The sequence below is a fragment of the Streptomyces sp. NPDC059668 genome, from assembly GCF_042734135.1.
GTDB lineage: Bacteria > Actinomycetota > Actinomycetes > Streptomycetales > Streptomycetaceae > Streptomyces.
Window position 1 is genome coordinate 198492 of sequence record NZ_JBHWEL010000004.1, and the last position, 41354, is coordinate 239845.

38 protein-coding genes and 2 pseudogenes are annotated in these 41354 nt (G+C 70.0%); 23 read left to right on the forward strand and 17 right to left on the reverse strand.

Features of this window, described 5'->3' with window-relative positions:
- Positions 1 to 625 precede the first annotated feature (625 nt).
- The 3 genes from ACFV2J_RS05625 (at position 626) to ACFV2J_RS05635 (ending at position 2514) form a co-directional block, all read left to right on the forward strand.
- Entirely contained in the window at positions 626 to 823 is a 198-nt protein-coding gene (locus ACFV2J_RS05625; protein ID WP_385437442.1) for a hypothetical protein, read from the forward strand.
- A 137-nt stretch (positions 824 to 960) separates the two neighbouring features.
- Positions 961 to 2232 carry an FAD-dependent monooxygenase gene (locus tag ACFV2J_RS05630; protein WP_385090646.1) on the forward strand — a complete coding sequence of 424 codons (1272 nt, stop codon included), beginning with the start codon at positions 961 to 963 and terminating at the stop codon, positions 2230 to 2232.
- A gap of 63 nt (positions 2233 to 2295) precedes the next feature.
- Positions 2296 to 2514, forward strand: coding sequence for a hypothetical protein (locus ACFV2J_RS05635; RefSeq protein ID WP_385090649.1), 219 nt, complete (start codon positions 2296 to 2298; stop codon positions 2512 to 2514).
- Positions 2515 to 2682: 168 nt separating this feature from the next.
- Here ACFV2J_RS05635 and ACFV2J_RS05640 read toward each other — a convergent pair whose 3' ends face one another.
- The gene (locus ACFV2J_RS05640; protein WP_385090652.1) at positions 2683 to 3135 is read right to left on the reverse strand and encodes an SRPBCC family protein; all 453 of its coding nucleotides are present in this window, start codon (positions 3133 to 3135) and stop codon (positions 2683 to 2685) included.
- Between the two features lie 309 nt (positions 3136 to 3444).
- The gene (locus ACFV2J_RS05645) at positions 3445 to 3600 is read right to left on the reverse strand and encodes a DUF6131 family protein (RefSeq protein WP_266708321.1); all 156 of its coding nucleotides are present in this window, start codon (positions 3598 to 3600) and stop codon (positions 3445 to 3447) included.
- 878 nt (positions 3601 to 4478) lie between these two features.
- Here ACFV2J_RS05645 and ACFV2J_RS05650 point away from each other — a divergent pair.
- The 5 genes from ACFV2J_RS05650 to ACFV2J_RS05670 are packed head-to-tail and all read left to right on the forward strand — an operon-like array spanning position 4479 to position 8755.
- Complete coding sequence (locus ACFV2J_RS05650; protein ID WP_385090656.1) at positions 4479 to 5333, forward strand: STAS domain-containing protein; 855 nt, start codon at positions 4479 to 4481, stop codon at positions 5331 to 5333.
- A complete protein-coding gene (locus ACFV2J_RS05655) occupies positions 5330 to 5770 on the forward strand; it encodes an STAS domain-containing protein (protein ID WP_385090659.1) in 441 nt (146 codons plus the stop codon). Before ACFV2J_RS05650 ends, ACFV2J_RS05655 begins: the two co-directional genes overlap by 4 nt.
- On the forward strand, positions 5767 to 6180 hold the full coding sequence (locus tag ACFV2J_RS05660) for an anti-sigma regulatory factor (RefSeq protein WP_385090662.1): 414 nt from the start codon (positions 5767 to 5769) through the stop codon (positions 6178 to 6180). The genes ACFV2J_RS05655 and ACFV2J_RS05660 overlap by 4 nt, the downstream gene beginning before the upstream one ends.
- Positions 6177 to 7403 (forward strand): ATP-binding protein, encoded by a 1227-nt coding sequence (locus ACFV2J_RS05665; RefSeq protein WP_385090677.1) that lies wholly within the window; start codon positions 6177 to 6179, stop codon positions 7401 to 7403. Before ACFV2J_RS05660 ends, ACFV2J_RS05665 begins: the two co-directional genes overlap by 4 nt.
- The gene (locus ACFV2J_RS05670) at positions 7400 to 8755 is read left to right on the forward strand and encodes a PP2C family protein-serine/threonine phosphatase (protein WP_385437446.1); all 1356 of its coding nucleotides are present in this window, start codon (positions 7400 to 7402) and stop codon (positions 8753 to 8755) included. Before ACFV2J_RS05665 ends, ACFV2J_RS05670 begins: the two co-directional genes overlap by 4 nt.
- Before the next feature lie 44 nt (positions 8756 to 8799).
- On the opposite strand, the gene ACFV2J_RS05675 is transcribed toward ACFV2J_RS05670, so the two are convergent.
- The 6 genes from ACFV2J_RS05675 to ACFV2J_RS05700 form a co-directional block, all read right to left on the reverse strand.
- Positions 8800 to 10047: an AI-2E family transporter gene (locus tag ACFV2J_RS05675; RefSeq protein WP_385090668.1), complete on the reverse strand. Its 1248-nt coding sequence runs from the start codon at positions 10045 to 10047 to the stop codon at positions 8800 to 8802.
- A 170-nt stretch (positions 10048 to 10217) separates the two neighbouring features.
- Positions 10218 to 11246 (reverse strand): iron-containing redox enzyme family protein, encoded by a 1029-nt coding sequence (locus tag ACFV2J_RS05680; RefSeq protein ID WP_385090671.1) that lies wholly within the window; start codon positions 11244 to 11246, stop codon positions 10218 to 10220.
- The gene (locus tag ACFV2J_RS05685; RefSeq protein WP_385090674.1) at positions 11243 to 11554 is read right to left on the reverse strand and encodes a CDGSH iron-sulfur domain-containing protein; all 312 of its coding nucleotides are present in this window, start codon (positions 11552 to 11554) and stop codon (positions 11243 to 11245) included. Before ACFV2J_RS05685 ends, ACFV2J_RS05680 begins: the two co-directional genes overlap by 4 nt.
- Positions 11538 to 12227: a HemK2/MTQ2 family protein methyltransferase gene (locus ACFV2J_RS05690; RefSeq protein ID WP_385437449.1), complete on the reverse strand. Its 690-nt coding sequence runs from the start codon at positions 12225 to 12227 to the stop codon at positions 11538 to 11540. Before ACFV2J_RS05690 ends, ACFV2J_RS05685 begins: the two co-directional genes overlap by 17 nt.
- 136 nt (positions 12228 to 12363) lie before the next feature.
- Positions 12364 to 12594 carry a DUF6479 family protein gene (locus ACFV2J_RS05695; RefSeq protein ID WP_385098402.1) on the reverse strand — a complete coding sequence of 77 codons (231 nt, stop codon included), beginning with the start codon at positions 12592 to 12594 and terminating at the stop codon, positions 12364 to 12366.
- 474 nt (positions 12595 to 13068) lie between these two features.
- Positions 13069 to 15672 (reverse strand): PA14 domain-containing protein, encoded by a 2604-nt coding sequence (locus ACFV2J_RS05700; RefSeq protein WP_385086076.1) that lies wholly within the window; start codon positions 15670 to 15672, stop codon positions 13069 to 13071.
- Between the two features lie 159 nt (positions 15673 to 15831).
- On the opposite strand from ACFV2J_RS05700, the gene ACFV2J_RS05705 reads away from it, so the two are divergent.
- From ACFV2J_RS05705 to ACFV2J_RS05725, 5 genes are all read left to right on the forward strand, one after another.
- Positions 15832 to 16845, forward strand: coding sequence for a LacI family DNA-binding transcriptional regulator (locus ACFV2J_RS05705; protein ID WP_385086074.1), 1014 nt, complete (start codon positions 15832 to 15834; stop codon positions 16843 to 16845).
- 144 nt (positions 16846 to 16989) lie between these two features.
- The gene (locus ACFV2J_RS05710; RefSeq protein ID WP_385086072.1) at positions 16990 to 18090 is read left to right on the forward strand and encodes an ABC transporter substrate-binding protein; all 1101 of its coding nucleotides are present in this window, start codon (positions 16990 to 16992) and stop codon (positions 18088 to 18090) included.
- Between the two features lies 1 nt (position 18091).
- Positions 18092 to 19633, forward strand: coding sequence for a sugar ABC transporter ATP-binding protein (locus ACFV2J_RS05715; RefSeq protein ID WP_385086070.1), 1542 nt, complete (start codon positions 18092 to 18094; stop codon positions 19631 to 19633).
- Positions 19626 to 20588 (forward strand): ABC transporter permease, encoded by a 963-nt coding sequence (locus ACFV2J_RS05720; RefSeq protein WP_385086068.1) that lies wholly within the window; start codon positions 19626 to 19628, stop codon positions 20586 to 20588. Before ACFV2J_RS05715 ends, ACFV2J_RS05720 begins: the two co-directional genes overlap by 8 nt.
- Positions 20585 to 21607, forward strand: a complete 1023-nt coding sequence (locus ACFV2J_RS05725; RefSeq protein WP_385086066.1) for an ABC transporter permease — start codon at positions 20585 to 20587, stop codon at positions 21605 to 21607. The genes ACFV2J_RS05720 and ACFV2J_RS05725 overlap by 4 nt, the downstream gene beginning before the upstream one ends.
- Before the next feature lie 36 nt (positions 21608 to 21643).
- Here the strand turns inward: ACFV2J_RS05725 and ACFV2J_RS05730 are convergent, their stop codons facing one another.
- Positions 21644 to 22402, reverse strand: a complete 759-nt coding sequence (locus ACFV2J_RS05730) for a DeoR/GlpR family DNA-binding transcription regulator (protein ID WP_385086064.1) — start codon at positions 22400 to 22402, stop codon at positions 21644 to 21646.
- 74 nt (positions 22403 to 22476) lie between these two features.
- Between ACFV2J_RS05730 and ACFV2J_RS05735 the strand changes: the two genes are divergently transcribed.
- From ACFV2J_RS05735 to ACFV2J_RS05745, 3 genes are all read left to right on the forward strand, one after another.
- The gene (locus tag ACFV2J_RS05735) at positions 22477 to 23700 is read left to right on the forward strand and encodes an MFS transporter (RefSeq protein WP_385086062.1); all 1224 of its coding nucleotides are present in this window, start codon (positions 22477 to 22479) and stop codon (positions 23698 to 23700) included.
- A 264-nt stretch (positions 23701 to 23964) separates the two neighbouring features.
- Positions 23965 to 24837, forward strand: a complete 873-nt coding sequence (locus ACFV2J_RS05740; RefSeq protein ID WP_385086060.1) for a DUF3626 domain-containing protein — start codon at positions 23965 to 23967, stop codon at positions 24835 to 24837.
- A 493-nt stretch (positions 24838 to 25330) separates the two neighbouring features.
- Positions 25331 to 26983, forward strand: coding sequence for an alpha-keto acid decarboxylase family protein (locus ACFV2J_RS05745; protein WP_385086058.1), 1653 nt, complete (start codon positions 25331 to 25333; stop codon positions 26981 to 26983).
- A gap of 139 nt (positions 26984 to 27122) precedes the next feature.
- Here the strand turns inward: ACFV2J_RS05745 and ACFV2J_RS05750 are convergent, their stop codons facing one another.
- On the reverse strand, positions 27123 to 27659 hold the full coding sequence (locus tag ACFV2J_RS05750; RefSeq protein WP_385086056.1) for an RICIN domain-containing protein: 537 nt from the start codon (positions 27657 to 27659) through the stop codon (positions 27123 to 27125).
- Positions 27660 to 27947: 288 nt separating this feature from the next.
- On the opposite strand from ACFV2J_RS05750, the gene ACFV2J_RS05755 reads away from it, so the two are divergent.
- A complete protein-coding gene (locus ACFV2J_RS05755; RefSeq protein ID WP_385086054.1) occupies positions 27948 to 28664 on the forward strand; it encodes a hypothetical protein in 717 nt (238 codons plus the stop codon).
- A gap of 299 nt (positions 28665 to 28963) precedes the next feature.
- Here ACFV2J_RS05755 and ACFV2J_RS05760 read toward each other — a convergent pair whose 3' ends face one another.
- The 4 genes from ACFV2J_RS05760 to ACFV2J_RS05775 all read right to left on the reverse strand — a co-directional run bounded on the left by ACFV2J_RS05760 (position 28964) and on the right by ACFV2J_RS05775 (position 31507).
- On the reverse strand, positions 28964 to 29230 hold the full coding sequence (locus ACFV2J_RS05760; protein WP_385086052.1) for a DUF4235 domain-containing protein: 267 nt from the start codon (positions 29228 to 29230) through the stop codon (positions 28964 to 28966).
- A 5-nt stretch (positions 29231 to 29235) separates the two neighbouring features.
- A complete protein-coding gene (locus ACFV2J_RS05765) occupies positions 29236 to 29706 on the reverse strand; it encodes a DUF3618 domain-containing protein (RefSeq protein ID WP_385086050.1) in 471 nt (156 codons plus the stop codon).
- A complete protein-coding gene (locus tag ACFV2J_RS05770) occupies positions 29703 to 30131 on the reverse strand; it encodes a phage holin family protein (protein WP_385086077.1) in 429 nt (142 codons plus the stop codon). The genes ACFV2J_RS05765 and ACFV2J_RS05770 overlap by 4 nt, the downstream gene beginning before the upstream one ends.
- 326 nt (positions 30132 to 30457) lie before the next feature.
- Entirely contained in the window at positions 30458 to 31507 is a 1050-nt protein-coding gene (locus tag ACFV2J_RS05775) for a YihY/virulence factor BrkB family protein (protein ID WP_385086048.1), read from the reverse strand.
- Positions 31508 to 31676: 169 nt separating this feature from the next.
- On the opposite strand from ACFV2J_RS05775, the gene ACFV2J_RS05780 reads away from it, so the two are divergent.
- Positions 31677 to 32501: a DUF427 domain-containing protein gene (locus tag ACFV2J_RS05780; RefSeq protein ID WP_385086046.1), complete on the forward strand. Its 825-nt coding sequence runs from the start codon at positions 31677 to 31679 to the stop codon at positions 32499 to 32501.
- A gap of 99 nt (positions 32502 to 32600) precedes the next feature.
- Here the strand turns inward: ACFV2J_RS05780 and ACFV2J_RS05785 are convergent, their stop codons facing one another.
- The gene (locus ACFV2J_RS05785) at positions 32601 to 34232 is read right to left on the reverse strand and encodes an ATP-binding protein (RefSeq protein WP_385437457.1); all 1632 of its coding nucleotides are present in this window, start codon (positions 34230 to 34232) and stop codon (positions 32601 to 32603) included.
- Between the two features lie 112 nt (positions 34233 to 34344).
- Here ACFV2J_RS05785 and ACFV2J_RS05790 point away from each other — a divergent pair, with 112 nt between their 5' ends.
- The gene (locus ACFV2J_RS05790) at positions 34345 to 35121 is read left to right on the forward strand and encodes a response regulator (protein ID WP_385093503.1); all 777 of its coding nucleotides are present in this window, start codon (positions 34345 to 34347) and stop codon (positions 35119 to 35121) included.
- Positions 35122 to 35230: 109 nt separating this feature from the next.
- Here ACFV2J_RS05790 and ACFV2J_RS05795 read toward each other — a convergent pair whose 3' ends face one another.
- Positions 35231 to 36499, reverse strand: coding sequence for a phosphatidylserine/phosphatidylglycerophosphate/cardiolipin synthase family protein (locus tag ACFV2J_RS05795; protein ID WP_385093499.1), 1269 nt, complete (start codon positions 36497 to 36499; stop codon positions 35231 to 35233).
- Between the two features lie 592 nt (positions 36500 to 37091).
- Between ACFV2J_RS05795 and ACFV2J_RS05800 the strand changes: the two genes are divergently transcribed.
- The 4 genes and pseudogenes from ACFV2J_RS05800 to ACFV2J_RS05815 all read left to right on the forward strand — a co-directional run bounded on the left by ACFV2J_RS05800 (position 37092) and on the right by ACFV2J_RS05815 (position 40294).
- Positions 37092 to 38417 carry an epoxide hydrolase family protein gene (locus ACFV2J_RS05800; RefSeq protein ID WP_385093496.1) on the forward strand — a complete coding sequence of 442 codons (1326 nt, stop codon included), beginning with the start codon at positions 37092 to 37094 and terminating at the stop codon, positions 38415 to 38417.
- Between the two features lie 271 nt (positions 38418 to 38688).
- Positions 38689 to 39432 (forward strand): phosphotransferase family protein, encoded by a 744-nt coding sequence (locus ACFV2J_RS05805; protein ID WP_385437460.1) that lies wholly within the window; start codon positions 38689 to 38691, stop codon positions 39430 to 39432.
- A 7-nt stretch (positions 39433 to 39439) separates the two neighbouring features.
- Positions 39440 to 39711, forward strand: a pseudogene (locus tag ACFV2J_RS05810) (IS630 family transposase); the annotation flags it as partial.
- 22 nt (positions 39712 to 39733) lie between these two features.
- On the forward strand, positions 39734 to 40294 hold the full coding sequence (locus ACFV2J_RS05815) for a histidine phosphatase family protein (RefSeq protein ID WP_385093491.1): 561 nt from the start codon (positions 39734 to 39736) through the stop codon (positions 40292 to 40294).
- A gap of 669 nt (positions 40295 to 40963) precedes the next feature.
- On the opposite strand, the pseudogene ACFV2J_RS05820 reads toward ACFV2J_RS05815, so the two are convergent.
- Positions 40964 to 41354 (reverse strand): annotated as a pseudogene (locus tag ACFV2J_RS05820) (hypothetical protein); the annotation flags it as partial.

The window sequence follows — 41354 nt, forward strand, 5'->3', positions numbered from 1 at the left end:
GCCGGAGACCGACCACCGGTCTCCGGCCCGCGGGCGTTTCGGCGGTGCCCCGGCATCCCGGCCCGGGGCAGTGCCTCTTCGTACGCATGATGCGCACGCAGGGTGAGATCCGAAGATGAGGAAGCCTGGTCCGCGCGATCGAGTCGACCTCGTCATCGGCGACGGCCCGGCATCGAAGTCCCGCCACCAGCGCGGCCGGCCGAGGCCCCTGGCCCGACGGCGTCGACACGCCCCCCCTCGACGATCAGATGGCGGCTGCTGTCACTTTTTACCATCATTCCTTTGACTTCACCGGACAGTACTCCTAGGTTGGTACATGCAGGTTTTTGTCCTATTTGTGGGCAAAAGATACGGTCTGACAGTCCGCGCCCCGGAAGGCAAGACGTCCGGCGGCGGACCCGCACACGGGCCGCGTGTCGGCCTCGATGTGCATGGGCGCTCGCTCTCCTGCGCCCGGCAGCGACATCAACCCTCTGGAGAGGGGATCATCATGCGAGCGAACACCTCACGCATTAGGCGAGTGGCCATTGCCGTCTGCACTGCGCCCATCATCGCCATCGCAGCCGGAGTCGGGGCGGCCAGCGCGGCCAGCGCTCCTGCGTCCGCACCGTCGGCGACCTCGTCCGTGCACGAAGACGGCTGGGGTTGGGGCGGCGGTCACGGCGGCGGCTGGGGCTGGGGCTACGACAGCGGCTGGGGCTGGGGCCACGGCGGCGGTTGGGGCGGCGGCTGGGGCGGCGGCTGGGGTGGGGGCGGCTGGGGCGGCGGCGGCTGGGGCGGCGGCGGTTGGGGTGGCGGCGGTTGGGGCGGAGGTGGCTGGTGACCAGTCATTCGCCACGGCTGTCCGTATGACCGGCATGAACTGATGGATCCGGGCGTCCGAGCCCGTGGGACGCCCGGATCTCTGCCGTCACGGGGACGGCATACGTGTGAACGAGGGCGTCGAGGTTGTGAGGCGGGATGAAGATCGTCTGCGTGGGTGGCGGTCCGGCCGGACTGTACTTCGCGATCTCGGCGAAGCTCCGCGATGCCGGACATGAAATCACCGTCCTGGAACGCGATCCGCCCGCGGCCACCTATGGCTGGGGTGTCGTCTACTGGAACGATCTGCTCGACATCCTGCATCACAACGACCCCGAGAGCGCCCGGCAGATCGGGGCCAGGTCCGTCCTCTGGCAGGGCCAGGAAGTGTGCCTGCACGGGGCCGACCACGACGGGACCGCGTACTTCGGCGGCTACGGGTACAGCATGGGCCGCGCGGCCCTGTTGGACGTACTGACCCGGCGGGCCGAGAGCCTCGGTGTGGACGTCCGGCACGGGCGGCAGGCCACGGACTCCACGCAGCTGCCGGAAGCCGACCTCGTCGTCGCGGCCGACGGATCCAACAGCCGGATACGGCAGGCGCACGCCGCGCACTTCGCTCCCCGTGTGGAGGTCGGCCGCAATCCCTACATCTGGCTCGGCACGGACAAGGAGTTCAGCACCTTCGTCTTCTGTTTCGAGCAGACCTCCGCGGGCTGGATCTGGTTCCACGCCTACCCGTCGGTCAAGGGGGTCAGCACCTGCATCGTGGAGTGCTCGCCGGAGACCTGGAAGGGGCTGGGGCTCGACTCCCTCGGTGCCGAGGAGAGCGTCCCGCTGCTGGAGGGGATCTTCCGGCGGACCCTCGACGGCCACTCGCTGATCAGCAAGTCCCGCGGGGAGCCGGCGAGTTGGCAGCGCTTCCCGCACGTCAGCAACCGGACGTGGGTCCTGGACGACACGGTCCTGATGGGCGACGCGGCGCACACCACCCATTTCACGCTGGGGTCGGGAACCCGGCTGGCGATGATCGACGCGATCGTCCTCGCCCACAGCCTCTCGCAGTACCCGGACAAGGCGGTCGCCCTGCGGGCGTACGACCAGCACCGTCGTACCGAACTGCACTCCGTGCAGGCGGGAGCCCGCTCGAGCATGGCTTGGTTCGAACAGCTGGACGACTACCTCGACAGGGACCCGGTGTCCTTCGCGTACGCCATGGCGGTCCGTCAGGGCAACCAGACACCCTGGCGCTACCAGGTGCACCTCGCGACCCAGATCGCCGCGATCCGCAGGGCACGACGGGCCTACGACTCCGGCAGACGCTGGTATCTCACCCGCAGGCGCGGCGAGGCCCCGCTGCCCGCGCTGGGAAGGAACCGGTCCGCCGGGCGTGCGCCGGCCGAGGCGAAGGCGCCGCTGCACACCATCTGACGGTGGTCGAACCCTTGGGCACGTCCGGATGCGAGGGGTGCGGCGTCGCGCGATGCTTGCCGCATGACCGAGCGTGTCGTAGTCGTCAGTGCACTCGTCAAGGGGGAGGGACGCCAGGTGTGCGTTGACGGGGAGAGCATGGGGCCGGCCTTCAGCCTGCGCGGCCTGGCCGAGATCATGCGCCGGGCAGGGTGGACGGATGTCGACGAGATCGACGTGGCGGACTCACCGGTCATCGAGTGGCACGGCGGTGGGCCCGAGGTGTGGTCACGGCAGGCCTGATCGGTCGGACGCGTTGGATGCTGCCAGGACAAGGCGCGGGCGCGGGCGCGTCGGACGCTTCCAGGACCAGGCGCGTCGGACGCTTCCAGGACCCGCACGCCCCGGCCCGCATCCACCGGCAGGTTCGCGGTCACCGACCCGCCGGGGCCGGCGCCGATCACGACCGCGTCAGGTATGGCGGGTCAGTTCGTGCCGCTGCTCCACGATCCTCGCCAAGCGGGCCAGCATGCCCCGGTGACGGAGTTGCAGCAGCGCTTCGGTCGCAGGGTTGTGCAGGGTGCCGCCCAGGCCTCGCAGGGGGTGTTCGTCGCAAATGACGAGGGTCTCGTCCCCCCACGGCCGCAGTTCGAGGAAGATCCTCGCGCTGCCCAGTGACTTGAACGAAGCCTCGAGTTCGAGCTCCCTGCCCGTCTCGCTGTGCCGGATGGTCGTGACCCCGTCCGTCGACCAGGGCCCCACCCGCAGTGTGTACCGAATGCGGGACCCGATCTCGGGCCAGGACTGATCCAGGGGCGTGGACCGGGAGGGCCCGACCACCCAGTCGCCGTAGCGGGTCGGGTCGGCGAGCACCGCCCACACGGCGGGCGGGGGACTGTGGACGAGCTGATGACGGACAGCCATACGACGGGACCTCCTGCCGGGAGGGACGGCCGAGGGTGACAGCCAGGGAGTTCCGAGCGGCGGCTCGGTCGACCTGGGATGTTGTGAGCCGTGGCTCGCCCACGGCCTGGCGGCGGCCCACTAGTGCCACCTTCTTCGCGCGGTCCTCGTCAGCGGGTCCTGTGTCCCGTGGGCCCGCCGGGCGGCCCCTGCGGGTCGATGCCGGTGGTCACCGGCCTGTCCGCCTCTTCTGCGCCGGCTGGGGACCGTGTCCGCTCCGGGGATCGCGGAACTCCCGGCGCCGATGTTTTGGTCACTACCAGTGCTCGGCTACCAGTAGTGCTTGCGTCCGCCGACGCCGTGGCCCAGGGAACCCACGATCCACAGGACGGCCCCGATGACGACCAGGATGACGCCGATGGTCCACAGGATGCTGATTCCGGTGACGAAGCCGATGACGAGAAGAATGACGCCGAGGACGATCATGGAGTCCTCCGGTTTCGCTGTGATGGCTCTTTCCGACCCAGGGTAGGCACGTTCGCGGACTTCCCGCGCAGTGGTGCACACGCAACGGATTTCGTCGCAGACGGTCGTTTCCGAGTCCGAGGCACGCCCGATCCGGAAATCGCGAGAGGAAGAACCCTCAATCCGTGAGGTGACGCCGCCGACAGCACACGACTTCCCCTACGGACCCGGTGTCCTCTGACCACGTCGGTTTCGGGAACACGATGTGCGCGTCGGGCCGACCTGGCGGATGATGTTCCCATTGCCGGTTCTGTCCTCGTATTCGGAGGACCACGCCGCATCGGCGTTTCCCCGTGTCGAGGACGGGCACTCGGTTCAGGTATCCGAGAGATGTCGGGTATGCGGAAGACGACGGAAGAGCCGGGCTTCGAAAGGGCTGGCGCAGGAAGAAGATGAAGTGTTGTGAGCACTGAGGTCAGCAGGAAGATCGCCACGCGTCGGCTGCCGGAGACGGGCTGGGCGGAAGCGCGCCGTCGGCACGGGAGCGGAGTACGTACCTGCGTTCCTGCGACAGCCGCCCTTGCCGCGCGGCGGGACCAGGCGGACAGTCCCGAGGGGAACATCGTCAGAGGCGAGGACTGAACCCCCGTTCAGGGAACGGTGCGTAGGCCGGTGAGGAGCGTGACTTCCTCACCGGCCCTTTTCTTTTGCGGTGCGACGGTGCTTCCGGACGCGAGGAATATCTCGGTTTCAGGCACGGCATTCCGGGCAGCCACATCCCTCGCTCCGGCTGTCCAAACGCTGTTCGTCCCCGCCATGCATCGGGGGCCACTCGACTCACCCTGATGGCCTAAGGTTCCGAGGGGACCGCTTGGTCTCCTCTAAGAGGGGTGTGCTCCGTGGCTGGTGAGGGCGTTTCGGACCGTTTGATCGGGCTGCTGTCCGTCCGAGGTGAGGATCTGGGCGCCGACTGGGCGGACAAGGTCACCGGTTCGCTGGGCGGGCGGGTGAGCCGCGCGGAGGTCCACCGCGAGCTTCAGGAGATCTACGCCGCTCTGGTCGCCGCGCTGGGCAGCGGCAGTGTGGACGGACGGGGTGAGGAGTTCGGCGAGGTACGAGCCCTGCTGACCGAGCTGTCGCGCAACCGGGCCCTACAGGGTTTCACGCCCATCGAGACCGCCGTGAGCGTGTACGCGCTCAAGGAGGTCCTGGAGCCGTCGCTGGGCGGTGAGGGCGCCGACCTGCAGGCGTATCTGCGGTTCGCCGCACTGCTGGACACCCTGGGCCTGTTCACCATCGAGGTCTACACCCGTACCCGCGAGGAGCTGATCTCGGCGCAGGCCGAGCAACTGCTGGAACTGTCCACGCCCGTCGTGAAGCTGTGGGACGGCGTGATCGGTGTGCCCCTGGTCGGCACCCTGGACTCCGCGCGCACCATGGTGGTGATGGAGAAGATGCTGCAGGCGCTGATCGACACCGGCTCCGAGCAGGCCATCATCGACATCACCGGCGTTCCCGCGGTGGACACCGAAGTCGCCCAGCACCTGCTGAAGACGGTGGTGGCGGCCCGGCTGATGGGCGCCGAGTGCACCATATCCGGCATCCGACCGCAGATCGCCCAGACGATCGTGGCCCTGGGCATCGACTTCGGTGACATCGTCACCAAGGCCACCCTCGCCGACGCACTGCGACACGCCCTGCGCCGCTCCGGCATCGCGTTCTCGCGTACGGCCCCGCAGGCCGGTACCCGGTGAGCGAACGAGTCCCGGTACTCCAGATCGGGCAGGTGCTGCTCGTGTCCATCCAGACCGACCTGGACGACCAGGCGGTGATGCTGCTGCAGGACGACCTCGCGGCCATGGTGGTGGAGTCCGGCGCGCACGGGGTGGTCATCGACATCACCGCCGTGGAGATCGTCGACTCCTTCGTCGGCCGGATGCTGGCCACCATCGCCTCCATCTCCCGCCTGCTCGACGCGCAGACCGTCGTGGTGGGCATGCGCCCGGCCGTCGCCATCACCCTGGTCGAGCTCGGCCTGTCACTGGGCGGAGTCAGGACCGCGCTGACCCTCGACAAGGGACTGCGGGTACTGGAGCAGGCCCACGCCGGCGCGAAGGGCGCAACCGACACCAACTCCCCGGCCGGAACCGGTTTCGAGGGCATCGCGCCGGATGCCGCGGCCGGCCGGTGAGTGGCGCCCCCCGGGGTCCGGAGCTACTGGAGATCACCGCCAACGCAGGGGTGGTACAGGCCCGGCAACTGGTGCGCACGCTGGCCCAGGAGTGCCGGTTCTCCCTCGTGGAGCAGACCAAACTCATCACCGCCGCCAGTGAGCTGGCCCGTAACACCCTCGTCCACGGCGGCGGCGGCACCATGACCGCCCTGCTCGTCGAGGAACGCGGCCGACGCGGCGTACGCCTGGTTTTCACCGACCAGGGACCAGGCATCGCGGACGTCGACCTCGCCCTGACCGACGGCTGGACCTCCGGCAGCGGCATGGGACTGGGCCTGTCCGGTTCCAAGCGACTGGTCGACGACTTCGTCCTGGACACCGCGCCAGGACAGGGCACCACCGTCACCATCACCAAGTGGGTCCGATGATGACGGTCGGCCCGCCGCGGCTGGTGGACTGCGAGGACGTCGCCTGGTTCCGCGACCAGCCCGAAGCCGCCCGCGGCGCCGCGGCCGCCCTGGGCCGGCGCATCGGTCTGGGCGATCAGCGCACCGCCGAGCTGGTGCTGGCGGTGGCCGAACTGACGACCAACATCACCAAGCACGCCGTCGACGGCTCCCTGCTGCTGCGGGTGCTGCGCAACCAGGCCGTGGCCGGCGTGGAGGTGGTGGCCGTGGACGGCGGTCCCGGGATGGCGGACGTCCCGGCCGCCCTGCGGGACGGCATGTCGACCGTCGGCACCCTCGGCATCGGCCTCGGCGCGGTCCAGCGACTGGCGGACACCTTCGACATCCATTCCCAGCCGGGCGTCGGCACCGTCCAACTGGCCCGGTTCTGGCCGCGCCCCTCGCACCCCTCGGTCGCCGGCGAGCCGGGCGTGGGAGGAATCACCCGGCCGATCGGAGGCGAGCAGGTCTGCGGCGACGCCTGGGCCGCACGCACCGACACCGGCGAGCGGGCGACACCGCCGGAGGACGACGGAGCCACGCGTCCGGCCTCATCCGGCACCGCGCCCCACGACTGGTCGGCCCTGACCGACACCCGCCCGCCGTCCGAGCGCGCACGAAGGGACCCGAAACGTACGGACGCCTTCGTGCGCCCGGGGGCGAGAGGCCGTTCCGCGCCGGTGCGCGCCGCCGTCGCCGGGCCGGGCGACGGCCTTCTGGTCATGTCCTGCGACGGTCTGGGCCACGGCCCGATGGCCGCCCTGGCCGCACAGGCGGCCGTCCAGGCCTTCCGCACCGGGGCCGCGCGGACCCCCGAGCAGGCGATGCAGCAGGTGCACCGGGCGATGCGCGGCACCCGCGGCGCCGCCGTGGCCATCGCGCGCCTGGAGCCGGACGGCCGGCTGCTGTTCTGCGGCGTCGGGAACATCACCGCCGCCCTGGTCACCGCCACGACCCGCACCACCCTGCTCTCCCATCCCGGTATCGCCGGACACCAGATACACCAACTGCGCACCTACGAACACCACTTGCCCGCCCACGGAATCCTGGTGATGCACTCCGACGGGCTCAGCGAACGCTGGACCGCCGCCGACCTGGCCGGCCTGCTGCACCATCCGCCCGCCGTGATCGCCACTGGTCTGCTGCGCCACGCCGGGACCCGCCGCGACGACGCCAGCGCGGTGATCGCCAAGGCGGCCTGGTGAGCGCGGCCGCCCCGCGCCACCGCGACCACACCCCTCTGCTGGTCACGCCGATCGGCACCGAACGCGATGTGTTCGCACTGCGCCGCCAGGCCAAGACCATCGCCCAAGCCGTCGGTCTGGACAGCCGGGACCAGGTACGCCTGGCCACCGCGCTGAGCGAACTGGGACGGGATCTACTGCGCCCCACCGCCATGACCGCCGCCTTCACCATGCAGCGGCAACCGGCCGCACTCCAGGCCATTTTGCAGTGGCGCGACGACCGCGCACCCAGCGGCGAGTCGCTGGCCGCCGTCACCCGGCTCCTGCCCCAGACCCGCCACGAACCCGCCCCCGGCGCCCCGGGCCGGCCGGTCCGGGCCGGCGGCGGCCGGATCGAGATCACCTGCCTCGTTCCCGAACCCGCCGCCCGGGACCTGAAGGTGGAGCAGGTCCTCGCCCTGCTGCGGTCCGACCGTCCGACGAGCGCGATCGACGACCTGCGGGCGCAGACCGGGGATCTGATCGCCGCGCTCCAGGAAGCCCACGCCCAACGCGACGAACTGGAGCGGCTCAACGAGGAGTTGACCGAGACCAACGCCGGGGTGATGGCCCTGTACGCGGAACTGACGGTCGAGCACAAGGACGTGGTGGAACGCTTCGGCCAGGAACACGAGCTCGCCCTGGCCCTGCAACGCACCTTTCTGCCCGCCACTTTGCCCCGGATCCCCGGGACGGAGATCGCCGTCCGCTATCTGCCCGCCGCGTCCATGACCGAGATCGGCGGCGACTTCTACGAAGCCATCGACACCGAGCGGGGACTCCTGCTCGCGGTCGGCGACGTGGTCGGTCACTCCCTTCAGGCCGCCATGGTCATGGGCGAACTGCGCCACGCCCTGCGTGCCTACGCAGCGCAGGACCACCCTCCGCACGTCCTGCTGGAGCACCTGGACCATCTTCTGGGTCTGCACCAGCCCGGGTGGACCGCCACCGTGTGCATCGTGCTGATCGAGCCCGGCAACAGGCGGCTGCACGTCGCCAACGCCGGCCACCTGCCGCCCCTGCTCCTCGCTCCCGGCGCCAAGCCCCGCTACCTGCGCGAACACGGCCCCCTGCTGGGCCTGAGACTGCCGCAACCCGTCGCCGTCAGCCACTCCGTCGAGCCGGGCAGCCAACTCCTCATGATCACCGACGGGTTGGTCGAAACCCGCGACAGCAACCTGTTCGAACGCCTGGAACTCCTGAGCAGCGCCGCCGCGGCCGGTCCCGAGGAACCCGACGCGTTGTGCACCGAACTGCTGGAGACCTTCGGCGCGGACTCGGAGGACGACATCATCGTCTTCGCGGCCCGCCTGCACCCACCTGAACTGCCCTGATCCCACGCCGATGACGTACCACCAGCGGCGTGGTTCAAGAACACCTACTCACCGTCGACGGCCGCCGCGGCCGTCGCGTCCTGCCCGTCGTCGCCCGCGTTGGCATGAAGATGACCCACCACCGTGTTCACGACGGCGACCAGCGGTACGGCGACCACGGCACCGCCGATCCCGGCGACCAGACCACCGGTGGCGACGGCCAGGACCACCGCGAGGGGATGGACCCGGACGGCCTGCCCCAGGATGAAGGGCTGGAGCACATGCCCTTCGATCTGCTGCACCAGGAGCACCACCAGCAGGACCATGAGCGCGGTGAACACGCCCTGCGTGACCAGGGCGACCACGACCGCGATCGCCCCGGAGGCGACGGCACCGACCAGCGGCACGAACGAGCTCAGGAAGATCACCACACCGATGGGGACCGCGAGGGGCACGCCTAGGAAGTAGATGCCCACCCCGATGAAGAGGGCGTCGATGAACGCGACGATCATCGTCCCGCGTGCGTACGCGGTGAGTGTCCGCCAGGCCCGCGGACCCGCGGAGGACACTCCCGGCCGGGCCTCGGCCGGGACCAGCTTGAGCGTCCACTGCCAGATGCGCCTGCCGTCGTACAGCAGGAACAGGGTGGAGAACATCGTCAGCAGCATGCCGGTGAGGACCTCGGCCACCACGGTGACCCCTTGGAGGCCCGTAGAGGTGAGCTGACTCGTGCTGCCGATCGCGTCGCTCAGATTCTTCGCGCCGTCGTTGATCTGCTTCTCGGTCACATGGAACGGGCTCTGGAGCAGCCACTGCTTCAACTGCTCGACACCGTCCTGGAGACGGCCGGACAACGAGTCGACGTTGTCGAGCACCTGCCATACGACGAACCAGCCGACCAGCCCCAGGACGAGGAATCCGCAGATCGCCGTGACCGCGGTGGCCAGCCCCCGGGGGAGCCCGCTGCGCTGAAGCCGGGAGACCGTCGGCTCGAGCAGGGCGGTGATCAGCAACGCGACGACGAAGGAGAGGACGACCAGCCGTACGGAGCCGATCACCCGCATCAGCACCCAGACCGAGGCGGCCAGGACCAGGAACCGCCAGCCGGCCTCGGCCGCCACCCGCATGCCCCAGGGAACCGCGCCGGCCGGGTCCGGGGTGCGGGGGCGGACCCGCTGGACCTCCGCCGGCCGCTCCCGGCGGGCCATCGCCTCGTGGTCCGCGTCCTGGGCCGCCCGGGCCTGCGCACGGCGTTCACCGAGCGTGGCCGCGCCGTCCTTCACGCGATCGAGCCATCCGTGGATCCGGGGCATCCGGCACCTTCCTTTGCTTCGCTGGCCTTCTGCCCCCGTTCCGATCGATCAGCCACGCTGCGCGACGTCGGCCTCGCGGGCCGGCGCCGCGGCAGGGGCGCGAGGGCCGGGGGACGGCGGCGGGCCGGCTCGCCGGCACGGTCGTATGCGACGGGGCGGACCGGGGCGGGTCAGTTCCCCGGCAGGGGCGTACGCAGAGCGGACAGCCCCCGCTCCCACGCGGCGTCGATGTGGGCGGTGAGCCGGTCCTCCAGCAGGAGGGTCGCCGCGCAGCCGAAGGCGATGTCGGCCTCCAAGCCCGGTTCGTCGGCGAGGAGGCCCCCGATGACCTCGTGGCGCACGACCTGTTCGTGGACGGCGTCGGCCTCGACGTGCTCGGCGTAGAAGTGCTCGGCCGCGGGCCCCGCCCCGCACCTGTGCATCGCCCTGGCGAGACGCCGGGAACCGGGGGAGGAGGTGACCTCGACGCAGGCGAAGTGACCGACGAGCGCACCGCGCAGCGCCCGGTGCAGGCCGAACAGCGACATCAGATTCACAGTGGCGAGGAGCGGGGCGGGTGCCTGGTCCAGGTAATGGCCGTACGTGGGATCGAGGCCCAGGTCGACCATCAGGTCGGCGTAGAGACGGGCGTGGATCCGGTCGGCGCGGCCGGCGCCGAACTCGTCGTACTCGATGGCGACCATCGCGGCCTTGGCCCGGCCGGTCAGACGCGGGATCACCCAGGCGTGCGGATCGGCCTCCTTGAGGTGGTAGAGCGAACGCAGCGCGGCGTACTCGCGCAGTTGCCAGAGCTCGCCGGTCGTCTCGAGCCGGTGACTGAGGCTGCCCGTGAGGTCCACCGGTTCGACGAGCAGCGGCGCGAAGGCCTCCTCGACGGTCCGGGGGGAGTGGGCGAGGCGGGACCGCAGCGCGCTCAGGAACCGCGTCTCCAGGCTTCCGCGCAGGCGCAGCAGTTCCGGATCCCATTCCCGGTCGTCGCCGACGCCTTCGAAGCCCCGGTAGTGCGGTTCGTACAGCAGGTGCAGGGCGAGCTGAAGGTCCTCGCCCCAGGGATCGGCCCCCGGTACCGCGTCCGTTTCGTACGCGGGAGGCAGACCCGTACGCAGGGACGCGACGACCGCCCGTGACAGTTCGCCCCGCCCCTCGACCAGGCGGGCGCCGGCCGCGGACGGGGAGGCGGTGGGGCCGGGCGCGGTCATGAGGAGTTCCTGTCATCCGGAGAATGCCTGGTCGCGGGGGTGTCATGGCCCTCACGGGCCTGCCGTGCGCGTTCGGCGGGGGCGGCCTTCTCACGGTGCCGGTGGCTGGTGTCGCACCAGGGGTACGAGCGGCTGCGGCGGCAGGTGCAGATCGCGACCATGAAACGGTCCGAGCGGGCGACGGTGCCGTCGTCCAGGACGATCTCCACCGGCCCCTCGACCAGGACGGGCCCCTGTGGTTCGACGCTCACCCGTCGGGCGCGGCTGACCGGTTCGGCACCGGTGGCGTGGTCAGGCTGCCTGGGCACGGATGATCACCAGTTCCTCGCGCTCTTCGCCGGCGTCCGCGAGTCCCCGCTCCTGGAGCCAGGGCCGGCGTGAGCGCAGCACCGGCCCCCAGGGAACGGACGCCCGCACGGTCGTCCGCCCGGTCAGCCCCGCCTGTCTTAGTCGCCTCAGCGTGTTCTCGGTCCCGCACATGGCGGAGTGCACCATGAGCAGGACGCCTCCGGTGCGCATCAGGGCGGGTGCGCTCGCGCAGATCCGGTCGATGACGAGCCGGCCGTCGGGGCCGGCGTCCCAGGCGCGCGCAGGACCGCCGGTCGGCAGCGCGATCTCCGGCGAGGGGACGTAGGGGGGATTGGCGAGGACGATGTCGTAGCGTCTGCCGTTCGTACCGGCCGCGAAGTCCCCGTGCAGGACGCGCAGGGGCAGGCCCTGCCGCAGGGCGTTGAGCCGGGCGGTGGTCACCGCCCGCCAGGACACGTCCACGGCGGTGACCCGTGCGCCTCTCGCTGCCGCGCTCAGCGCCAGGACCCCCGTGCCGGTGCCGATCTCCAGGACCTCCGTCACCGGGTGCAGATCTTCCATCGCCAGGGCGTCCGCGAGGAGACGGGTGTCGGCCTGGGGCCGGTACACACCCGGCAGGGCCAGCAGACCCGTGGGGAGTGTCGATTCTCGAGTCGCAGTCGTGGCGGGCACCGCGTACCTCCCGATTCTGTGCGTCCGCGGCGCGGAGCTCGGTGGGTGAGGTGTCCGTCCGAGCGGGGCCGCGCGAGGTTCCACGGGTCCTGAGGCACTCGTGGCGATCCTCGGGTGAGTGACGAGCCTGGAGCTGTCAGTGCCGTGGCTGTCGGTCGGTGTCGTCGTCGGGGGTCTGCCAGGAGTCCTGTCGGGCAGCCGCCTGTGGGTTCTGATCGGCTGGGGCGGCGCCGGGATCCTGGCGGCGTGCGGTGCGCCGGCTGCCGTACCAGAACGCGCCGATCAGGAGGGCGGCCAGCACGAGGCCGGCGACGACCAGGGGCAGCGACGACGAGCCGTCGGCCGCGAGCACGTGTGAAGAGATCATGGCGGCCGTCTACCCGTTCTCGGGTGGCCCTCACGGATGACGAACGCGTATTCCGCCGGGGGAGATCGTTCGTCACGCACGGTGAGGGGGCGCGGTGGCCGGGAAATCCCGCGGCGCGGGCCCCGCCGTGCGGGCTCGCGAGCGTCGCCGCACGCGGTCCGCGACGGCCACGGCGCCCGCCGTGCCGCACGCGACCGCCAGGGCACCCGCCCTGCCGCAGGCACCCGCCGTGCCGCACGCGACACACGACACACGACACACGACACCCATGGCACCGCCGCGGCTCTGGCCCGACCGCCATGCGCCCGCCCCGGATCCCCGGGTCAAGGTCATGGACCTCGGCGGGACGGAATCGGCACGGTCCGTTCCCCCGTACCGCGGGGAGCGGACCGTGCCGATGACCCGTCATCGGGTCGGATCAGAACGGGGCGCGCACGGAGAGGCGGACAGGCGTCGGCCCAGCGCGCCCCGCCGTCAGGAGCAACCCGCCGGCGTCGGTTGCGACGCGTCGTGGATCAGCGCGTCCTGGGCCGCCTTCAGCCGCTTCACATCGGGCTTGACCACCTTGCGGTCGTACGTCATCAGCCCGTTCAACTCGCCCTCCACATCCGAGATCTGGGTGTAGACGGCGCCGTTGCCGCCCTTGCAGGCGAGCTTGTGCACCTCGTCCAGGCGGGCCAGATAGTCATCGGTGTACGTCGCCGGGTCCACGTCCACGTAGGACTGCTGCACCGACCAGGCGTGACCGGGCACCGCGAGACCGAGGCCACCGTACTCACCGCTGACCAGAGCACGTTTCCCGTCGGGATGCGGTGGCAGCGCGGGGCTCGGATAGCCGTGCTCGTCGATGATGTCGCCGGTTCCGCCGTCCACGCCGAGGTTGATGCCCGACATGGAGTTGACGAGGCGTGTCGGGTCCCAGGACTTGGCCTGGTCGGCGATGCGGGCCTCGTCGTACTGGCCCCAGCCCTCGTTGAAGGTCACCCACATGACGACCGACGGGCTGCTGATGTGCTCGTCGATCATCTGCTTCATCTCGCGCTCGTACTCGGCGCGGGACGCGGCGTCCGGATCGACCCCGGCCGTCATGGCGGGCATGTCCTGCCAGACCATCAGGCCGAGCCGGTCCGCCCAGTAGAACCAGCGGTCGGGTTCCACCTTGATGTGTTTGCGGACCGCGTTGAAGCCCATCCGCTTGTGCATCTTCAGGTCGTACGCCAGCGCCTCGTCGGTCGGCGCGGTGTGCAGGCCGTCGGGCCAGAAGCCCTGGTCGAGGGTGGCCATCATGAAGACGGGTTTGCCGTTGAGGACGGTGCGCGGGGTTCCGTCCACCTGTTCCACGGCGATCGACCGCATCCCGAAGTAGCTGCCGACGCGGTCGGCGCCGACGGTCACCTTCAGGTCGTAGAGGAAGGGGTCGTCGGGCGACCAGAGGTGCGGGTCGGTGATCTTCAGGGTGAGTGGCTGTCCGGTGCGGCCGGTCGCGGTGGCGACCCTGCGGTGTCCGGCGTACGCGGTGGCGGTGACCGGCACTCCGTTCCGGACGCCCTGCGGCTCGACGGTGAGCCGGCTGTTCTTGACGTCGGGCGTCAGCTTGAGCGAGTCGACGTGGTCGGTGGCGACCGGTTCCATCCACACCGTCTGCCAGATGCCGGAGGACGGGGTGTACCAGATGCCGCTGGGGTCGAGACGCTGCTTGCCCACCGGCGGGTTCTCGCCGCCCTGCGCGTCGGTCGGGTCGTAGACGCCGACGATCAGTTCCTGGGTGCGGCCCGGCTTCAGCGCGGCGGTAACGTCGGCGCCGAACTTGTCGTATCCGCCCTGGTGTTCGGTGACCTTGGTGCCGTTGACGTAGACCTCGGCCCGCCAGTCGACGGCGCCGAAGTTGAGCCGCAGGCGCTTGCCCGAGCCGATCCGCCAGTCCTTCGGGACCGTGAAGGTGCGGCGGTACCACATGCGGTCCTCGTGCCGTTCGATGCCGGAGAGCTGGGACTCCACGGGGTAGGGCACGAGGATCTTCTCGGCGAGGTTCCTGCCGACCGGCGGTTGGTCGCCCGCCTTGGCCGCGGCGAACTGCCAGGACCCGTTCAGGTTCTGCCAGTCGTCCCGGGTGAGCTGGGGCCGGGGGTACTCGGGGTGGGCGTTGCGCGGGCCGACGTCGTCCGCCCACTTCGTGCGCAGCTGGTAGGTGGAGTGGTTGGAACCGCTGCTCCAGAAGGCGCTGACAACGTTGCCGTTCGTCCCGGAGAGGCCGCCCTTGCCGTCGTAGCGCAGATCGGCGGTGCCCCGGGCCGTGCCGGTCCTGTTGCCGACGACGGGTTCCTTCAGGCCGACGAGCAGGGACTTCGGGTCGGCGGGGTCCAGTTTCGCGGTGGACAGAGGCCACTTGGCGCCGCCGATGACCGCCTCGACGTGGTCGGTGAGACCGGCCGGGGGCGCGGTGAGCGCCTGCGCGAAGTCGAGGCGCAGGGTGCGGCCGTCCCGCTGGACCGTGGTGGCGATGGCGCCGTCGTAGGCGTATCCGTCGGGCAGCCGGAGCGCCGACTGCGGGACGGCCGTCTTGGTGCCGCCCGGCGGGGTCCAGCGCAGGTGGAGGTTGGAGCCGCCGAAGTGCTCGAAGTACTCGACCTTGATGTCGTAGGCCTGTCCGGCGGTCAGGTCGAGGGGCTGGGAGGTCTGTTCCCGGTCCCAGTCGTCGACCCAGTGGTCGATGGCCAGGTGCCCGTCGACCCACAGCCGGAAGCCGTTGTCGCCGATGATCGAGAAGGTGTGGGCGCCGGTCTTCTCCGGGACGATCCGGCCGGTCCAGCGGACGTTGACGTCGTCGGACTGTCCGGTGGCGAAGGCGAGTCGCGGCTCCAGGTTGTCGAAGTCGAGGTTGGTGTCGAATCCGGTGGCCTTGAGCTCGTGGAAGTCGAAGGCGCCGGGGGCGGACTGGGTGTAGTACTCGCCTTTCAGGCCGTGGACCTCCACGGGCTCGCCGGCGGCCGTCGCGGCCGGGGCGGCGGTGAGCCCCGCGATGCCGAGCACGGCGGCGAGCAGGAGTGCCAGTTGAGTTCGGAGTCTTCTGATGCGCACGGATCCTCCTTGGCTGAGGAAGGGTGGCGGCTCGTTGCTTCAGTCTGTACAACGTTGGAAGGAACGGGAGTTGGCATCACAGCACGGGTCCCGGCCTCTGTCCAGGGTCATGACAAACGACCTGGTGGCAGAGGCGCACATCGATGGAGAGGAGATCCCTTGCGGGTCAGCCTGAAGGACGTCGCGGAGCGCGCCGGCGTCTCGATCAAGACGGTTTCGAACGTCGTGAACAACTATCCGCACGTCACCCCGGCCATGCGGGCCCGGGTCCAGGAGGCCATCGACGAGCTGGGTTACCGGCCGAACCTCACGGCGCGCAGCCTGCGCAAGGGCCGCACGGGCATCATCGCCCTCGCCATCCCCGAGCTCGGCAACCCGTACTTCGCCGAGCTGGCGGGAGCCGTCATCGACGCCGCCGCCGAGCACGAGTTCACCGTGCTCCTCGACCACACGCGGGGCGACCGGGAGCAGGAGGTGCTGGTCAGCCAGGGTTTCCGGGCCAACGTGATCGACGGTCTGATCCTCAGCCCGCTGGAACTCGAGGCCGAGGACCTGCGCTCCCGCACCGACGACGTGCCGCTCGTGCTGCTCGGCGAGCGGGAGTACGAGCTGCCCTACGACCACATCGCGATCGACAACGTGGCGGCCGCGCGCAGTGCGGTACGCCATCTGCTGGGCCGCGGACGCTCACGGATCGCCTATCTGGGGGCCCGTACGGATTCGGCCAACCGGCCCGCACATCTGCGGCTGGCGGGCTGGCGCGAGGAGCTGACGGAGGCCGGTGTGCCCGCACCCGACGACCTGGTGGTGCCGGTGGGCGGCTGGGACCGGGACGAGGGCGCGCGGGGGATGGCCCGGCTGCTGGATTCCGGGGTGCGTCCCGACGCGGTCTTCGCGTACAACGACCTGGTCGCGATCGGTGCGATGCGGGTGCTGCACGAACGTGGTCTGCGGGTGCCGTGGGACGTGGCGGTGGTCGGTTTCGACGACATCGAGGAGGGCCGGTTCGGTGCCGTCACGCTGACGACGATCTCGCCGGACAAGCAGGCCATCGCACGGATGGCGGTGGCCTCCCTGCTGCGCAGCCTGTCGGGCCGTACCGAGCCCGGGGGACGTGAACTGACCGCGGAATTCAGGCTCGTGGAGCGCGAGAGCACCCTGGGGCGGCGCTGACGGGATTTCGGACCGAAGGCTTTACAGCCTCCTTCCAACGATGTAAAAACCTCCCCGGAACGACGTGTACACCGAGTTGACCGCAAGAGCCGATCATCCCCCGGGAGCGCTCTCAGCGCCGGGGCCGCGCCGTTTGGGGACTCCATGAAGCCGATCGCACCTCGTCACCGCACCGCCGCCAGGACCCTCCTCGCCACCGGCCTCATCACGAGCCTCGCGCTCGTCTCCGGGTGCGCGAAGTCGGAGAAGGACTCCGCCGGCAAGGACAAGAGCTCCACCAGCCAGGGCGACTCGGGGCAGGTCGTCGCCTCGCCGTCCACCGGCTCCGGCCCGACCTGCGCCATAGACGCCTACGGCGCGCAGAAGACCGATCTGAAGACGGCCACCGTCGGCTTCTCCCAGTCCGAGAAGGAGGCCAACCCCTTCCGGATCGCCGAGACCGCGTCGATCAAGGCCGAGGCGAAGCAGCGGGGCGTGAAGCTGCTGACGGCCAACGCCCAGTCGCAGTTCTCCAAGCAGATCAGCGACGTCCAGGACCTCATCGCCAAGGGCGCCGACCTCCTGGTGATCGCACCGCTCAACTCGGACGGCTGGGAGCCGGTCCTGCGCTCGGCCTCCGCCAAGCACATCCCGATCATCACCATCGACCGCAAGATCAACGCCGCGGCCTGCAAGGACTACGTGAGCTTCATCGGCTCCGACTTCGTCGAGCAGGGCAAGCGCGCCGCGGACCGGATGATCGAGGCGACCGGAGGCAAAGGCGAGATCGCCATCCTGCTGGGCGCCGCGGGCAACAACGTGACGACCGAACGCACCAAGGGCTTCGAGGAGCGGGTCAAGGAGAAGGCACCCGGCCTCAAGATCGTCTTCAAGCAGACCGGCGAATTCGCCCGGGAGAAGGGCCAGTCGGTCACCGAGAACCTCATCCAGTCCAAGCCCGGCATCACCGGGATCTACGCCGAGAACGACGAGATGGGACTCGGGGCGGTCAACGCCCTCAAGGGAGCCGGCAAGCAGCCGGGCGCCGTGAAGATCGTGACGATCGACGGCACCCGCAACGCCGTCCAGGGCATCGTCGACGGCTGGATCGACGGCGTCGTCGAGTCCAACCCCCGCTTCGGGCCGCTCGCCTTCCAGACCCTGGACACCTTCACCAAGGGTGAGAAGGTCTCCCAGGACATCGTCATCCAGGACAGCGAGTACACCACGGCCAATGCCAAGTCGGACCTGGGCAGGGCCTACTGACATGCTGTCGGTCACCGGTCTGTCGAAGACCTTCCCCGGCGTGAAGGCCCTGTCCCAGGTGGACTTCACGGCCCGCGCCGGGGAGGTGCACGCACTCATCGGCGAGAACGGCGCGGGCAAGTCGACCCTCATCAAGGTCCTCACCGGGGTCTACCAGCCCGACGAGGGTGAAGTGACGTACAACGGGGCCCCGGTCCGCTTCGCCACACCGCTGCACGCGCAGCACGCGGGAATCTCCACCATCTACCAGGAGGTCAACCTCGTCCCCCTGATGACCGTGGCCCGCAATCTCTTCCTCGGCCGCGAGCCCCGCAACCGGCTGGGCCTGATCGACTTCCGGCGCATGCACCGGGACGCGGACGCGGCACTGCGCGAGCTCGGACTGCGCGTCGACGTACGCCGCCCGCTGCGTGAACTGGGCGTCGGCGCCCAGCAGATGGTGGCGCTCGCCCGCGCGGTCTCCGTCGACGCCCGCGTGGTCGTCATGGACGAACCCACCTCCTCGCTCGAACCGCGCGAGGTCCGGACCCTGTTCGGGGTGATCCGGATGCTGCGCGAGCGGGGCATCGCGGTGATCTACGTCAGTCACCGGCTCGACGAACTGTACGAGATCTGCGACGCGGTCACCGTGCTGCGCGACGGCAAGGTCGTGCACACCGGCCGCATCGCCGAACTCGACCGGCTCAGGCTCGTGGCGCTGATGCTGGGACGGGAGATCACGGACGTACGCGAGGACGGCCTCACCAAGTTCGCCGGCGGTCATCAGACCGAGACCGAACCCGTGCTCCAGGCAACGCAGCTGACCGTACGTCACCAACTGGACGCGGTGTCGGTCTCCGTCCGCCCCGGCGAGGTCGTGGGACTCGGCGGCCTGCTCGGATCGGGCCGTACCGAGACCGCCAAGGCCATCGCCGGCGCACTGCCCACCGACTCCGGGCGGGTCGTCGTGGCGGGCGTGCGCGTACGCACCGGCTCGACCCCCGCCGCGATCCGCGCGGGCATCAGCCTGCTCCCCGAGGACCGCAAGGCCGAGGGCATCGTGCCGGGCCTCTCGGTCCGCGAGAACATCGCGCTCGCCGCGCTGCCCGGCCTCTCGCGCTTCGGCCTGGTCGACGAGGCACGCATCGACCGGATCGTCGAGACCTTCATGAAGCGGCTGCGCATCAAGGCGGCCGGGCCCCACCAGAAAGTGGGCGAACTGTCCGGCGGCAACCAGCAGAAGGTCCTGCTGGCCCGCTGGCTGGCCATGCAGCCCAAGGTCCTGCTGCTCGACGAGCCGACCCGGGGCATCGACGTCGGCGCCAAGGCGGAGGTGCAGAAACTGATCGACGAACTCGCCGACGACGGACTCGGCGTCCTCCTCATCTCCTCCGATCCGGAGGAACTGATCGAGGGCAGCGACCGGGTGATCGTCCTCAAGGACGGCGCGGTCGTCGAGGAACTGACCGGCGACGCCGTCACCGAGGACCGGCTGATGCGCGCCATAGCCGCCGCGCCCGCGGACACGGGGACCGGCACCGGCCCGGGAGGCCACGATGACTGACCTGACGCTGGGCCGGGTGACCGCGGACCGCGACCGACTGCTGCGCCTGCTCCAGGAGTACGGCGTCTACCTGGGTGTCGTGGTCCTGTTCCTGGTCAACACCGTCTTCACCCCGCACTTCCTGTCCACCGAGAACTTCCGCACCCAGGCCGTCCAGGTCGCCCCGGTCCTGATCGTGGCGCTCGGCATGGCGCTGGCGATCGGCAGCGAGGGCGTCGACCTGGCGGTGGGCTCGGTCATGGCCCTGTCCACCTCGCTCCTGTCCCTCTACCTCGGCTACGGGCCCTGGATCGCCATCCTGATCGCCCTCGTGGGCGGTGCCGTGATCGGTGTCGCGAACGGCTCGCTCATCGCCTTCGTCGGCGTCCAGCCGATCGTCGCGACCCTCGCCCTGATGGTCGCCGGGCGCGGGCTGGCCCTGGTGCTCCTTCCTCAGCTCAAGGACGTCCACGATCCGGCCATGGCGTCACTCGGCTCGGGCGACGTCCTGGGCATCCCGTACCTGGTGTTGATCGCCGCGGCCCTCGCGCTGCTCGTCGCCTTCGTCGTGCGTCGCACCACCTTCGGCCGGCAGCTCCTGGCCATCGGGGACAGCCGCCCGGCGGCCCGGCTCGCCGGACTGCCGGTGCGCCGCGTGCTGATCCTGGTGTACGTCTGCTCCGGCGTCCTCGCCGCGATCGCGGGCGTGCTGGCCACCGCCCGGCTGACCGCGAGCGACCCGACCTCGCTCGGCAACCTCATGGAACTCTCCGCGATCACCGCGGTCGTGGTCGGTGGCACCCCGCTGAGCGGAGGCCGCGTCCGCATCGGTGGCACGGTCGCCGGCGCCGTCCTGATCCAGTTGCTCACCACCACGCTCATCAAGCACGATCTGCCGCCGTCGTGGACCCAGATCGCGCAGGCCGCGGTGATCGTCCTCGCCGTCTACGCGGCACGGGAACGAGGAAAGCGATGACGACCGACGTGGACACTCCGGTGAGCGCCAAGAGCACGGCCGAGGAAGAACCCGCCGGCGCCACCCGCTCCGAGCGGCTCAGCGCGCTCGCCCAGCAGCACGGCGCCCTGGTCACCCTCGTCGTCGCGATGATCGCGGCCTCGCTGAGCTTCGACACCTTCCTGACCGGCGACAACCTGGAGAACATGGCGCTCTCCTCGGCGTTCCTCGCCGTGGTCGCCCTCGGGATGACCTTCGTCATCGTCACCGGTGGCATCGATCTGTCGGTGGGTTCCCTCTTCGCCCTCGGCGGGGTGCTGGCCGCCTGGGGATCGCAGTACGGAACGGCGGTGGCGCTGCTGTTGCCCCTGGCGGTGTGCGGGCTGATCGGGCTCGTCAACGGACTGCTGATAGCCCGCTCCCGACTGGCTCCGTTCATCGTCACGCTGGCGGCGATGCTGGGCGCGAGGGGCCTCCTGCTCTCCGTCACCGACGAGGGCTCGAAGACGTATCTCGTGGACAAGGACTCGTTCTTCGCGAAACTCGGCCAGGACACCGTGTTCGGTGTCGGCGTGCCCGTGTGGATCACCCTCGCGCTGTTCGTGCTCGGCGCGGTCGTGCTGCGGCGCACCCGTTTCGGGCAGTACGTCTACGCGGTCGGGGGGAACGAGGACGCGGCGGCGCTGATGGGCGCCCCCGTGGCCCGTACGAAGATCTCCGTCTACACGCTCTCCGGGCTCTGCGCCGGGCTCGCCGGGGCGCTCAACGCGGCCTGGTTGGTGTCGGGTGTGACGATCCTCGGTTCCGGCATGGAACTGGAGGCGATCTCCGCGGTGGTGATCGGCGGCACGCTGCTCACCGGAGGGTTCGGCTTCATCAGCGGTTCGCTGGTGGGTGTCCTGCTGCTGAAGGTCATCCAGAACGTCATCAACCAGATCGGTTCACTGGACTCCGCCTACCAACAGGTCGTCAGCGGAGCCTTCCTGGCCGTGGTGGTCATCGCGCAGACGTGGCTGGGACGCAGGCGGCGGGTGCTGTGAGGGCGGGCCGACGGCTCGCCCACGGTGATCGGCGCGTCACACCTTCCGTACGGTGACGCCCGCCGCGGTGAACGCCTCGGTCTCGTCGTCGGGAGCGGACCGGTCCGTCACGACGGCGTGCAGGGCGGAGGCAGGCGCGACGAAGGCGAGAGCGGTGCGGGAGAGCTTGGCGGCTTCGGTGACGGCGATGACACGACGGGCGGAGGCGATCGCGGCGCGCTTGACCGCGGCGTCGGCGAGGTCGTAGGCGGTGAGGCCGTCCGCGACGGTCAGGCCGCAGCACCCGACGACCGCGGTGTCGAACCGCAGGGCGGCCAGCGACGCCTCGGTCAGCGGGCCCGTCAGTGCCAGTTCGCCGGTACGCGGTTCCCCGCCGGGCAGCAGGAGCTTCAACTGAGGGGCGCCGGTCAGCGCGTTGGCCGCGTGCAGGGACAGCGGCATGACGGTCAGCCGGCGCTGATGGAGGGCGCGGGCGACCTCCAGACAGGTGGTGCCGCTGTCGACGACGACCGACTCGCCGTCCGCGATCAGTGCGGCGACCTCGGCGGCGATGCGCCGTTTGACCTCCAGCCCGTCCTGGGCCCGCAGGGCGAACGGCGGTTCCTCTCCGCGAAGGAGCAGGCTCCGGGCCCCGCCGCGATATCGCTCCAGGACACCCTGGTCGGCCAGGACCTCCAGATCGCGGCGGATGGTCATCTCCGAGGCGCCCGTGAGCTCGGCCAGTTCCGCGACGCTCAGCCGGCCGCTCCCGCTCACGGCATCGGCGATCTTCTTCAGCCGCTCTGCGCTCATCATGCCCCCATGAGATCACCTGAGACGATCGCAATGCAAGCTTTCGAACATCGATGTTGTTCGTTATGTTCGTTCCCATGAACAAAACCCTGCGGGCCGGCCGACTGGCCACGTTCGCCTTCTTCGCCGTCGTCGGCTTCGACATGGGGATGTGGATCGTCCACATCCCCGCCATCGAGCAGCGCGTCGGCATCAGCCACGCGGTACTCGGCTGGCTTCTGCTGCTGCTCGGTGCCGGCGCCTTCACGGGGATGCAGCTCATCGGCCCGCTCACCGACCGCTTCGGTGCCCGCACCGTGGTGCCCGTGAGCGCGGTGCTGTGCAGCTCCGCCCTGGTCCTGCCGGGCTTGGCGACCGACGTCTGGACACTGGGCGCCGCACTGGCGCTGTTCGGCTTCGCCAGCGGCTGCCTGGACGTGAGCGTCAACACCCACGCCGTACAGGTCGAGCGCGGATACCAGCGCCCCGTCATGTCCGCCTTCCACGCGCTCTTCTCCATCGGCGGTGTCGCCGCTTCGCTCGTCGGCGCCTTCACCCTGACCCGCGGCTGGAGCCCGGCCACCACCCTGGGCGCCATGTCGCTGCTCAGCCTGGCCGTCACCGCCCTCGCCGCGCCCGCCCTGCTGCGCCCAGACCCTGCCCATGACCTCACCGCCACCGCGCCCCAGGGCGTCAAGGCCCGGCGCGGAACACCCCCGCGCATCTGGATACTCGCCGCGCTCGCCTTCACCCTCATGCTCTGTGAGGGCGTCGCCAACGACTGGAGCGCGCTGCATCTCAAGGACGTGCTCGACGCGCCCGCCGCCACCGCCGCCCTCGCCTATGGCGTGTACGCCACCGCCATGACCACCGGCCGGCTCCTCGCCGACCGGGTGGCCGCACGCCTGGGCACGGTCGCCGTGCTGCGCTACGGCTCGGCCCTCGCCGCACTCGGCATGACCCTGGCGGCACTCGCGCCCGACGTCCCCGTCGCGCTGGCCGGTTGGACCGTCTTCGGCGCCGGTCTGTCCGGCTGCATCCCCCAGCTCTTCAGCGCCGCCGGTCACGCCGATCCTGCCGCCGCCGGAGCCAACGTCTCCCGGGTGTCCGGCCTCGGATACCTCGGCATGCTCGCCGGACCCGCGGTGATCGGGCCGCTGACCGAGGTCGTCCCGCTCAACCTCACGTTCTTCCTGCCGGTGACCTTCTGTGTCGTCGCCAGCGTCACCGCCCGCATCCTCAGGGCCGAGCCGGGGACACCGGCCAAGGTCGAGGACGGGACCGAGGAGGCCGACCGCGAGACGGCAGCGTGCCAACTGTAGGAACGCGCGGGGGTGTTGGCGCGGGTGAGGGGTGCCTGCCGGCGAGCGCGGTGCGGCAGCGTCTGTAGGCGCAGGCGCAGGCGCAGGCGCAGGCGCCTAGGCAACCGTCCAGGGCAGCGGTGGGTTGCGTGTTGCCGAAGTACGGCCGCAGGCAGTCCCGTTCCGCGAACAGGGCGCGGTCGAAACGGATGGGCACGCGGGAGACACCTCCCCGGCGTGCAAATTGAAGTGCGCTGCCGGCCGCGGCCCGTGCAGACTCCACGCATGGGTGCTGATATCGCCGTGTCGCCTCAGGAGAGAGCTCTGCGACATGTCGCGGCTTCGTCCAGCGGGGAGCCGCTCCCTCGTGACCTGCGGGTGACGATGCACTTTCATCCCGACCGAGCCGCGGGGAACCTCCCCATCCTGGTGCGGATGGCGGAGGACGGTGTCTACCGGTCGCAGTTCGTGACAGGGACGAGCAACGGGGGACTGACCGCTCATCCGGGCGGCGACCGGTGGCGCTGGGAGAGCCGCATCTTCGCCGGAGCGTACGACGAGGCCCCGGCCGACCAGCGGCCCGTGTACGGGGCGTTGAACCACCGTCGTGATCCGCACGGGGGCGCGCCGCGGTTCGGTTCCTCGTACTTCAGACTGACGGCGGCGACGCTCGCGCGCTCCACGTTCTGCTACCCCGACAGCTCCGCCGAACCTTCCGCTTTCGGTGTCGCCAGGTGCTGCTCACTCATCGAGCTCGCCGACGCGGCGGACACGGACCCCCTGGACCGCCACATCGAGGCACAGATCCACGGCCCGGTCGGATTCGCGGGTGACGTGGAGGCACTGGTGCTGGACCCCAGCTATCGCGGAACGGAGGTCGAAGCCGCATCGCGCCGGCTGCCGTGCCCGGTCGAATGGCATCCCGGATTCCGGCTCGAGGTGGCCGAACTGCGACGCCATCCCGGCTACCGCGGGCAGGCGTACGTGGACCTGGGGACCGAGATCGCCGTCAGCGGCCGGCTCACTCCCCGGATCATCGGAGACGCCGCCCGCTCGGGCCGCTACGCCCTCCAGGACCTCAAGAAGGTCTGGCACTGCCTCGCCCGCTTCGGCGAGCCCGGCGGCCGCCTCCGGGGCGAGCCATCGCGGGGACGGTGATCCGGCCAGGTGATCCGGCCACGGGTGCCCGCCGCCCACCTGCTGCGAAACCCGCTCCGCGCGTGGCCGACGTCCCCCGGCGCTTGATCAATACCCCCGGTTGCGTGCCCCGCGGGATGCGGACAGCATGTTGCGGGAGCAGAGGAATCGGTTTGCTCTTCTTGCACAGCGGCATCAGCTACTCTCCGTGACACATCGTGTGCCGACGGGGACCGGACGGCACGTCTGAGCGTGCGTGATTGCGGTCATCCCCGCCCCCGTGGATGCCCCCACTCACGTTGTCAGCGGGGAGAGCCGGGACGCGACGGCGCGAGGAAGGCCACGGGAACCCTGTCGAGGGGTCCGGTCACAGGGACTCCTCGCGCAGGTCCGCGCAGGTCTCCTCGTCCGGTCCGCGCCCACCGGTCATCCGCGGCGGGAACGGTCGGCTCCGACTCCGTCGGGCGGTCGCGCCCTGGAGCGGTGGTGCCACCTCAAGGAAAGGAACTTCCTGATGTCCACCACCGTGATCCAACACGTGCTGAACAGGCTGCGGGACATCGGCGTGCGGCACGTCTTCGGAGTGCCCGGCGACTTCGCCTTCCCCGTGGACGACGCCATCGCCGAACACCCGGACATCCAGTGGATCGGCAGCTGCAACGAGCTCAACGCCGCCTACAGCGCCGACGGTTACGCCCGCGTGCAGGGCATCGGCGCCGTGTGCACCACCTACGGGGTCGGAGAACTCAGCGCGATCAACGGCATCGCCGGCGCCTACACCGAGCACCTCCCGCTGTTCCACCTCGTCGGCATGCCCAAGATGCCCGTCCAGGCCCACCACTCGCTCGTCCACCACACCCTGGGCAACGGCGAGTTCGACCTCTTCCAGAAGATGACCGACTCCGTGGTGTGCGCGAGCGCCATCATGACACCGCAGAACGCCGCCGCCGAGACCGAGCGGCTCATCGCGGCGGCGCTGTATCACCGCCGCCCGGTCTACATGGCCTTCCCCGCCGACCTCGCGGAGATGCCGGTGGTCGGAAAGGCCCAGCCGCTCTCGGCGCCCGCCAGCGACCCCGCGCAGGTGGAGGCGGCCGTTCAGGCCATCACCGACATGCTCGGCCGGGCGAACAGCGCATGCGTCCTGCCCGGGATCCTCGCCACACGCGTCGGCCTCGGCGCGGACCTCCAGCAGTTCCTCGACGCCACCGGCCTGCCCTTCGCCACGATGATGGCGGACAAGGGGGTCCTGGGGGAGGACCAGCCCGCCTACGTCGGCATGTACGACGGCAAGCTCATGAACGAGAGCGTCCGCCGCTTCGTCGAGGACGGTGACGTCGTCGTCCTGGTCGGCGCGATGATGCACGACTTCAACACCGGAGCGTTCACGGCCAATCTTGACCCAGGGCGCACCATCGACATCCGTCATCACCACGTCAGCGTCGACGGCATGACCTATCAGAGCGTGGAGATGAAGGACCTCCTCCACGCTCTCGCCCAGAAACTTCCCCGCAAGCAGTGGCCGCGCCCCTCGGCCGAGGTGACCCGCATGCCCCAGGCGGCCGGCACCGGCGACGACTCCATCACCGCCGAGAACCTCTACCCGCGCTGGGAGAACTTCCTCAAGGCCGACGACATCCTGGTCGCGGAGACCGGAACCGTCTCCATGGGCATGGCCTTCGCGCGGCTGCCCCACGGCGCCACCTTCCAGAACCAGTCCCTGTGGGGATCGATCGGCTGGGCCACCCCCGCCGCGGTCGGCGCGGCCGTCGCCGCCACGGACGAGCAGCGCGTCGTCCTGGTCACCGGTGAAGGCTCCCACCAGCTCACCGCCCAGGAGATCAGCCAGTTCGGGCGGCTCGGGCTGCGCCCGGTGGTGTTCGTCCTGAACAACCACGGCTACCTGATCGAGCGACTGCTCTGCAAGGACCCGGACATCGCCTACAACGACCTGGCCAACTGGCACTACTCGGAACTCCCGAAGGCCCTGGGCTGCGACGACTGGTTCACCGCCCGCGTGTCGACCCTCGCCGAACTCGACCAGGCCATGGAGACCGCGGCGAAGGCCGACACCGGGTGCTACATCGAGGTCATGACCGACACCTACGCGGCCCCGCCCCTGGCCAACAAGCTGCACGAGAACATCGAGACGCTCTACTCCACGTAGACCCACCGGCGCGCCTGCGCCGGTACGGCACTTCGTCCAGCCCCGCGGGCAGGGCGGTGGCACACTCGGCCGCCGCCCTGCCTCCGGACGCCACACAGGAGCCCGAACCGCACCGATGCCGCCCCCTCTCGGCCCACGGTCAGACGTCGATGATCCGCCAGCGCTCCTCGTCGGCGTTCTTCCACTGCCGGGTGACGACCTGGAAGTCCTGGGACGGCAGCTCGTAGGCGTCGAGGTACCGGCTGTTGCTCGCCTCCTGGATCGTGAAGGTCCCGTTGGCGGACGGGAGGATGATCCACGCCTGGGTGGCGTCGTTCTCCGCGGTGCGGGTGACGACACGGAAGTCGTCGCCCGAGCCCTGGTAGGCGTCGAGATACCGGCCGGTGCTCACCTGCTGGATCGTGGACAGGCCGTTGCTCAGGTCGGTCAACAGCCAGTGCTGGGTGTCGTTGTTCTGGAACGGCCGGGTGACCACGCGGAAGTCGAGGCTCTCGATCTCATGGGCGTCCAGGAACCGGTGGGTGTCCGCCTGGTCGATGGTGACGACACGCTGCGCCACCACGGTCGGCGTGGCCGCCGGCGAGGCGTGGGCTCCGGCGGCGGTGCCGAGCAGCGAGACGGCCGCCATGACCATCGCCAGGACGCTGCCCGGGACCACCCTCCTGCGCACGTTCATGAATGACTGCCTCTCTGTCGCGGTGTCCGATGTGTTCCGGCAAGCAGCGTGGTGGGCCGGACCCCGCGTGTCGCGCCATGTGCCGCTCAGCGGACCGGAGCACCGACGTCCGCGCCCGCCCGTACGGACGTCCTGGCGGCCCGGCCCGGCCCCGCGCGGGTTCGGGGCCCCGGAACCGGTCCGCGGCGTGCCTGATCGTGGGTCCCACGAGGACCCGTCGGCCTTCTTCTCCCGTGAGAGGGCAGACGATCAGCGTCGTGTCGGACGCAGTGCGAAAGGACATCGCCCATGGTGAAGAGCCGCGTCGACGCCCGGGTGAGGCATCCCAGACACGAGCGTCGTGGTGAGGCCAGACTGCCCGGAGTGGTCGTCACGCTCATCGCGATCACCCTGTACGTGGCCCTGCCGCAGCAACTGCTGGTCGCTCCGCGCTATGTGCTGCCCGCTCTGGAACTGCTCCTCCTGGTGCCGCTCGTCGCGGTCAACCCCAAGAGGCTCACCCGGCAGACCAAGGCCATCAGGTTCTCCTCGCTGACTCTCGTCCTCGTCATCGCGGCCAGCAACCTCACCGCGCTCGGCATCCTCATCCACGAACTGATCCACGCCGATGTCAAGGACGGCCGTTCCCTGCTGGTCGCCGCACTACAGGTGTGGCTCACCAACATCATCGCCTTCGGGCTCGCCTACTGGGAACTGGACCGTGGCGGCCCGGTGGCACGCACCCAGTCACCACGCGGTGAACTTCCGCTGGCGGACTTCCGCTTCTCGCAGGACGAGAACAGCGACGCCGTGGAGGAGGTCGCGGACGGCGCCAGCCGCACCTCGGACTGGGTGCCGACCCTGGTGGACTACCTGTACATCTCCGTGACCAACTCGACGGCCTTCAGCCCCACCGACACCATGCCGCTCTCCACCCGCGCCAAGCTGCTGATGAGCGTCGAGAGCGTCGCCGCCCTCCTGACCTCCCTGCTGGTCATCGCCCGTGCGGTCAGCGTCCTCCACTGACCGCGTGGCCGGGGCCGGCCGACGCCGGACACCCACCGTCCGCCGCCGACCGTCCACGGTGACCCATGTCCTTGACCCCGCAGGCGATTTCCGTCGTCGAGGCACCCGTGTGCGTCTCCCACATCCGTCCGCACAATTCCCCTGCGGGCCTCACCAGCGACGCACGGCACCGACGATCCGGGGAGCGCAGAAAACGGCGGAAGCCCCCGCGCCACTGAGGGCGGGGACTTCCGCGCGCTGGTGCCGGGGGGTCAGGTCGGTGCAGACGCCCTGCGCCCGACCGGCGTCACCAGGAACCCTCAGCCCGGCCAGGTACCGGTCACCCGGCGCGTGGCGGTGGCACCCGCGCGGTCGACGGCGGCCTTGACTCCGGCGAAGATCGCGCCTTGCAGCGTGGCGGCGAGCAGGACCTCACGCCACGTGCGGTTCTCGTCGGTGGCGGTGGGGGCGTCCTCGGCATGGGTGAGCACCTTCCAGGCCTGTTTGAAGGCCATACCGGCGAGCAGGCCGCCGGCGGCTCCCAGAGCGAGGCCGACCGGCTTGTAGGCGACCTTCGACGCTTTCACCGGCTTCAGCCCTTCTTGCGGCGGAACATCAGCCACGCGAGGGCCGTCGCGCCCCCGGCCGCCACCAGCACCTTGCGGTTGTCCCGTACCGCCCGGGCACCCTGAGCGGCCTGTGCCCGTACCGGCTCGGGAGCCTTCTCCTCCCACACACTCCCGGCCTGCGCGGTCTTCTCCCGGACCTGGGCGACGGTCTGCGCCGCCTTGTCCTTGACCTGCTCCGGCAGCTTGTCCTGCACCGAGTGCGCGGCCTGGGCGGCCTTGGCCTTCAACTCCCCGGCCTTGGCCACGGTGTGCTCCTTGACCTCGGCGGTCCTCTCCTTGACCTCGGCCGTCTTCTCCCTGGCCCGGGCCTTGACGTCGGTCTTGTCGGCCAGCGCCTGGACCGTCTCCCCGAGCTCCGCACGGGTCTGTTCGACCTGCTGACGCAGTTCATCGGGGGTGGCGGCGGTCTGCTCGTGGTCGGACGGGTTGCTCATCGGTGCGCACTCCTCTTGATCTCGGCCACATCGGCCTTCACGTTGTCGATGGCCTGCTCGGGCACGGGCGGCGCCGCCTGGCTGACCTGCTTCTTCCCGGTCAGGGCCAGGACCGCGGCGATCACGCCCAGCACCGCGGTGACGATCAGCGCCGCGGCCCACACCGGCAGCGGCACGGCCAGGGCGGCGATCGCGGCCACCACCAGCGCCTCCAGCATCAGGAAGCCGACGATCCCGGCGCCCCCGAACAGCCCGCCGCTCTTGCCGTAGTGCCTGCCCTTCTCCTTCATCTCCGCCTGCGCCAGCCGGAGTTCGCCCCGGACCAGCTCGGTCAGCTGTTGCGAGGCCCGGTGCACCAGCTCACCCACCTGGTCCGATCCGGACCCCTGCGCCTGCGTGCCGGGCCCATCCGTGTGCGTCCGCACACTCGACACGGCAATCACCTCCCGCCAGATTCCTCGGTCACCGCCGGGCCCTGCGACGAGCCACGGCGGTCAGTGAGGAGGCGAGTACCCCCGACCGAGCGGTTCAGGGCACGGACTGCGAATCAGCCCGGCTTTTCCCGGGTCACGGGACCGCCGCGCTCCGGCTCCGGCTCCGGCGGACACCGCGGCCACATCCGGTGCCGCGGCGTGGACAGGCGGCGTGGACAGACGTCACGGACGGACGGACGGACGGATGGACGGTCCGGTGCGGTGCAGTCCATGAACCGTCGCGACCAGCCTCGTACCGGTCCGGTCCCGGGGCGCCGTCAGAAGTCGCGGAGCCGGCGACGGTCCTCCTCGTCCCACGTGCGGGTGTCGCGCGGCTGGGTATAGGGCTCCGCCTCCGGCGGGTGGCCGCCGGCGATGGCCCGCTGGCGGATCGTCTCGGCGTCGAACTCCAGCCCCAGCAGGATCGCCAGGTTGCTGATCCACAGCCACACCAGGAAGACGATGACCCCGGCCATCGTGCCGTAGGTCTTGTTGTAGGACGCGAAATTCGCCACGTAGAACGCGAATCCGGCGGAGGCGATCATCCAGATCACGAGGGCCAGGAAGCTGCCCGGCGTGATCCAGCGAAACCCCTTCACCTTGGCGTTCGGGCTCGCCCAGTACAGGATCGCGATCATGACGGTGACCAGGAGGACCAGCACGGGCCATTTCGCGACCGACCACACCGCCAGCGCCGTGTCGCCCATCCCCAGCGCGTTCCCGGCCTGCCGGGCCACACCGCCGGAGAAGACCACGATGACGGATCCCGCGAGCGCGAGGATCATCAGCACGACGGTCACACCGACGCGCACCGGCAGGATCTTCCACACCGGACGGCCTTCCGGAATGTCGTAGACGGCGTTCGCGGCGCGGATGAACGCCGCCACGTACCCGGACGCCGACCACACCGCCAGGACGATGCCGACGATCGCCAGGATCGAGCCCGTTCCGGAGTTGTTCCGCAACTGCTCCACGGCTCTGGTGATGATGTCGTGGGCCGAGCCCGGGGTGAGCTGCCTCAGGTTGGTCAGCACCTTGTCCGTGGCCGACCTGCCGATGACGCCCAGCAGGGACACGAGCACCAGCAGCGCCGGGAACAACGACAGCACCCCGTAGTACGTCAGCGCCGCCGCCCGGTCGACCAGCTCGTCGTCCTTGAACTCACGCAGGGCGCCCTTCAGCGCCGCGCCCCACGCACGCTTCGGCAGCTTCGCCGGACTGTCCGGCGCCGCTCGCTCCACCTCCGGCTCCGGGCCGACCTCGTCCGGAGGCAGTACCTCGTCCCCGCCGTGGTGATCGTTCCGCCCTGGTAGATGCAGCTTCGCCATGACGGCCGGGTACCCCCTCTGCCGCCCGCGATGTGCTTGGCTCGCTCCGGACGCCGGAATCACCCGGAATCCCCGCCGCCAGGTGATACGAACCTCGAGGGCCGGACGCCGCCCGGCGAGGGCGTACGGAAGTCACCGCGCGTGAGAGCGAGCCGAAGGAGAGCCGGACATGACCACGATCCCCACCGCGCCGGACATCGTCACCACCCCCGAAGGCCTCCTGTGGGAGCCCAGCGAACGCTGGGTGCGCGGCCGTACCGGAAGCGTCACCGTCGTCGACAGCAGACACCCCGTTCTCGTGTGGGAGCCAGGGGTGCCGGTACCGCTGTACGCCTTCCCGCGCGAGGAGGTCCGCGAGGACCTGCTCCGGCCCGCGAGGAACCCGCGGACCGGCACGCACACCGGATCGCGGATCTTCTACGACCTCGAGGCCGACGGCGAACTGCTGGAGAACGCGGCCTGGACGTTCCCGGCCGACGACCTGGCCGGTCACATCGCCTTCGAGTGGGCGCGCCGCGTCGGACGCGGCCTGGAGCACTGGTACGAGGAGGAGGAAGAGATCTTCGTCCACCCCCGCGACCCGCACAAACGGGTGGACGCCCTCCGCAGCGGGCGCCACGTCCGGGTCGAGATCGACGGCACGGTCGTCGCCGACACCCGTCACCCGGTCCTGCTCTTCGAGACCGGCCTGCCGACCCGCTACTACATCCCGCGCGAGGACGTCCGGCTGGACCTGCTCGAACCGACCGACCACAGCACCGGCTGCCCCTACAAGGGCACCGCCGCGTACTGGTCGTGGCGGGGCGGTGCCGGCGTTCCCGGTGTCCCGCCGAACATCGTCTGGAGCTACCCCGAGCCGCTGCCCGCGGTCGGCGCCGTCAAGGACCTCCTCGCCTTCTACAACGAGGCGGTGGACATCACCGTGGACGGCACGCTCCTCGAGCGCCCGGTCACTCCGTTCACCAACACGCTCTCGGCGCGGTCGTCCGGGTGACGGCAGCGGATGCGGCCCGGGTGGCAGTACCGGGCGCTGCCCGGGTGACCGCGTCGTCGGATGCGGTGATCACGCGCGGCGCCCCTGCCCCGGCCGTGCTCAAGGGGTCGGCTGCGCGCCGGCACCGGTCTCCTCCGAGGCGCCGGCACCGGTCCCCTCCGAAGGGGTGGACAAGAGGCTCGTCTCCGAGGGTTCGCCGGCCAGGGTGAACGTGATGCGGGTGCCGCCCGTGTACTCCGTGTCGACCATGATGGTCCCGCCGTGGAACTCGACGATCTTCCTGCACATCGCAAGACCGATGCCACTGCCGTTGTAGACGTCCTTGGTGTGCAGCCGCTGGAAGATCACGAACACCTTCTCGGCGTACTCGGGGGCGATACCGATCCCGTTGTCGGTGACCGTGAACCGCCACAGCGCGCCGTCGCGCACCGCGGACACGTGGATCCGCGGTGTCTCCTGCGGGCGGCGGAACTTGACGGCGTTGCCGATCAGGTTCTGCCACAGCATGCCCATCTGGGTGGGGTCGGCGACCACCGTCGGCAGTTCGTCCTTGGTGATCACCGCACCGGCCTCTTCGATGCTGACGCTGAGGGCCGAAAGGCTGCGCTTCATCACCGAGTTGAGGTCGACGCTCTGGTGGGCGTGGTGCACGCGGCCGACACGGGAGAAGTCGAGCAGGTCGTTGATGAGGGTCTGCATGCGATTCGCGCCGTCGACCGCGAAATCGATGTACTGGTCCGCCCGGTCGTCGAGTTGACCTCCGTAGCGCCGCTGCAGCAACTGCGTGAAACTGGAGACCTTGCGCAGGGGTTCCTGCAGGTCGTGGGAGGCCACGTACGCGAACTGCTCCAGCTCGGCGTTGGACCGCTGGAGCTCCGTGGACTGCTCGTCGAGGCGCCGGCGTGTCTCCTCGCTGGAGTCCAGTTCCCGTACGAGACGCCTGCGCATGGAGTCGATCTCGCCGCTCAGCCGGCGCAGGTCCGCGGGACCGGTCGGCGTGATGGGATGACCGAAGTCGCCGTCCGCGATGGTGCGGGCGTCGGCCCCGAGCCGCTCCAGCGGCGTGGTGATGCCGCGGCGCAGTGCCTCGAAGATCACGCCCGCGAGCACGGCGATGAGTACGGCGATCGCGCTGAACACCCAGTTGCGCAGCCTCATCGTGGCGGCCAGGTCCGCTCGCGCCCTGACCCGGTCGGCACGCAGCCCGTCCTGCTGGGTGACCACCGCGGAGCGGACCTTGTCGAACGCCGCCTTGCCTGCCGCGGCGCGGTCGGTCGCCAGCGGTGAGGGCGCTCCGGCAGGTGCCGCGGCGATCGGCCGGGCGACCCGTCGCTGCCAGTTCTCCACGGCGTCCTGAACGGCCTTCAGATGGACGAGGCCGGCCTTGTCGCCCTGGAGCAGTCGCGAGAGCCCCGCGATGTCCTTCTTCTGCTCGGCGAGCCCCTGCTGATAGGGCTTGAGGAAGTCCGGCGTTCCGGTGAGACCGTAGCCCCGGATGCCGGTCTCCTGGTTGAGCAGGGCCGACTCCAGGCGGATCGAGGTGGTCAGCGCGGGAGACTTCACGTCCACCAGACTGTCGCTGATCGAGGCCGTCCGCCCCAGGACCCACGCTCCGGTCGCCCCGAGCAGGGCCAGCACGATCAAGGACGCGGCCACGCCGACGCGAAGCCATCGCCGGGTCGTCCACGTGGAAAGGCCCCGCGCACGCGGCACTCTCTCGTCGCCGGTCATTCCCTGACTCCTCCGCTGTGACGGCCGCCGTCAAAGCGGCGCAGCGCACACTGTAGAGGGCGGTCGACAACGGTTGTTGTCGCGGGGGCGGTCCGGGGCCTAGTGTGCGGGTGTGCCTGGCAAGAACTTCGTCGTGCGGACCACCCCGCGGGAGACGGCCGCGGTCGCGGATGCGGCGGTCGGCGATCTCGCGCGGCGCATCGCCCTTCACCTCCTGGGAGACCCCCCACAGCCTCCGTCGGCGGACGATCCGACGCAGGCCCTGACCCTGCTGCACGTACTGACCCACCTCCAGCGGGCAGCCGAACGGCTCCAGCGCGACGCGGCCCAGGAGGCCGCCCGGGCAGGCGCCGGATACCCCCAGATCGGTGAGGCATGCGACATGACTCGCCAAGGCGCCCGACGCCGCTGGCCGGGGCTCTTCCACCACTCCAACGAAGCACCCACGGAGCATCCGATGATGACCACCCCCGCCCGCCCCTTCGACGTCCTGCTCGTCGAGGACGACGTCGCCGACGCCATGCTCATCGAGGAAGCCCTCTCCGAGCGCGGGGCCCGCAACCTGGTCCAGGTCACCGACGGAGTCGCCGCGCTGGAATACCTGCGCACCCCGGACAGCGTGCGTCCCGACCTCATCGTGCTCGACCTCAACATGCCCCGCATGAACGGCCGGGACCTGCTCCGGGTCCTGAAGGCCGACGAGGAGCTGCAGACGATCCCCGTCGTCGTCCTCACCACCTCCTCCGCGCCGGACGACGTGGTCGGGGCCTACAACAGCCACGCCAACGCCTACGTCACCAAGCCCGTGAACCTGGCGGAATTCGAGCAGGCCGTGCAGAGCATCGACGCGTTCTACCTGGAGACCGCGACCCGACCGCCCCGCACCTGACGGCTGCGCCGCGCGGGCCGCGCAGACGGGCGGCGAGCGGCGAGCGGCGGGCGGAGGGTGGCGACCTGAGGTCGGCGGTCGGCGGGCGGACGTCGGCTGGAGGCCGGGGTCACAGGAAGCGGCGGATGGGCACGACGGCGGCCTCGCGTGCCCGCTGCACCAACGAACGCCGGTTCCAGCGCCCCTCCTGGATCAACGTGGCCGACTCGACGTCCTCGTCGAAATGACCGTCGAGGACGGCGGTGAACTCCTGCTCCAGCACCGCGAGCATGATCTCCTCGTCGTGATCGAGTGACCGGCGGTTGAAGTTGGTGGAGCCGACCAGGGCGGCGACGCCGTCCACGGTGATGACCTTGGCGTGCATCATCGTCGGCTGGTACTGGTAGATCTTCACGCCGCAGGCGGTGAGGTCTTCGTAGTAGTGCTGTCCCGCCAGCTGGCAGACCCGCTTGTCCGTGTGCGGGCCGGGCAGCAGGATCTCCACCTCGACGCCCCGGCGCGCGGTGGCACAGAGCAGTTCGATGAAGTAGGCGTCCGGCGAGAAGTAGGCGGTGGCCAGCCGGAAACGGTCCTCGGCCGACTCCAGCATCACCCGGATCAGGGTCTGCATGTCCTGCCAGCCGAAGCTGGCCGAGCCGCGCACGACCTGCACCACCGCGTCGCCCTGCGGCCGGTGCGGGACGAACCGGTCACGAGCGTCGAAGAGTTCGTCGTGGCACTCGGCCCAGTTCTGCGCGAACGCGGCGGCGACGCCGTCCACGGCCGGCCCGCGGACCTCGACATGGGTGTCGCGCCACTCGTTCTCGGTGCGCGCGTCGCCGCACCACTCCTCGGCGATCCCCACCCCGCCGGTGAAGGCCGTCTGCTCGTCCACCACCAGGACCTTGCGGTGACAACGGTGATTCTGCTTGAACGGCGAAAGGGCCAACGGTCTGCGGAACCAGGCCACTTGTACTCCGGCCTGCTCCATCTCCCGCAGCAGGTCCTTCTCGATCAGCCTGCTGCCGAACCCGTCCAGCAGCAGGCGCACCCGCACGCCGGCCCGCGCCCTTTCCGCCAGTGCCTGCGCGAACTCCCGGGCTATGTCGCCCTTCCAGTACACGAACGTCATCATGTCCACGGTGTGCTCCGCGGACCGGATGCCGGCCAGCATCGCCGGAAAGATCTCATCCCCGTTGCGCAGAGCGGTGAGCGCGTTGCCCTCGGTCGCCGCGATGCCGATCAGCCGCTCCAGGCGGCGCCGTATCCGCGCGGTTCGGTCCTCGACCGTCGCTTCTTGGACCGTCGTTTCCTGGACTGTCGCTTCTTGGACTGTCGCGGGGGTCGATGTGTCGACTTCGGGAGAAGGCGACTTCGGCTGGTCCTGGGTACTGGTCATGTCGTCACCTGGCCGGCAACCACAGGAGGCAAGAGGACCGCGCTGCCCCGGTCCGGCGCGGGACGCGGCGAGCAGACTGTACCTCCCTGGAGCAGGGCCCTCGGCGCGAGGGCGGCATCCGACCGGGCGAGACCCCGCACCGACCACGTGTGTCCCGACCGTCCGGCAGAAGGATGAGGCCCGCTTCCCCGGCCCCTCCGCGGGTGTTTCCCCACCGCTCGGGGGTGGGCCCGCTCCAAGGGGCCGCCTGCCTGCACGGACATGCGCATCGTCGAGTGCCTTTCCCGGTCGCCACCAGTGGCCCTCGACCGTCGAGGACCTCTTTCGAGCACCGGCTGCCCCGTGACCGCACGTCGCACGCACCCTGCGGCCCGAGTTGCGTGCTCACGGAGGGATAAATATCGTTACGTCCAGTGACGGTGCCGTCCTGTGAGGACGTCGACAGCTCGTTGCCGCCCGCTTCAGGCCCGGCCGGGGTGGACCTCGCCCGGGCCGCAGTGACCCCGCGCCGGAATTCTGTTGCCGCCGATGACCCATGAGGCTGTCGAGGGTGCTCTCTCGGGAACGATGGAATGACCCAAGGAGATCCGCCATGTCCGAAAACCTTCGGCTGCACTCCCGGCGCATGTTCATCTCGACCTCGGCCGCGGCGATGACCGCGGCGGCGACCGGTGCCTTCGGCCTGTACGCCAACCAGTACTCCGGAAAGCCCGCGGCGGTGAGCGAGAGGACGAGCATCCGCCCCTTCCGCGTGGACATACCGGAGCGGGACCTCACCGAGCTGCGTCGCCGCATCGTCGCCACTCGGTGGCCCGACCGGGAGACGGTCCACGACCAGTCGCAGGGCGTCCAGTTGGCGACCATGAAAGAACTCGCCCGCTACTGGGGGACGAGCTACAACTGGCGGCACATCGAGGAGAAGCTGAACTCCTTGCCGCAGTTCAAGACGGAGATCGACGGACTCGACATTCACTTCATCCATGTCCGCTCCCGCCACGCGAACGCCCTGCCGATCATCCTGACGCACGGCTGGCCGGGCTCCGTCCTGGAATTCCTCAAGGTGATCGAACCGCTCAGCAATCCCACGGCGCACGGGGGACGCGCGGAGGACGCCTTCCATCTGGTCATCCCGTCCATCCCCGGGTACGGCTTCTCCGAGCGGCCGACCACTACCGGCTGGGGCCCCGACCGGATCGCGCGCGCATGGGCCGTACTGATGGAGCGCCTCGGGTACGAGCGCTACGTCTCCCAGGGCGGCGACTGGGGCGCCGTGATCTCGGACAAGATGGCGGTACAGAAGCCCGCGGGACTGCTCGGGATCCACGTCAACTTCCCGGCCACCGTCCCCGCCGACATCGCCAAGAAGCTCGCCTGCGGTGACCCTGTCCCGGCGGGGCTGACCGCCGACGAGAAGGCCGCGTACGAAAAACTCGCCACCTTCTACAAAACGGGCTCGGGTTACTCCGCCATGATGGTCACCCGTCCCCAGACCGAAGGGTACGGACTGACGGACTCTCCCGTCGGGCTGGCCGCCTGGATGTACGACAAGTTCGCCGCCTGGACCTACAGCGACGGCAACCCCGAGCGGGTGCTCACCAAGGACGAGATGCTCGACGACATCACCCTCTACTGGGTCACGAACACCGCCGTCTCGTCCTCGCGTCTCTACTGGGAGAACAACGCCAACAACTTCAACGCCGTGTCGGTCTCCCTCCCCACCGCCATCACGGTGTTCCCCGGCGAGATCTACCAGGCGCCGCGGAGCTGGGCCTCGCGGGCCTATCACGACCTCTTCTATTTCAACCAGGTCCGGAAGGGCGGCCACTTCGCGGCCTGGGAGGTCCCGGACATCTTCACCAAGGAACTCCGGGCCGCGTTCGGGATGTTGCGCAACGCGCGGGGGACCGCGGGCAAGTAACTCAGGACTCCTCACAGAAGTGGTGGGCTCTACCTGGTCAGCGGTCGGTGTCGTGCACGAGGCTGCCGGGTAGCGGGTAGCGGGTAGCGGGTAGCGGGACGCTGTCAGCCGCGCGATCGCACGCGACGAACCGCGATGGCGGGCGACGAACCGCGATGGCGCGCGACGAACCGCGTCGGCGCGCGACGAACCGCGATGGCGCGCGACGAACCGCGGTGGCACGTGACAAACCCGGCGACGCGGACGGTCATCCCCGGGATACTGGTCGTCCATGGATGAGGTCGAGGTTGTCGTCGCCCATTCCGAGCGCGCGACCCTGCGCGTCGGCGATGTGTTCCTGAAGGTGGACGCCGATCAGACGCGCATCGACGCCGAGGTCCGGGCGATGGCCCTGGCGCCGGTCCCGACCCCGGAGGTCCTGTGGCGCAAGCCGCCCGTGCTCGCGATCGCCGCGGTCCCGGGGACGGCACTCGGTGGCCTCGGCGAGCCGTCGACCGCGTCCCCGGCGGCGTGGGCCGCGGCGGGCGCCGCCATCCGGAAGCTGCACGACGCGCCGTTGCCGCCCTGGCCCGGCCGGGGAAAGGGCCCCGACGAGTTGGCGGGGGATCTCGACGGCGAGTGCGAACGGCTCGTGACGAACGGCGTCCTGCCCGCCGACCTGGTCACCCACAACCGCAGGGTCGCCGAGGCCGCGCTCCGGCCGTGGACCCCGAAATTCACACACGGCGACTTTCAGATCACTCACGTGTTCGTCGACGGTGACGAGGTCACCGGCATCATCGACTGGTCCGAGGCGGGCCCGGGCGATGCCCTGTACGACCTCGCCACCTTGACGCTCGGACACGAGGAGCACCTCGACGACGTCGTCGCCGGCTACGGCACCGACGTCGACCTCGACGTGATCCGCGCGTGGTGGTCGCTGCGAAGCCTGTCGGTGGTCCGCTGGCTGACCGAGCACGGCTTCGACCCGTTCGCGCCGGGGTGTGAGGTCGACGTGCTGAGATCCCGGATGTGAGATGAAGAAGAACCGCGTCGAGCTGTGCTTCACGCCGACCTACGCGTCCTGGGCCAATCCGATCGAGGCGTACTTCGGGCCGCTGCGGCAGTTCACCATCACGAACTCCGATCACCGCAACCACACCGTGCAGACCCGGGCCCTCAGTCCTATCTGCGTTGGCGCAATGTGAATGCCCGTCACCCCGACGTGCCGGCAGCCCAGCGCCGCGAGCGGGCCCGTATCCGGAGCGAGAAGGGCATCCGCCGGGGAGGCCGCCCACTCGCCGAAGCAGCCTGACCTAACGAGAAGAGAGCCTCCGATGGCAGTAGAGATCATCTACGAGACTCACGCCACCACCACCGACAACCAGGCGGGCATCGCTACCGGCTGGCTCCCGGGCCGGCTCTCGGAACTGGGCCGCCGCCAGGCCGGGGAACTGGGCGAGCGCCGACGCGGCGACGCGCTCGCGGCCGTGTTCACCTCCGACCTTCACCGCGCCGTGCAAACCGCCCGGATCGCGTTCCCCGGCGGCAAGCCCGCGATCCATCAGGACATCCGACTACGCGAGTGCAACTACGGCGACCTCAACGGAACATCCGCCAACCTCATCGCCGCCCAACGGGTCCGCCGGATCGACGAGCCCTTCCCAGGCGGACAGAGCTACCGCCAGGTCCTGGCGGCCACCGACGCATTCCTCCATGACCTGGCCACTGACTGGGACGGCTGCCGGATCCTGCTGATCGCCCACTCGGCCAACCGATGGTCTCTGGACTGTCTGCTCACCGGAGCATCACTGGATGACCTGCTCGAAGCCCCACCTGCGTGGCGTCCGGGCTGGCGCTATACGCTTCCCGCCGACTGGCCCGCCCCAACCCGGTGAACCTTCTGAGTCACGGCACCAAGTATGAGCCTTGACGCATCAACCCGGTCATCTCATCTCGTGGGGTGCGTCGGCTGCCCTCGCTCCTGAGAAGCGGGATGACATGGATCCGCGGGGTCGGGGTCCATGGACGCTTACGACTTGGACGCTGCGGATCACGGGAGACGACCGACAGTAGCCGGGCCCTGCTCAACGGCCAGGTGCAGCTTGGTCGCGTACTCGCCGCTGCAAGAGCGGCCGATTGTATGGTCGTTGGGCTCGGGCCGGCCGGGTGCCCCCTCTTTCTCAACTGCGGCCGTGAGGTGGTGAGTCCGGCAGACGGCTGAGTCGACCAGTACGGTCCACTCATGTCGTTCACCAGCGTGTGCGACGGCAAGGACTGCCGCGAGGATCTGTTCCCAGGTGCCGGACACGGTCCGTCTGAGCAGGCGTTCGTGAGTTGTTCTGAACGTGCCGGTTTCCTTTGGGAGTTCCCGTCAGGGTGTGCGAGTGCGGTACTTCCGCGGGACGGGATGGCCTCAAAACCGCGGTGGTGATCGGCCCACCGTCGTCCATGGACCTAATCGGCTGGCATGAGCGGGTGGATCTGGTTTCGCATTGCATGGGTGACCGGCAGCCGGGCCAGGCACATCCGATCAACTGGCCAACTCCCCAAAGGTGCGGGTTGTTTTAGGTGGGTGTGTGGGGTGTGGTGGTGAGGTGGGCGGTGAAGACGGTGTGGTTGTTTTGGTGGGCGGTGATGTGGGTGGTGCGGGTGCCGGGGGTGGCTTCGGTGGGGGTGCGGCCTCCGCTGTTGCTGGTGGCGGGGTCGCCGTTGTGGCTGCTGTTGTTGTAGTCGCCACTGTCACCGCCACTGTTGCGGCTGCCGTTGTGTCCGGCGTTGTGGCCGCCGCCACCGCTGTCGCCGTGGCTGTCGCCGTCGCCGCCACCGCTGTCGCCGTCGCCTCCGTGGCCTCCGTCGTCGGGGTTGGTGTGGGTGGTGATGTAGGTGGGGGTGTGGTGTTCGGTGTAGCGGTGGAAGGTGGCGTGGAGGGTGGTGAGGTGGGTGGGGGTGGGGTGG

What these genes read in the sequence shown, in the direction of transcription:
- ACFV2J_RS05630 (WP_385090646.1), top strand. Translation starts at nt 961, where the DNA reads ATGAAGATCGTCTGCGTGGGTGGCGGTCCGGCCGGACTGTACTTCGCG.
- ACFV2J_RS05635 (WP_385090649.1), top strand. Translation starts at nt 2,296, where the DNA reads ATGACCGAGCGTGTCGTAGTCGTCAGTGCACTCGTCAAGGGGGAGGGA.
- ACFV2J_RS05640 (WP_385090652.1), bottom strand. Translation starts at nt 3,135, where the DNA reads ATGGCTGTCCGTCATCAGCTCGTCCACAGTCCCCCGCCCGCCGTGTGG.
- ACFV2J_RS05645 (WP_266708321.1), bottom strand. Translation starts at nt 3,600, where the DNA reads ATGATCGTCCTCGGCGTCATTCTTCTCGTCATCGGCTTCGTCACCGGA.
- ACFV2J_RS05665 (WP_385090677.1), top strand. Translation starts at nt 6,177, where the DNA reads ATGATGACGGTCGGCCCGCCGCGGCTGGTGGACTGCGAGGACGTCGCC.
- ACFV2J_RS05675 (WP_385090668.1), bottom strand. Translation starts at nt 10,047, where the DNA reads ATGCCCCGGATCCACGGATGGCTCGATCGCGTGAAGGACGGCGCGGCC.
- ACFV2J_RS05680 (WP_385090671.1), bottom strand. Translation starts at nt 11,246, where the DNA reads ATGACCGCGCCCGGCCCCACCGCCTCCCCGTCCGCGGCCGGCGCCCGC.
- ACFV2J_RS05695 (WP_385098402.1), bottom strand. Translation starts at nt 12,594, where the DNA reads ATGATCTCTTCACACGTGCTCGCGGCCGACGGCTCGTCGTCGCTGCCC.
- ACFV2J_RS05710 (WP_385086072.1), top strand. Translation starts at nt 16,990, where the DNA reads ATGAAGCCGATCGCACCTCGTCACCGCACCGCCGCCAGGACCCTCCTC.
- ACFV2J_RS05715 (WP_385086070.1), top strand. Translation starts at nt 18,092, where the DNA reads ATGCTGTCGGTCACCGGTCTGTCGAAGACCTTCCCCGGCGTGAAGGCC.
- ACFV2J_RS05720 (WP_385086068.1), top strand. Translation starts at nt 19,626, where the DNA reads ATGACTGACCTGACGCTGGGCCGGGTGACCGCGGACCGCGACCGACTG.
- ACFV2J_RS05725 (WP_385086066.1), top strand. Translation starts at nt 20,585, where the DNA reads ATGACGACCGACGTGGACACTCCGGTGAGCGCCAAGAGCACGGCCGAG.
- ACFV2J_RS05730 (WP_385086064.1), bottom strand. Translation starts at nt 22,402, where the DNA reads ATGATGAGCGCAGAGCGGCTGAAGAAGATCGCCGATGCCGTGAGCGGG.
- ACFV2J_RS05735 (WP_385086062.1), top strand. Translation starts at nt 22,477, where the DNA reads ATGAACAAAACCCTGCGGGCCGGCCGACTGGCCACGTTCGCCTTCTTC.
- ACFV2J_RS05740 (WP_385086060.1), top strand. Translation starts at nt 23,965, where the DNA reads ATGGGTGCTGATATCGCCGTGTCGCCTCAGGAGAGAGCTCTGCGACAT.
- ACFV2J_RS05745 (WP_385086058.1), top strand. Translation starts at nt 25,331, where the DNA reads ATGTCCACCACCGTGATCCAACACGTGCTGAACAGGCTGCGGGACATC.
- ACFV2J_RS05750 (WP_385086056.1), bottom strand. Translation starts at nt 27,659, where the DNA reads ATGAACGTGCGCAGGAGGGTGGTCCCGGGCAGCGTCCTGGCGATGGTC.
- ACFV2J_RS05755 (WP_385086054.1), top strand. Translation starts at nt 27,948, where the DNA reads ATGGTGAAGAGCCGCGTCGACGCCCGGGTGAGGCATCCCAGACACGAG.
- ACFV2J_RS05765 (WP_385086050.1), bottom strand. Translation starts at nt 29,706, where the DNA reads ATGAGCAACCCGTCCGACCACGAGCAGACCGCCGCCACCCCCGATGAA.
- ACFV2J_RS05775 (WP_385086048.1), bottom strand. Translation starts at nt 31,507, where the DNA reads ATGGCGAAGCTGCATCTACCAGGGCGGAACGATCACCACGGCGGGGAC.
- ACFV2J_RS05780 (WP_385086046.1), top strand. Translation starts at nt 31,677, where the DNA reads ATGACCACGATCCCCACCGCGCCGGACATCGTCACCACCCCCGAAGGC.
- ACFV2J_RS05785 (WP_385437457.1), bottom strand. Translation starts at nt 34,232, where the DNA reads ATGACCGGCGACGAGAGAGTGCCGCGTGCGCGGGGCCTTTCCACGTGG.
- ACFV2J_RS05795 (WP_385093499.1), bottom strand. Translation starts at nt 36,499, where the DNA reads ATGACCAGTACCCAGGACCAGCCGAAGTCGCCTTCTCCCGAAGTCGAC.
- ACFV2J_RS05800 (WP_385093496.1), top strand. Translation starts at nt 37,092, where the DNA reads ATGTCCGAAAACCTTCGGCTGCACTCCCGGCGCATGTTCATCTCGACC.
- ACFV2J_RS05805 (WP_385437460.1), top strand. Translation starts at nt 38,689, where the DNA reads ATGGATGAGGTCGAGGTTGTCGTCGCCCATTCCGAGCGCGCGACCCTG.
- ACFV2J_RS05815 (WP_385093491.1), top strand. Translation starts at nt 39,734, where the DNA reads ATGGCAGTAGAGATCATCTACGAGACTCACGCCACCACCACCGACAAC.